The organism is Paenibacillus planticolens (assembly GCF_013141725.1).
In the GTDB taxonomy this organism is placed as follows: domain Bacteria; phylum Bacillota; class Bacilli; order Paenibacillales; family NBRC-103111; genus Paenibacillus_E; species Paenibacillus_E planticolens.
In genome coordinates, this window is sequence record NZ_WHNZ01000064.1 from 57,672 (window position 1) to 115,342 (window position 57,671).

The 57,671-nt window shown below is 46.0% G+C and carries 29 protein-coding genes (2 of these 29 cut by a window edge); 5 read left to right on the plus strand and 24 right to left on the minus strand.

What is annotated here, in order from left to right; genetic code table 11:
* From GC097_RS27510 to GC097_RS27565, 12 genes are all read right to left on the minus strand, one after another.
* Nucleotides 1-847: the 5' portion of an FAD:protein FMN transferase gene (locus GC097_RS27510; protein ID WP_246294480.1), read on the minus strand. The gene continues 20 nt to the left of window position 1, outside the view; 847 of the gene's 867 nt are visible here — the first part of the coding sequence; the start codon lies at nucleotides 845-847; its stop codon lies beyond the left edge, outside the window.
* Between the two features lie 32 nt (nucleotides 848-879).
* On the minus strand, nucleotides 880-1,305 hold the full coding sequence (locus tag GC097_RS27515; protein WP_246294481.1) for an FMN-binding protein: 426 nt from the start codon (nucleotides 1,303-1,305) through the stop codon (nucleotides 880-882).
* Nucleotides 1,306-1,405: 100 nt separating this feature from the next.
* A complete protein-coding gene (locus GC097_RS27520; RefSeq protein WP_171686492.1) occupies nucleotides 1,406-2,584 on the minus strand; it encodes a sensor histidine kinase in 1,179 nt (392 codons plus the stop codon).
* A gap of 70 nt (nucleotides 2,585-2,654) precedes the next feature.
* Nucleotides 2,655-3,341: a response regulator transcription factor gene (locus tag GC097_RS27525; protein WP_171686604.1), complete on the minus strand. Its 687-nt coding sequence runs from the start codon at nucleotides 3,339-3,341 to the stop codon at nucleotides 2,655-2,657.
* Nucleotides 3,342-3,491: 150 nt separating this feature from the next.
* Entirely contained in the window at nucleotides 3,492-4,532 is a 1,041-nt protein-coding gene (locus GC097_RS27530; protein WP_171686493.1) for a LacI family DNA-binding transcriptional regulator, read from the minus strand.
* A gap of 186 nt (nucleotides 4,533-4,718) precedes the next feature.
* Complete coding sequence (locus GC097_RS27535) at nucleotides 4,719-6,416, minus strand: methyl-accepting chemotaxis protein (RefSeq protein ID WP_171686494.1); 1,698 nt, start codon at nucleotides 6,414-6,416, stop codon at nucleotides 4,719-4,721.
* A 190-nt stretch (nucleotides 6,417-6,606) separates the two neighbouring features.
* Entirely contained in the window at nucleotides 6,607-7,680 is a 1,074-nt protein-coding gene (locus GC097_RS27540; RefSeq protein WP_171686495.1) for a Gfo/Idh/MocA family protein, read from the minus strand.
* An 82-nt stretch (nucleotides 7,681-7,762) separates the two neighbouring features.
* The gene (locus tag GC097_RS27545; RefSeq protein ID WP_171686496.1) at nucleotides 7,763-9,277 is read right to left on the minus strand and encodes a tripartite tricarboxylate transporter permease; all 1,515 of its coding nucleotides are present in this window, start codon (nucleotides 9,275-9,277) and stop codon (nucleotides 7,763-7,765) included.
* A gap of 18 nt (nucleotides 9,278-9,295) precedes the next feature.
* Complete coding sequence (locus GC097_RS27550; protein ID WP_171686497.1) at nucleotides 9,296-9,799, minus strand: tripartite tricarboxylate transporter TctB family protein; 504 nt, start codon at nucleotides 9,797-9,799, stop codon at nucleotides 9,296-9,298.
* Nucleotides 9,800-9,826: 27 nt separating this feature from the next.
* On the minus strand, nucleotides 9,827-10,870 hold the full coding sequence (locus GC097_RS27555) for a Bug family tripartite tricarboxylate transporter substrate binding protein (RefSeq protein WP_171686498.1): 1,044 nt from the start codon (nucleotides 10,868-10,870) through the stop codon (nucleotides 9,827-9,829).
* A 412-nt stretch (nucleotides 10,871-11,282) separates the two neighbouring features.
* Complete coding sequence (locus GC097_RS27560; protein ID WP_171686499.1) at nucleotides 11,283-14,579, minus strand: leucine-rich repeat protein; 3,297 nt, start codon at nucleotides 14,577-14,579, stop codon at nucleotides 11,283-11,285.
* A 624-nt stretch (nucleotides 14,580-15,203) separates the two neighbouring features.
* Nucleotides 15,204-23,870, minus strand: coding sequence for an immunoglobulin-like domain-containing protein (locus GC097_RS27565; RefSeq protein ID WP_171686500.1), 8,667 nt, complete (start codon nucleotides 23,868-23,870; stop codon nucleotides 15,204-15,206).
* Between the two features lie 701 nt (nucleotides 23,871-24,571).
* On the opposite strand from GC097_RS27565, the gene GC097_RS27570 reads away from it, so the two are divergent.
* On the plus strand, nucleotides 24,572-27,736 hold the full coding sequence (locus GC097_RS27570; protein ID WP_171686501.1) for a S8 family serine peptidase: 3,165 nt from the start codon (nucleotides 24,572-24,574) through the stop codon (nucleotides 27,734-27,736).
* A 121-nt stretch (nucleotides 27,737-27,857) separates the two neighbouring features.
* Entirely contained in the window at nucleotides 27,858-29,330 is a 1,473-nt protein-coding gene (locus GC097_RS27575; protein WP_171686502.1) for an S-layer homology domain-containing protein, read from the plus strand.
* A 353-nt stretch (nucleotides 29,331-29,683) separates the two neighbouring features.
* Here the strand turns inward: GC097_RS27575 and GC097_RS27580 are convergent, their stop codons facing one another.
* A complete protein-coding gene (locus GC097_RS27580) occupies nucleotides 29,684-31,423 on the minus strand; it encodes a methyl-accepting chemotaxis protein (RefSeq protein WP_171686503.1) in 1,740 nt (579 codons plus the stop codon).
* A 404-nt stretch (nucleotides 31,424-31,827) separates the two neighbouring features.
* Here GC097_RS27580 and GC097_RS27585 point away from each other — a divergent pair, with 404 nt between their 5' ends.
* A complete protein-coding gene (locus GC097_RS27585; RefSeq protein WP_171686504.1) occupies nucleotides 31,828-33,027 on the plus strand; it encodes an MFS transporter in 1,200 nt (399 codons plus the stop codon).
* A gap of 65 nt (nucleotides 33,028-33,092) precedes the next feature.
* On the opposite strand, the gene GC097_RS27590 is transcribed toward GC097_RS27585, so the two are convergent.
* From GC097_RS27590 to GC097_RS27605, 4 genes are all read right to left on the minus strand, one after another.
* Entirely contained in the window at nucleotides 33,093-34,451 is a 1,359-nt protein-coding gene (locus GC097_RS27590; protein ID WP_171686505.1) for a polysaccharide deacetylase family protein, read from the minus strand.
* A 27-nt stretch (nucleotides 34,452-34,478) separates the two neighbouring features.
* On the minus strand, nucleotides 34,479-35,654 hold the full coding sequence (locus GC097_RS27595) for an MFS transporter (RefSeq protein ID WP_171686506.1): 1,176 nt from the start codon (nucleotides 35,652-35,654) through the stop codon (nucleotides 34,479-34,481).
* A 63-nt stretch (nucleotides 35,655-35,717) separates the two neighbouring features.
* Nucleotides 35,718-36,854, minus strand: a complete 1,137-nt coding sequence (locus tag GC097_RS27600) for an MGDG synthase family glycosyltransferase (protein ID WP_171686507.1) — start codon at nucleotides 36,852-36,854, stop codon at nucleotides 35,718-35,720.
* A 320-nt stretch (nucleotides 36,855-37,174) separates the two neighbouring features.
* Complete coding sequence (locus tag GC097_RS27605; protein ID WP_171686508.1) at nucleotides 37,175-38,665, minus strand: DHA2 family efflux MFS transporter permease subunit; 1,491 nt, start codon at nucleotides 38,663-38,665, stop codon at nucleotides 37,175-37,177.
* A 226-nt stretch (nucleotides 38,666-38,891) separates the two neighbouring features.
* Here GC097_RS27605 and GC097_RS27610 point away from each other — a divergent pair, with 226 nt between their 5' ends.
* The gene (locus GC097_RS27610) at nucleotides 38,892-39,482 is read left to right on the plus strand and encodes a TetR/AcrR family transcriptional regulator (RefSeq protein ID WP_171686509.1); all 591 of its coding nucleotides are present in this window, start codon (nucleotides 38,892-38,894) and stop codon (nucleotides 39,480-39,482) included.
* Between the two features lie 114 nt (nucleotides 39,483-39,596).
* Nucleotides 39,597-40,235 (plus strand): phospholipase D-like domain-containing protein, encoded by a 639-nt coding sequence (locus GC097_RS27615; RefSeq protein WP_246294482.1) that lies wholly within the window; start codon nucleotides 39,597-39,599, stop codon nucleotides 40,233-40,235.
* A 20-nt stretch (nucleotides 40,236-40,255) separates the two neighbouring features.
* Here the strand turns inward: GC097_RS27615 and GC097_RS27620 are convergent, their stop codons facing one another.
* From GC097_RS27620 to GC097_RS27650, 7 genes are all read right to left on the minus strand, one after another.
* Nucleotides 40,256-40,888 (minus strand): P-loop nucleotide/nucleoside kinase family protein, encoded by a 633-nt coding sequence (locus GC097_RS27620; protein ID WP_171686510.1) that lies wholly within the window; start codon nucleotides 40,886-40,888, stop codon nucleotides 40,256-40,258.
* A gap of 33 nt (nucleotides 40,889-40,921) precedes the next feature.
* A complete protein-coding gene (locus GC097_RS27625) occupies nucleotides 40,922-42,553 on the minus strand; it encodes a hypothetical protein (protein ID WP_171686511.1) in 1,632 nt (543 codons plus the stop codon).
* On the minus strand, nucleotides 42,550-42,897 hold the full coding sequence (locus GC097_RS27630) for an MmcQ/YjbR family DNA-binding protein (protein WP_171686512.1): 348 nt from the start codon (nucleotides 42,895-42,897) through the stop codon (nucleotides 42,550-42,552). The genes GC097_RS27625 and GC097_RS27630 overlap by 4 nt, the downstream gene beginning before the upstream one ends.
* A 434-nt stretch (nucleotides 42,898-43,331) precedes the next feature.
* Nucleotides 43,332-44,537 carry a multidrug effflux MFS transporter gene (locus GC097_RS27635; protein WP_171686513.1) on the minus strand — a complete coding sequence of 402 codons (1,206 nt, stop codon included), beginning with the start codon at nucleotides 44,535-44,537 and terminating at the stop codon, nucleotides 43,332-43,334.
* A gap of 270 nt (nucleotides 44,538-44,807) precedes the next feature.
* Nucleotides 44,808-50,540, minus strand: coding sequence for a beta-galactosidase (locus GC097_RS27640; protein ID WP_171686514.1), 5,733 nt, complete (start codon nucleotides 50,538-50,540; stop codon nucleotides 44,808-44,810).
* Nucleotides 50,541-50,630: 90 nt separating this feature from the next.
* Entirely contained in the window at nucleotides 50,631-55,781 is a 5,151-nt protein-coding gene (locus GC097_RS27645) for an Ig-like domain-containing protein (protein WP_171686515.1), read from the minus strand.
* 535 nt (nucleotides 55,782-56,316) lie between these two features.
* Nucleotides 56,317-57,671, minus strand: partial view of a glycosyl hydrolase family 95 catalytic domain-containing protein gene (locus GC097_RS27650; protein ID WP_171686516.1) — the 3' portion only. Its footprint extends 874 nt past the window's final position; 1,355 of the gene's 2,229 nt are visible here — the last part of the coding sequence; its start codon lies off the right edge, out of view; its stop codon occupies nucleotides 56,317-56,319.

Here is a 57,671-nt window from a genome sequence, read left to right on the forward strand (position 1 = left end):
CTTGATATATTTGCAGACCGGATGTAATGAAAATTGCCTGGAGCTCAACTTGCTCAATGAACGTTCTTCCGCTGTCCCAATCCAGCAAGAAAGAGGCCGTCGAGAAAGCATCGGCCAGCATGGCATAAGGGGCGATGACACTGCAGCTGACCCATTCACCCGGCGATTGTTTGGTCATGGGATCGATGATGTGATGCAAACCAGCTCTTAATGCGCTCTTGCGCTCGTAACTTCCCGAGGTGCAGACAGCTTCATTGGAGATTTCAATCGTTTGGATGACTTCTCCTTGGCGCTCGGGATGCTGAATGCCAATTTTCCACTTGCTGCCGGTTTCATCCACACCTCCCGCATAGAGGTCTCCGCCAGCATTGATGACAAAGCCTTCAAATTCTTTGAGCTCTTGAGCGGCCAAATCGATGGCAAATCCTTTAGCTGCTCCCCCCAAATCAATGACCAGCGGCTTACGCAAATAGAGCGTACGATCCTGTTCATTTAAGATGATATCCCTGAAGGTAGCCGAAGCTGATGATAAGCTCTGGATCGTTTCTCCCGTTAAATAATGCTGATTGAATCCATGATCCTCCATCGCTTTTCCTACCGCAGGATCGAATAGGCCATTCGTCCATTCCGCCATCTCCAAAGCAAACTTCAAAGGTTCAAATAATAACGGGCTAATCTTTACGGGAGTTTGGACTTGTCGGCACGCCTCCATCAATTCGCTGTCAAGGCTGAAACGGCTGCAGGCATGTTCGACTTTCCGAAATGCTTCGAAAGCACGATCAATGGCAGCTTCGATCACATCCTTTGGTTGCTGTGTGACGACCTTAATATCTACAACGGTATCCATAAATAATTTTGTTTTCTTCATGGTTATGACCATTAGGCGTTTCGCGCCTGGGAAAGCGCATCTTGTATGGCGTCTTTAAATGCTTGTGTACTATACGTCGCACCCGATACATTCTGTACTTGCGCACTTTGTTTCTGTACTACTTCTTGCGGCAGCCCTTCAACGTCATCAATGGTATAGTGCATGGCAAAATGACTGATTTCGACATCTGTAATCCGATCGTTTTTTATCGTTACTGTGGCCTCGATCGATCCACGTCGATTACTTCCTGTACCCGTATAGGTACCCTCTTTATACATCCGATTTGTTTGACCGCTTTTGGCCTGAGTGACTTGAGCTTGCAGTTGTTGTCGCGGTTGCGGTTGCTGTATCGTAGCTTGGGTCTCGGTTGCAAAATATCCAGCGGCATACATAGCTCCAATAGCCGTCGAACACAAGGCGACCCACTTTTTGTTCATTTTCGCCATGTGAATCCCTCCCTACAATGCTTCATCGATATTTTCATTATAAGGAGTAAACATTTAAATTTTATTAAAACACACTTATATGAATAGCCGCCTAATTTTTCTTTGGAAAATTGATCTGAATTTCAGTACCGACGGAAATCTGGGACGTTACGCGAATGCTGCCCCTATGCGCATGCACGATCCACTCAGCGATAGAAAGTCCGAGCCCTGTACCGCCCTCCGTGCGGGAACGTGACTTATCCGCTCTGTAGAAGCGCTCGAAAATATGCGGAAGATCGGCTTCATCGATCCCGCAACCGCTGTCTTTCACGATGACCTGTATGGAATGTGATAAGTTGTGACAGGTAATCTGAATGGTTCCATGCGGCGGCGTATACTTTAGAGCATTATCCAATAAAATAATGAACAATTGCCGAAGCCGGCTTTCGTCCCCCCATATCACGGATGGCTGGAAAAGCGAAAGAATGCGGATGGATTTGGTTTCCGCCAGCAGCTCAAATTGCTCGGCAAGGTCTTCGAGAATAAGGTGAAGCGGTATTGTCGCGGCGTTAATTTGCAGTTGGTTGGAATCCGTTCTTGCGAGTGTCAACAGATCGTCGATCAAATTCCCCATTCGCTTGCTTTCCTTCAAAATGAGGGCAATGTTCTGACTTTCCTGCTCGATCGTATGTTGAGGATGCCGGAACAAAAGCTCAGCGCGAGTATGGATAACGGAGGTTGGCGTGCGCAGCTCATGGGAGGCGTCAGCAACGAATTGCTGTTGTTTGTTCCAGGACCTCCGAATCGGCACAAGAGAACGGCCTGCCAGATAGAGACCGGCCATGATCGAGAACAATACACCTGCTGCGCCGGCCAGGCCAAGATCCGTACGAAGCGTCTGAAGCATGCTATTCTCAGCTTCTAAGTTTCTAACGACAACTACGTACGAAGCATGGGGTAAAAACGTTGAATCGACCGTTTCGTTCATTGGATTACGGAATCCCAATATCCGGTACTCGCGTCCATTTGCAAACACATTCTGCATATCCCCATTGCTGCTAATACGCTTAAAGCGTGAAGCATCATCCAGAGAGAACAATTGCTTCGGATATTGATTGATTAATTGTCCCTGATCGTCCCAGAAAAAATAGGAAGTCCTCCTGTCGGCATCAGGCTCCGGATGATCGGCTTGCAGCATTTGATCGATGGAGCTCGCTTGCATGGATCTGGAAATATTGACAACCGCCTCATCAACTTGATGAAATAAGCGAAAAGATAAATGAATATACAAGATAATTCCAGATACTAGCAAAATCAATACAACCACTACAGAATTTAACAGTACCAATTGAGTTCGAGTTTTATTGAACATTGGAATCTCCCTTAAACAAATACCCTACTCCGCGAATTGTCTTTAAATAGATCTCTCCGCCATACGGCGCAAGTTTTTTGCGCAGATGGTGAACATATACATCAACCGCTGTTGAAGCAGATTCCGATTCAAATCCCCATATCCGTTCGAAGATTTGATCTCTGGATAGAATTTGTTCCTTGTTGCACAGGAAAAATTCCAATAACTCATATTCCTTAGGACTTAATCGCAAAGGCTCTTCCCCGGCATAAGCATCCCTTAAGCCAGGTACCAGCTGAATTTGCCCGCAAGACATTTTTCCATCTAGATCAATGGTCCCGCGTCTTCTTAATACCGCTCTTGCTCGAGCGAGCAGTACAGTAACAGCAAAAGGTTTCGTCACATAATCGTCAGCCCCGGCATCGAGCCCCCTCACACAATCTTCCACACTGTCTTTTGCAGTCAACATGATGATCGGCGTCGAAATTTGATGGCCGCGCAAATGCTTCACAATGTCCAGTCCGTTCATTCCCGGTAACATCACGTCAAGGAGAATAAGGTCATAACTTCCTTGCTCCGCTAAGAAGCACCCTTCATCTCCCATCGAAGTCCCCGTCGTGTCGAAGGACTCATTTTCAAATATTTCCTTAATCGCCTCAAGCAGCGGTAAGTCGTCCTCAACGATTAGTATTTTCAACTGCATCCACCTCTAGCCTAGTTATTCCTTCATTCTAACAGAAAAAAAGAGAAACCCAACGTTTTAAAAAACGGGGTTTCTCTGCTATCTGAGCGTCACCTTACACCAACGTCCAACTGAAGTGCAACAATATCGTTAATCGCTCATCCGTTAGTTTAATTTTTTTACCGATTCTCCAGGCAAAATTTCGCAAGCTATTTTTAGCGTTTGCCAAGGCTTACTTATATTTTCCTCTAAAACATTGTTAAGCAAGACCTCAGCCGCTGTTTCTCCAATGAGACGTTCCGATTGGTCAATACATGTAAATTTGGGTGCATTCAACTGCGTCCAATTTGGAGTACCAATAATTACAACAGACAGATCTTCAGGTATGCCTATCCCTCGTTCTCTTAATAGTTGGACTCCTCCCTCAGCCAAAGCATGGTGGCCAAATACAACCGCGGTTACTTTAGAATCTAGCAGATGCGGCATAAACCGATAACCCGATTCAGCACCAAGGCCGCCTAATTGAATCCACTCAGGCTTGACCTCAATACCATGCTCTTTCATAGCGGCAAGAAAACCCAGTTTCCTTTCTTGGACATTAATAAACGTATCCCAGCCAATAAATCCAATCTCGGTATGTCCATGATCAATCAAATGTTTTGCCGCGGTATATCCACAGCTCCAATTATCGCAACCAACAAAATCATATTGATCGACGCCGACTAATGGCCTCTCCAAAATAACATAGGGTATGCCTAAGCTGCGCAGATGGTCCGTATTTTCGGTCCCTTGAATGGTTGGGCTTATAATGAGTCCATCCACACGCTGTTCAATCATCTTTTTAATAATTTCCCGTTCTCTCTCCATATCATCCACCGTTGTACTAATTGAAACAAAGTATCCTCGGCTGCGGGCTACTTCCTCAATGACAACGACGATTCGGGTAAAGAAAGGATTATCGAACTGCGGAATTAGAACGGAAAGGATGCCGCGTTCTTTGCCTTTTAAGCTGCTGGCTACGGCACTTTTCATATAATTAAGTTCCTTAGCCGCTTGAATCACCCGTTCCTTTAACTCTGAACTTACATACCGTTTGTTGGAATCATTGAGAATATATGATACAGTGGCAATTGAAGTTTCTGCCAACTTGGCTACATCGTTAAGAGTTGCATATTTCTTTTTTTTCGGTTGATCTATGATAGCCACGATTTCCCCTCCTCAACATAAGGTAAACGTTTACTTTCTAATATAAAATTTCCCCAAGCATTAATAAAAAAAACACAAACCTATCTCACTAATTTTAGGTATCTTTCCATTTGAAGTCAAGATCTATATAAACAATTCTTAACGTTAACAGTACATGGACATTGCACGGATAGCACCAATAAATGGTTATACTTTAAATTTTCTTACTAAAGATTGAAGTTCTTCTGCCATATTAGCCAGATACGCCGCTGAAGAAGAGAGTTCTTCCATAGAGGCTAGCTGCTCCTCAGATGCGCTTGACACGCTTTGTGTCCCTGACGCCGTTTCTCGCGATAACTGTGAAACGGCGTTTATCATATTCACAACCTCATCTGAGCTGGCCGACATCTGTTCAACCGCTGCAGAGACGTCCTTAACTTGCATTGATACGCCAGTTACCGATAGTTGTATTCTCCCAAAAGATTCACCTGCCTCATTCATAACCGTCGTACCATCATTTACCTCGATTAGCGTCTTTTCCATAGAATGAACAGCATTATTGGTTTCAATATGAATGGTTTGGATGAGTTCCGTAATTTTTTGGGCTGAGCTGTCTGATTGCCTGGAAAGTTTCTTTACTTCATTTGCGACAACCGCAAATCCCTTGCCATAATCACCGGCACGCGCGGATTCAATCGCCGCATTTAGTGCCAATAAGTTTGTTTGTGCTGCCAGCTCCGTAATTACAGCGGCAATTTGATCAATTTCTAATAACTGTTCACCAAGATTATGTATAATTTCCGCTAAGCTAAGAATGGTTATCTTAATAGAATTCATTTGATCTATTCCCGTTTGTACAGCTTGATTGCCTGAAAGTGCAACCTCAGATGAGATTGCGGACGTTCTCGACATTTCCTGTGTGTTCGTAGCAATTTGCTGAATTCCCAACGACATTGTGATTATCTTTGTAACACTTTCATTCAAACTTAGTACTTGCTTATCAGATCTAGAAGCCATTTCCTGCATGCTATAAGCGATATGTTCAGTTGCTTGACCTGTTTGTTGGGAACAAGCATTTAAATGGTCAGAAGAGGATGCTATCTGTTGCGCCGTTGAGCTTATCTGCTGCACCATATTCCGAAGGTTATGTATCATCTGATTAAAATAAAAGGCTAAATCACCGATTTCATCCTTGGTTTTTACATGAATTTGTTTCGTCAAATCTCCTCCTCCCTCAGCAATTTCCTTCAATTGTCTATTAACTTGAAGCACAGGTTTAACTATTCTCCCTGAGATGATCAAAGCAAGAGCTATTCCAATCAGTAAAGTAACCGCTATGATGATTATATTAAATCTTTTGACAAAAGACTTGAACGTGTCGGTAGCCGCATCTTGCCTTGAAATCAATGCTGATAATCCGTCATTATATGTATTTAATGAGTTAATGACGGGATCAAATGGAACCTGCGTATACATCATTTGAGCTGACCCAGTTCCCTTGCTTTGTAAGGCCCTAAAAGATGCGTCAATTCCTTGAAGGTATTTATTCCATTCATAATCGAAAGCTGTAATTGATTTCAATTGCTCGTTATCATGGAAATGACCCTTAATAATCAGCTTCAATTGTTCAGAAACGTCTTCTATGTCTTTATTCATTAAGGACATATATTTTTCCTTACTATCGACAGTTGTACTCATTAAATACCTGCCGCCGTCATCGTTCGTAGAGCGGACTAAATAAGTAATTTTTTGCAGCACGGATTGTTCGTTTTTACTATACATAATGTCATCCGTTAATGTATCTACCTTTGCATGAATCCATATATTGCATGTGATGGCAATCAAAAACAATAACAATAGTGCCAGAAATCCTGATATAAGCTTAAATCGAATCGTTATTCGCAAGTTAAGCCCCCCTCTTTATCCAATATGCTTAAATGTAATAATGAGCAATGCAACCACATGTAGGGTCATATTTCCATCGGGGTATTGGGAGCGGCTGCTTGAAAAAAAGCCGATAACTCACTACAATACATAGTGTGTTCTCGGCCTTAGTCTACGCTAGGTAAACGTTTACTTGAGAATTAAAATTTCATTACACCACAGTAGCTTGGTTTAACAGTGTCACAGTCTGACCTGTACGAGCTGACTCGTAAATTGCCAATATAATTTCCAGTGGTTTATACCCTTCTTCGCCATTAATGACGGGTTCGCGATCTTCTTCAATCGCTGCGATCATGTCATTCATTTGTTTAATATGCCCCGTTCCATCAACTGCACCCGGGTTTCCGGCAGTTGTTGATCCTCCTTTTGTCATCGAAATGGTCGTTTTATCATTAGAATCGTCTTCCCCCGATTCAGATTTCAATTTTCTAAATACGAGTTCATCGCCATCTATAACAGCACTGCCGTCTTTTCCAAATATTTCAATACGCGCAGTAAGCCCCGGATAGGCGCAAGTGGTGGCTACTAGTGTACCAATAGCTCCGTTGCGAAAACGTAAAGTGGCTACGGCTGCGTCCTCGACTTCGATTCGATCATGCCCCAATGTTTCACAGTGCGCATACACGCTTTCCACCGGGCCCATTAAATACTGCAAGACGTCAACAGTATGTACTCCTTGGTTCATTAATGCCCCGCCCCCGTCAAATGCCCAGGTCCCACGCCAAGCTCCACTATCATAATATTCTTGTGAACGGTACCAGTTAATCGCTGCAGATCCTAAGACTAATTTGCCAAACTTGCCTTCTTCAATGTCCTTCTTAACTTGCTGGGTAGAAGGCTGTAACCGATGCTGTGAAATAACGGCTAACTTGACTCCCGCTTGACGACATTCTTGAATCATTTCCAAAGCATTCTCTGCGGTAATATCGATTGGCTTCTCCGTAATAATATGTTTTCCTGCACGGGCAGCAGCGATCGTGTACTTTGCGTGCATACCGCTCGGCAAGCAAATATTTACGATATCTACATCAGGGCGAGCGAGCACTTCCTCTAAATTGCAGGACCACTCACAACCATATTTTTCGCCGAAGCTACGTGCCTTTTCTTCACTCAGATCGCAGATTACGACCAATTTCCCTTTATCAACATCTAATAATCGTTGGGCATGAGTATGACCAATTACGCCTGCACCAATGATCGCGAACCCGTACTGTTCTTTGCTCATCTCTCTACTCCTCCATGAAGAATAACTGACTCTGCCGTTTCCTTAATAGGATAATAGGCAGAATCCTCATTCTCTATCTTTATTATTTCGCTGCAATATTGTTCTTGCTTGGAAAAAGTCCTTTTAACTTTTTGAACGCATTAAACTGCGATAAAACGACAAGCAGAATGAAGACTACTAAAATTAAGCACAAAGGTCTTGTAAATAAAGGCTCTAGACTGCCGCCAGAAAGAACTAATGCACGTCTTAAGTTCGTATCTGCCATCGGTCCAAGAACAACGCCAAGCAAAAACGGTGAAGCTGGAAATTTCATCTTGGACATAAGCAGCCCAACAATACCGAAAATAAACATGATATAAATACTGGAAATTTTGTTATCAATGACATATGAGCCTACGGCACAAATAACAAAGATAACGGGCATCAGAATTCGTTTATCAATGCGCAGCACTTTTACCGTATATCTGGAGATTAGCAATCCTAAGATCAACATAACAAAGGCACTTGCTGTCAAATACAAGCTCATTGAGTAAATAAATCCTGGCGATTCGCTCATCATTAACGGTCCTGGTCTTAGACCATGAAGCCACATAGCCGCAAGCAATACGGCCGAAGAAGTACTTCCCGGAATGGCCAGGGTCAATAACGGAATGATATGGCCGCCGATTGTTGAATTGATTCCTGTTTCTGCAGCGATGACACCTTCATAGGAACCTTTGCCGAATTCTTCTTTCTTTTTACTGCGGACTTTTGCCGCCCAGTAGGACAACCAGCCGGCAACATCCTCGCCAACTCCCGGGACAAGCCCGATAAGAACTCCGATTACACCCGAACGAAATACGGTTGGCGTATTTCCTTTCATGATTTTCAAGCCCTTTTTGACTCGCAGATCAAGGACTTCCGTAGGAACCTTAATCTGCTGCTTCTTAAATGAATTTACAATTTCGGGGAATCCGAACAAGCCAATCATGATAGGCACCAGTGAAATCCCAGCCATCAATTCCACGCTTCCGAAGGAAAAACGCGGGTACGAATTAATGCCGTCTAACCCGATTTGGGATACGAACAAACCAAGCGCACCGGCAATCCATCCTTTGACTGCGTCCCCGCCCGAAGTCAGGCTGCCGCACATGATAACTCCAAACAAGGCCAGCAAGAAAAATTCCCACGAACCGAACTTCAGGGAGATCGTCGAAAGCAGCGGGCTGAGAACCAGGACGCAAACAGCGCCGAACAGTGTCCCGAGAAAAGCAGAGAAATTCCCGACAAAAATACCTAACCCGCCTTCCCCTCTCTGTCCGATCTTATAACCGTCAAGCGCCGTTGCCGCCGAAGCAGGTGTGCCCGGTATGTTCAGCAAGATGGCCGTTTGGACACCACCCGATATTGCGCCAACATATACGCCGACAAGGGATAAAATAGCTGTTTCCGCAGAAACGCTATATGTTAAACCAGTCAAAAGAGCAATCGCCATCGTTGAGGTCAAGCCCGGAAGTACACCTACAATCAATCCAAAAAATACAGATAGAACGAGTGTAATTAAATTAACCGGGGACATTAGAGAGGATAAAGCCTCTAGTGTATAGTGCAGTGTCATTTTGTTTGCCTTCTCTCCTTAGAATAAAGGAACTTTGAATATGATTTCAAAAAGAACGTATAAAGAAATGCTTACGGCAACAGCTGTCAAAATAATTTTGAAATACGATCCCGCATTCATTACTTTCATCAAAAATACCAGGAAGATAACCGATGATAATAAAAATGGAAGCCTCGGCACGAGAACAAAGCAATACACAGCAATAATGACAATCCCTGTAAGCATACCACGTGTATCTGTATCCTTGATAAACGGGCCAAACCACTCGCCTATCGCGCGCACGTTGCCTGTAAAACCCACATTTTTCATACTTTTAATAAATAACACAACGGTACATAGCATCAGCATGCTTCCAATGATGATCGGGAGCAGGCCCGGTGATGAATATATCGGGCCTCCAACAGTTTTTACCATCTTCATGCTATCCACTAAAATATAAACGGAAACTAGAAACAAACAGATTGACGTTATAAAATCCAGATGTTTAGGCGTTCCTGCCGTTGTGCCTGAGTTCTTCTCCATCTGCTGCTCACCTTATTTCTATCAAATTTATTTTGTTGGCTTTTTAATGTTAAATTTCTCAGGAGAAATTTTGGCTACTCCACCGTCATACAATGCCCAGTCAACTGTCGAAGCAAGTTTCTCCACATATTGCTGAGCCTGATCGCCGCTGTAACCTAGGATCTCTACACCTTTTTCTTTAGCAAATTTCTTGACGCTATCACTAGCAATTGCTTTTTTGAATGCTTCATCAATTTTCTTTACCACATCAGCCGGCGTATCTTTAGGTACACCAATACCAAACGCTTCACCAAGCGGGACAATCGATTTCAATTCTGGAGCAGCTTGCGTTATGGAAGGTATCGGGTCAGCGCCATCGATAGTAAGCGGTTTATCTGTCAGAGCAGCAAGCCCTTTTAGTTTTTTGCCTCGAATCATATCAACCATTTCCATAGACAATTGAGGCACAACTTCTACTTCTCCTGAAATTGCAGCTATGATGGCAGGGTTGCCTCCAGCATAAGGCACATGCTTGTATGTAAAACCAAGGTTAGATTTAAGCACTTCACTGGCGATATGCCCACCTGTACCAACACCTGCTGTTCCTATAGAAATGTTCCCTGGATTGTCTTTTAAGCCTTTAATTAATTGACTTATATCCTGATATTTGGAATCCGGCTTCACAGCGACAACATTCGGAGAAAATGATGTGATCCAAAGGTTCCAATCGCGGTATGTTTGTTCTGTGTACCCCATAACCGGATAGCTTGAGAATGACATAAAGCCGTTCCCCATAATGGTATACCCGTCATGCGGAGCGTTCCAGACGTTGATCGTTCCTACTGAACCACTGGCACCAGGTGTGTTGACAACGCTAATGTTTTTACCTAACGCTTTGGACATTTCATCTGCTACGGCTCTAGTGGTAAGATCCGTTCCGCCTCCTGGAGCGTAGGGAACAATTAAAGTAATATCCTTTGATGGGAATTGAGCTGCCGCGCCCTTGAACATAGGTGCTATCTTCGGCCAACCTAAGGCTAGTCCGATAATAGCTACTGCAGCAACACCGATAACGATCTGTTGTTTTTTCATTGTACTTCCTCCTGATAGATTAGTTTATTAGTCATTAACTCGACAAAGCTCACTTGAAGATCCGGATTTAAACTTTGAATGACCTCGCATATTTCATGGTTGATCTCTCTCTGATAAAAATTCCTCCCCTTTTCAGTTAAACGTTTACTTACTAAAGGTAAACGTTTACTTGAACCATGTAAGCGTTTCCTGAGTTATATCTTAATCTCCTTTCCCAATTGCTGTCAAGATCTTTTTTGTATTATGCAAATTATCTGAATTGAATCGCAGATGCAACTGAATTTACTGTTCAAAATTCCAGTAGGAAAAGCAGGTTATTCTAAGGCAGTCTATTCGACTGCCTTAGAATAACCCCATATCGCCATTTAAACGATTTATATTAGCTGTTCTGCCTTCCCCCGCTTTGCAACACTTAATTCTGAAGAATCCATCTCGCTACGGCCGCCAAATCAACGATGTCAATCTTGCCATCATTATTAATATCGGCAATTTTGTATTGCTCCCATTTCGGATCCGCAGACGTCTTACCATACCAAGAAGCTACGATAGCCATATCCCCGATGGACACCTTGCCGTCACTGTTCAAATCGCCCGGAACTCGAGGGATCACGGTAATTTGCACATTGTGCGAAGCATCGCTGACCGATGTCTCCACGCCATTACCGTTTGCTAGCGCAACGTTCATCAAAGTTACGGTTCCGGTCGCCGTTTGCGCGATCGATTTCGCTTTAAAGCTCAACCTCAGCAAGTTTCCATCTGCATTTACCGCATGGTTCTCGCCTAGGCTGGCCAGAAGAATTCGGACTTGTCCCGGTGCTTTTTCCGAAGTGACCACCGAGAATTGATCCTTCGATAAAGGATCTATAGAAATAAGCTCCAGCTGTGCCGGATCAAACGTAAGGGTCAGATCTTGGGCGTAGAAAGCTTGCGTCACACCGGTTAAGCCAAAGTTCAAATCAAATGCTTGACCGGCACCGATACTGTTCGTTCCAGTTAATGTGGCATTTGTTACACGGCTAGCCTCGTTAACTGTTACAGTAAAGGTTGCAGTCTTAGTCGCACTGCCCTCTGTGTAGCTGACAGTGACCATTCTGGTGCCGGTGGTGCTGAGCAGCGTACCGTTTGCTGGAGTTACGGTATAGCCGCTTACGTTGGCTTGTTTGCCATCGCTGTAAGTTGCTTCAATCACCAAGCCAGTGGTGTCAAGGGTATCGCCGACTGTGTAGCTTGTTTGATTCGGCAATGATTTTACCGTAATGCCGTTCAGATCAGCAACTGTTTTCTTCGTGTCTTGCATCGCTTTTCTCATCGACGCAAGGAACGCTGATGTTTCATCGTATGGTGGTGTTTCCAGTTTGCCCGGATAGCCGTCATCGTTGGGAAGCCATAACAATTCAACCGGAATATAACCACGGTATGGGCTGTTTCTAATGATCCCGAACAATTTATTCAGGTCCATAAGCTCCGTTGTTTCGGCACCACCAGGCTTCTTTTTCACCTGGAAGTTGTTTGAATACGGGAGGATAAGTGAAATATCCTTGTACCAATCGTATTGCGTAGCATCGGTATTCATAAAATCTCTGTAATAACCCGTGTCGTTCACAACGCCAACATTGGGTCTATTGATCCATTTCACAGTCTGCAGCACTTGGTTAGCCGTCGCTAGCATATCACCGTGGTTTTGAAGGCCGATTTGAACAGTCGGATAATTGGCTGCTGCAAAATCCGCAATTTGCTGAATGGCAGGCACAATGCGATCGTGAGTGATGGCTGCCCAACCTGTGCGCGTGATGTCAACAGGGGGAGGGCCGGAAAACACACGGATAACAGGCGCGCCCATTTCAGACGCTATCTGAGTCCAGAACTTAATACGCTCAATATCTAGATCGCGTCTCGCCTGATTAGGGTCGGCGAAGTTATTCTGAATGCCCGTCCCGCTTATCGCAATACCCAAGTTGCCGGCAAAATCTTTAATTTGTTTGGCATAGGCATGAATGGCCACTTGCTGTTCAGGAGTCGGCATCGCCGTATTGCTATACCCCGGAATGTAATAGCACGTAACGTCAACGGCGTCAAACCCATGATCGTGCGCCCACTGTATCGCGTCTAGCGTCGTCATCGGGATGGGGGACGTCCGCCCTTGCAGCCATGAGTTTAAATTCATGTTAAAGGTGTACATGTTGAGGCTTAATTTGTAGTCACCGTTGTAATAAGGCACCGGATGATTCTCGCGCAAATAGTCATAATCAGCGTCAATGTACGGTGCCGCCGGAGTTATAACAGGCAGCGCATCTCCGTTGTCTGCGACAAAAGTCATTGCGCTCCAGTCAATCTGATCGCTGTTTTCAAGCTTAATATACTCATTATACACAGCTAAGCTAGGCACATGTATCGTCATGTTTGTTACGAAATTGAACCACAAGCCTTGTTTGCCTTCAGGCACAGTAAGCATAGGAGGTACGCTTCCCAAGTACAAATCCGTCAAATTCACACAGAAATAAAATGCTCTTTGTTCGATAACTTGAAGTTTTGGAAATCTTGTTGTAGTCAGCTTGCTGGCACTTGAGCCCTTTGTTTGTGCAAATGCTTGCGAGCTTATTGTCGTCACATTCGGAAAGTCGACTTCGTTCAAGCTTTCAAATAAATTGAATGCTTTCACTCCAATTGTCGTTACGTTATCCGCTTTGACTTTTTTCAGAAATCTGTTGCCTTCAAAGGCGTTTTTGGGAATTGTCCCATTTGCGAAATTAGATGTGCCAATAATATAAAGTTCTTCAAGCTTTTTTAGACTGGTTGCAATAAATGTACAGTCAGCAGGATCTAAAATGCCTGCTTTAATCGTAAGAACTTTAATATCCCCGTAGTCGGTTCCCTTAAAATTGGAGCTGTCGATGGCGCTCTTCAGAGACTTCGTAGTGAAATTATCAATAATGACGTTCTGCGTTGCAGGCGCTCCGGCATCGGCATCTTTCGGTGCGTTGTCGCCATTGGACATCATGTTGCCAAAACCGCTCCAATCCTCATCGGCTTGGAAAGCAGCAACCGCATCTGTGGGTACATAAATGTTTAGATTGTCGGTGTCAACGCCATGAAACCAGTCGCCCGGTGCTGGAGGCGGCCCAACATAATCGTCAAGCCCGATTGGTAGATAGGTTTTATTAAAAGTAAGCGATTTAAGACTGGTAGCTCCTTTGAACGCATACGGACCCAGCGTGCGGGTCAGCCCAAACTCAGCTGTTTCCAGTGAGGCGCACCCCTCAAATGCCGATGATCCAATGTAGGAAGTATCAATCCCTATTTTCACTTGCTTCAGATTCACAAGACCTTTAAAGGCGTTATTAGGTACTTTGTTCCCGTTCCATGTCAGATAGGTAGGATCATCCGGCTTTTCGATTATAAAAGAGACAAGGTTTATGTAATTGCTTAAAGATTTAGTTCCAGAGTTAAAATCGGCATTCGCAAACACTTTCTTTGCTGTCCCTGCTTTAATGACAACCGATTTCAAGGCAGCTGCTTGCGTGGGAATCGTGGAGTCATATCCGGCTGCCGCCAATAGGTCGAGAATATTGTCCTTGGTGTTTTTAAACGTGATAACAGCTTCTCCGACTGAAGCGGCCTGAGCTTTTGTGCCCATAGTAAATTGAAGCGATGTCAATGCGATAAGGATTGCTAAAGCTAAACTTAGCACTTTCCGTGCTTTTTTATACATGTCCTCACTCCTCCAAAACTCATTTTAGGATTGGTTTTTGTCGCTTTTTCCTGTTAATTTATTTTCTCATGACCGTTTTCCTTTATAATTCCCATTCAACCACCCCCTAAAAAAATAAAATACATGATTCATGCAGATATTCGGATAAATAAAATGTAACCGTTTACAAATCTGGATTAAAAATGTTCAGCAGCTCGTTACCATTCGATATTTAAATAAATCGTTCGAGTAAACGTTTACCTATTTAAGATTTCTGAAAAAATGCACAAGTAAACGTTTACACTTTTTGTGATAGATTACACAGACGTCCAGCAGCTCGTACCCAACTCTTGTACGCAAACTATAGCTTAATCTATCTTGCATGCTCTCTTCAGAGTTAAGAACGAGAAGATCAGATTCAAATCATACGGATTTTTGAACAAATAACATAAGTAAACGTTTACACATATACATTATACCCCCTTTGTCCAAAAAGTCAAGAACTTCACTGCTCTAAGGGTACATAAATTTGATCCATTCAAAGGGTTCTTTCTGAAGATCAACTGTGTTCGTATTGCGATCTTTCGATATCTACCAAAGAAAAACGGAGGAAGACTGTCCTGCCTTCCCCGCTCTTTGCAACACTTAATTCTGAAGGATCTTGTTCGCTACGGCCGCCAAATCAACGATGTCAATCTTGCCATCGCCATTCATATCCGCAGCCTTGTATTGCTCCCAGTTCGGATCCGCAGACGTTTTACCATACCATGCGGCTACAATAGCCAAGTCTCCGATGGACACCTTGCCGTCACTGTTCAAATCGCCCGGAACTCGAGGGATCACGGTAATTTGCACATTGTGCGAAGCACCGCTGACCGGTGTCTCCATGCCATTACCGTTTGCTAGTGTAACATTCATCAAAGCTACGGTTCCTGTCACGGATTGCGCGATCGATTTGGCTTTAAAGCGCAATCTCAGCAAGTCGCCATCTGCATTTACCGCATGGTTCTGGCCTAAGCTGGCCAGAAGAATTCGTACTTGTCCCGGTGCTTTTTCCGAAGCGACTACCGAGAATTGATCCTTCACTAAAGGATCTATAGAGATAAGTTCGAGTTGTGCCGGATCAAACATAAGGGTTAGATCTTGGGCGTAGATTGCTTGCGTCACACCGGTTAAACCAAAATTCAAATCAAATGTCTGACCGGCGCCGATGCTGCTCGTTCCTGTTAATGTAACATTTGTCACACGGGTAGCCTCACCAACTGTAACGTTAAAGCTTGCAGTCTTGCTCACACCGTCCTCTGTATAGGTGATGCTAACCGTAGTTGTACCGGTTGCGTTAAGCGACGTACCACCTGCGGGCGAAACCGCGTAACCGCTCACACTGGCTTTCGTGCCATCGCTATAAGCTGCTTCAATCTCCAAGCCAGTGAGGTCAAGCGCATCGCCGACTATGTAGCTTGTTTTGGCAGGCAGCGTTTTTACCGCAATGCCGGTTAGGCTGACGGTTGTCACGTTATTCGTAATCGTATAACGCTGAACCGTTTTTCCGTCTTCGGCAAGCACAGTAAGGACATTGTCAATGGATACGTTTGTAGAAATCTCCCTTGCACTATTAAACGTTGCTGTGTCTTTCACAGTTGCAGATACGGCGGCGTTTGCGACTACTTTCCAACCGGCCTTGCTGTTTTTTAGAAGTGCTGCTTTCAGCGCCTCCTTTGTCGTGCCTGCCGGCACATTGCGTATTGTGAAATTCGGCGCCTTGCCGCTTACAATAAGGCCAGGAATATAACCGGGACCGCTTGTTGCGGCTGTCACATAAGCATTATTGCTGAGAGTTCCAGATGCGTTATTCACATACGAACCCAAAATAATAAAGTTCTGCGCCTCGGATGGTGAATTTATTGTTGTTCCGCCAGTTCTGACGTGCATATTTCCAAGATCGGCGGGTATTTCAATATTGTCGATCGTCGTTTCCCCGGCGCCCGTCTTGCTTCTTATAACGATACCCTCGCCCCATGTCGTGTTTTTAGGCGAAGATAGCGCATCGGTAACGACGAATTCATACGCGGTTTCAGGCAGTAATCCTGTTAATTTCATCGTACTGCCAGCTGTTCCCGGCTCGGCCGACGCCGTGGGAACAATACCTTGCGGCAAGCTTCTAACACCTCCCGCTCCTACCAAATAATTCTGTGGAAGCGAATTGGCATTACTGCTAGTTTCAACGACCATTAGGTGCATGTAAAGCTCAGGGGAGGAAACTATATTGTCATATACAGTTTGGCCATTCCCTGTTGTAATCGATCGCCCTTTATGATCCCACGCATCTGTCGCCGGGTTGTCAGTGTTCGTGTTGATAATATACAGATATGTTGTATTCGGCAATAAACCTGTCAGTTTGGTGGTGCCTCCTAGCGTGCCTGGTTGCGCACTGGACTGTGGCGTTGCATTCGCAGGCTTTACTTTTACCAGATCTGCCGTTATATAAATATTCTTTTCAGAGGATGCTTCTTTGTTGTCAATAGCTGAAAATCTGATATGAAGGTATTGACCTGAAAGTGCCGGGATATTGTCCTTCGTCGTTTCACTAGAAGCTGTTGTGAACAGTAATGCGGCATCCCAGTTAACGAGTTCTTGTGCGCTTGTGTTAACGATATACTCATATGCTGTCCCTGGAAGCAAACCTGTCAGCTTGGTTGTTAAATGATTGGAACCCGGCTGAAGCGTTGCAGTTGGGGCAGAGGCATCCACGGTTTTGTTGATCTGGCTTATATCTATAAGGATATACATGGGACTTGAAGATGACATAGTTCCTGTTTCCGCTGCCCGAATATACAAATAGGTGCCTTGGGTAACAAACAGATTATCTTTTTCCGTTTCACCTGCGCCTGTCGTAAACTGCACGGAGGAGGACGCCCAAGTCGATGCTGAAGGCATACCTACAACAGTTCTAATCACATACTCATACGCAGTTCCGGCCACTAATCCCGTTAGTTTTGTCGTATTGTACTTTTTGCCAGGCACGGCTGCGGCTGATGGCGTTGGTGCGGTCGGTTTTAACGTAATAGTATATTTATTTAACGTTACCCCATCCTCCGCCAAAACGATTAACAAATTGCCGTTCGCCACATTTTTAGTGGTTTCTACTGCGCTCGCAAATGTATCCGCCGTTACAGTGCTTCCGACCGCACTTGTGACTACTTTCCAACTTGCAGCTGGAGCAAGGATTAGGCCATTCTTAAAGGCGTCAACACTGGTCGAAGCCGCTAGTCCCGTGATCGTCTTCCCGGCATTATCAACCGCTAATCCCCAAAGATAGCCCGTCTCTGTACTTCCTTTTGCCGTGACGGTTGCGCTATTGCTTGGGAGCTCTTCTGCACTTTTTTTCAAAATAGTGAGGTTAAATATGACCGTGTCAGTGACGGTTCCGCTTGTAATCGTTGCTGTTAACGTGACTCTCGCATCACCAGCCGCAAATAGCGGTCTTTTCACGACTCCGGCTGCAGATAAATATGAATTATTATCAACCTTCCAACTGATTGAAGAGCCGTAGCTCGAAGTTGTAGGCAAGCTGAGATTTCCGATGATTCCATCCGGTGATGTATTTTGACCCTTGATCTTGTCAAATGTGATGACAGACTTATCCGCGCTCACCATGGTTGCGTCATCCATTTTGGCATAATTGATGATGTATCTCTCAACGCCAGTCCCAGCTGGGTTTATGATGAGCAGATGATCGCCATCCCTGATTTGTTCGCCGGATTTTCTGATATAGCTTTTCTTAGTGTCTCTTAGACTATCATCATCCGGAGGCCAGAATGCTGCCATCGCATCTGTAAATGCTGCCACAGACTCCGTCTTAGGTGATATATTAGAAGGAATAATAAATACCGTAGAACCCACCGGTTTAATATCGAGATACCCTAATAAGCCGTATACAAAGGTGGTGTTCCTAATGGTGGCCGTTCTGCTGTAGATGACATTATCAAAAACAGAAACACTTGTACCGACAGGTGTTACGATAATTCCTGTATCTTGCTTGACGGTGAGCGATGCAGCGTTTGAGTAGGCAGTTTGAGGATTGCTAGAATCAGCGTCAGTTATTTTGGATCTAAATAGAAGCCCATCCATATCTGCCGTTATTGCGCCAGTCGTATAGGTTGCGGTATTCACGCCCGTGCCGGACGTCACATTATTCCATGTCGCACCGGCGTCCTTTGACATTTGCCATTGATAATTGTAGGGTCTTGTTCCACCAGACATCGTTACCGTATATGACGCAGTGAACCCTGTTCGTTTGGCTGCGTTTTGAGGTTGTTTGGAAACAGCGAGCGGTCCTCCGCTAATTGCTGCTCCGACATCAATCGCCCAATACTTATTGGAGTTAGATGTGCCCGTACCCGTACCCGATCTCGCACCAAACATAGCTACGCGCAGCAATCTTCCAGAAATATCCGCCGGGAAGGTAAAGGTTTCATAATCGGCCGCCGAATCGCCGTCTGGACCAGGCAAAACTTCCTTCCCCATGATATGCCCGTTACCGAGATTATCCTGCTGCCAGTTATTCGCCATCACCTTGGTCCACGTGTATCCATCGTTCGAAACCTGAAACTCAAAGTAATAGGACCTTCTAATTTGAGTGTCTCTGGAATATCCAAGGGATACACTGTTAATAAACGCAGGTTTGTCGCCAAGGTAGAACTGAACCCAAGGGGTACCTGACGCCGACCATGAGGTCGATAAAAGACCATCAACCAGATTATTGACGTTTGACCCGCCTGCGCTTGAAGTGACAGGAACGCTCTTGTTGATAATTCCATAATTAACAGTATAAACGCTATCCTTTTTACCCGGCATGGTGGCTGTAAGGATTACCGCACTATTACCGCCTATGGAAGTTGAGACAGTTACACCTGTGCCAGCCGTGTAAGTTATGACTGGCAGCGCCGTATAGTCTAACGGAACAGGCACCGTGTATGAAAGAACTTCATTGTTGAAGTTTGGAATCGGAACGCCATCAACGAAGATTCCTGTGAGAGTGGCAAACTGGGACGCAAAATCGCCAGACTGATCAATATAGGCAGGAATCACACTGTTATTTGTTGCATCAACCGCCGCTTGCCCCATCCTATCCTTCAACTGTTGAATAAATAAACTGGCAGGTGTCATTTTGCTTCCGTTGCTGTACTCATAGGCCCGGAAATTCGGAACGTTTCCTGGATCCACCGCATCCATAACAAACGGTAATCGCTCTCCTGTTTGACCAAACAGGTAATTGGCAGCAATCTGATTCTGGCTGATGATATAGGGACCGGTGTTGTTGTAGAGCGTATAGTTGGCTCCCGACCAACCATGCGCCGTTCCGTTGTTCCATCGGTCTTGCAGGTAAATTCGACCGTTGATATTGTCATACAATCCGCCCGTGGACCATCTCAAATGGGGCTCATTGGCGTCAAATTGATAATCCGTCCTGTCATTGTAAAATACGTTTTGTCCAACGACATTGCCCATCACAATAAATCCATGACGGGTATATCGCGAGTAGTTACGTTGATTAAGTACTAATGTGCCGCCGGCGTTTGAGAAATTGTATCGGCGCTCTCCGCCTGTGCCGCTGACAGGTTCAAGGCAGTTGACATCTTGGATTGTAATCTTACTAACACCCGTCGCAATAGCCACTGCACTATCAATGTGGTATGTGGTTATCGTTCTTGCCCATGCGTTTTGCGCATTGCCGAAACGAATGGCCAGCTCAGCATGAAGCTCGTCATCAAAGGACTGATAGCTCACACCAAATGCAGTATTGATGGCTGTCGTCGATGAATCAAACCTCGACATGATCAGCATGTTCTCTATACCGACATTGTTAATTCTGCCAGTAGGGTTATACTTTGTAACCGTTGAAACGCCATACCTCATATCCAACACATCGGCCAAGGGCTCTATAAGCATAATCTCATTCGTTACAGGGTTGATGGACTGGATCGTGCGCTCTTCGTCCGTCGTAACGTAACTGCTGTCTACTACGCCATTTGCCGCCCATTGATTGGCCGAAGGTATGCCAGGCGCATCTGTAATGACATCCATTCTAAGATCCTGCGCCCAGGCAGCGTTAACAGCTTTGCGAATATTTACGGTGTCTCCAACGCTAAGCCCGCTAACACTCTCAAGTCTAATCGTATGTCCGCCTGCCGGGACATACTGATCGACAACTTTGATTGCGCTTCCGCTTGTAGACGTTGCTGAGCCGGCAAAGTTGAATACAGCGGTATTTTTGTCATATGAACTGGCAATCCATGTTGCAACAACCTTGGTGACGTTAGGTTGCGGTGCCTCAGAATGCGTATAATCCTTCCAGTTGGTGGGGCTAAGAGGCGTACTATGCGTTTCAATGCCTTCGTGATCATCACCCTCGCCCTTAATGACGATTCCGCTAGCAGCAATTTTAATGCTGGAGCTAACCCTGTACGTCCCTGCTTTTAACAAAATAGAACCTCTAAATCCATTCGAATCGGGGTCAATACGCCCAAGCATGTTGATAGCGTTCTGAATCCGCTCGGTATCGTCAGAGTTGCTGTCCTGCGAGGGTTCAAGGATCAGTTTCACAGGAACATTTGGAATCTCCACACCCCCGCCTTTATAGCCGGCATTAGAGTAATCCATCACAGTATTGCCGCGATAATCTGGAACATAGACAAGTTTACCGCCAATGACAGAAAACGCAGGATACGGCTTGGTATAGCTATATTGGGTTATATCTTCATCTACAGCTGTGAAATAAACCTTATCATAGATCGTTTTGCTTCCCGCAATTGTGAATTCAAAGATATACGTTCCAAGCTTAGAAGCTTTTACATTTGGCGTAATCACACTTGTAGCGCCGCTTGCCATATTTTGACTTGAAAGAGTATAAACTATGTTTCCACTTGGGTCCTTTAATACACCGGAAACGGTGATATCGGCTTTCGACGTGATATCGAATTTCGGAACTGCTGTGTCCTTCTTGACGATAGCTGGGCGGCCGATGGTTAAGCTCATCCCCTCGTAATCGGGCATGATTTTTGCCAAATCCGCTGTAGGGTACACAGGTTGTACAGGTGCAACATTGCTAACTTCTTTTTGGAAAACATAGAAATTATAAATTTCAATCCAATTGCTAGCTAGCTCGCCTGTCACCATCACATACCGGGCATTAATAGGTGAGGCAAGATTGCTCATGAACACCTTGTTTCCGTTCGCATCCGGCAATTGAGTTACATCTTGCGCATAGGCCACGTCCCAACCGGAAGGTTTACTGTAGCCAGTAGCAATTCCGCCCGAACCTGCAACCGTAGCGTTGGAAAGCGCAGCCCATTTCGCAGGGTCATTGGTGTATTCAACACGATATGTCGAATTTGCCAGTCTTGTTGTTAAATCACCTACAGTAGTGCCCCATGCCACGCTAAACTGGTCAATTTTCTTCATTTGACCTAAATCTAGGGCAAGCCAGAACGTATTTTTCCCCGCGCTAATATTGGCAGATGTGCTTTGGGAACCATCAACTTGATATCCGCTGCCAGCGTTGCCTGTAGAAGCACCGTTAAAAGCATTCGTGGGATCGTTGCCGCTTCTAAAGGAACTGACCTTTATGCTGCTTGCATTCGGATTCAGTGCCAAGTTCTCCAACGTATAATGAACTACTTCAATCGTATATTCCTTTTTTGTACCCCCGGTAATAACTACAAACTTATCGCCTGCGACGAGTTCCGTTATTTCATTTTTGGGAATGCCCTTTGCATCCAACACCCTTAGTATAGTACTAGCGCCATTAGTCGTTTGTGCATCAAGTTGTTCAAGACTTGTTTTTTCTATTACCTGTATAGAACGAGCACTCTCATCGACACTTACGATATTCGGATGGGTCGGTTTAAGCGTAATGACAGCAGGCCCATCTGTAACTGGGGGATCAACTACTTCACCGCCAGACGAATCGCCGATCGCTTTGATACGAGGTGCCACGCTGCTCCAAATGGCGTCAGCCTGATAGATCGCGACTTTGTCCCCTGGTACGAGGAATATCGCGCTTGCTGGGAACGAAGTGGGGCCACTTGTCGGTACCGCTGCGCCGAGCGTAATGGAGGCAAGGTGCGTTGTGCCCGTAAAAGCGGTTGCATCTACGACGGTTGTGAGACTGGGAACGATGAGGGTCAACAACTTGCTGCAATTTTGAAATGCCTGCGCATTGATTGTTGTTGCGTTCTGAAGCGTCACAGAGGTTAGTTGCGCATTTGCCGCTGTAAAAAAGTTTGCTTGAACGATGCCAACATCGCTGTTGTTTGCCGTGCTTTGTGTGTTAGCTGTACCTGTCAGTTGGAAATCTTGGAGATTGGTTAAAAGCGGGATGATACTACTTGTATCATCAATCCCGACCATACCCGAAGTAATCTTTAAAACTTTAATGTCTGCATATGTTTTTCCAGAGGGAATAACGGCGTCAATTTGAGTCTTTAGCGTGCTCACGGCAAATGCACCTGTCAGCGTCAAAGTACCTGTGCCCGCGTCAAATGTGCCTACACTGCCTGGGTCAGTTCCGCCTCCTGATGGGATGGCGCTGATATGGGAGGAAATAGCGCTCCACGTGCTTTGGTAGGCTGTGAGACTGGCAGCTGGGACATAGATTGCAGCACCCGGAGCTAAACTATTATATAAGGTAGTAATATTGCCGGATGTTAGGCTTGGAGGGGTTGTACCAAAAGTAATAGACGTAATACCCGTACAGCCCGAGAAGGCATTTGTACTCGTTATAGTCGTTACTTTCGGGAGGATAACTGTTGAAATACTGCTCATATTTTGGAACGCTTGTGCATTGATCGTTGTAGCATTTTGAAACGCAACTGATTTTAGCTGAGGATTTTGAGCCTGGATAAAAAAATTTTTCGCAATAATGTTATCGCCTGGTGCGGATGATGAGCTTTGTACAGATGACGTACCGATTAATTGGAAATCTACAAGATTTGACAGGGACTGAATGATCCCACCTGCGGCTATATCACTACCGCCATCAGCTATTTTTCCAACACCGACGATCCCGGCTGTCACAATTAAAACTTTGATATCAGCATAAGTGTTGCCTAAAGGGGTTATAACAGCATCAATCTGGGCCCTTAACTTACCTGCAACAAATGAGTTGTTTAGCGTCAAGGTCCCTGTCGCCGCATCAAACGTGTCAACGCCTGCTGCCTGAACCCTTGAACCGATGGTAAATTGAACTGAGTTTAAAATAATAAGAACTGCTAAAATAATGCTCAGTACTCGATGTACTTTATTATTCACGTTCTCACTCCTTGCATATTATATTTATTTAATTAATATCGCTTATTTCCTATAAATAAGTGAACTCATGATATTAGGTAAACGTTTACATGTGACTCGATAAAAAAGTACAACTAGTAAATGATAGGCAGCATTTCACTCTGTAAAATTCTGTTTGATCTCAAAAACTTCATAATAATTCATGTAGGTAAACGTTTACACAATGCTGTTGAAATACACAATCTCTTTGCGGCAATAAAAGATTTCTTATTCAATCACCTCTTAAAAACTAGATTACACATGAAAGTCACATAACGAGCATTTTACAGAATGTTATATTTTTTTCTGCCCCCTTATGCAAAAATTATACGAAACATGAAAACGAGATATAATCATTGATCCGATACACTTACGAACTGTAAACGTTTTCACATTATTATTCTACTACGATTATTCATAAAGTCAATATCCGCATCTGTAAAATGCTCATTATGTGACTTTCATTGGGATTAAGCCCAATAGACTATCGATTTATTTGACCATCGTACAATTTTTTTCCAAATCTATATACTTTTATCCCAGCTTTATAGTAATATATGGTTGAAATTAGTAGAAATTAATTCCATTTAGTAGAAAGAGGTGTTTTCAGTACAAGGTATTGCCATAACGAATGACTTTTTATGCAAGGCTTCTTTTACTCACTGTTGATTGGAGGAATTGTATTGAACACTCGCAGAAAATTATTTAAATCCGTTTTGACTTTATCGATTGGTACAGTACTTTTTGGAGGGGTGGCAAATAACGTAGCTCTGGGCGCAGGGAATGCTGGAAATGCGACCTTATTAACAGACAGAGCACATGACAGCGCTTTCAGCAAGCTTGCTCCAAGCATGCTCGATGCAACTAGCGGAATGATCGATATCATCGTGCAGTTAAGCAATGAGCCGATCGCTCCAGTACGCAGTCAAACGATGTCCATCCAAACCAGCTTCTCAGAACAGGAAGCGGAATCTTCCTTGAGTGCTGAACAAGCTAGTTTTAAAAACAGTCTTAATCAAATGAACATTCCTTACACAGTACATCGAACTTTTAATCAAGTTTTTAATGGAATGGCATTGACTGTTGATGCGAGCCGCATCGAGGAATTGGCTAGCATCGACTCTGTTAAGAAAGTGTTTAAAGATACCGTCTATCACTTATCGCCTGTGGAAATGACGGAGTCAGCCGATGTAACGACCAAATACGATCAATATCCACTTGACCAAATTCATGTGCCGGAAGTGTGGGCAAAAGGTTTCACAGGTAAAGGAATTAAGGTCGGTGTTCTGGACACAGGCGTTGACTACGATCATCCAGATTTGAAAAGCGCTTATAAAGGCGGATACGATTTCGTCGATAAAGATAACGACCCTTATGAAACAACGCCAGCATGGGGGCAGTCGAAAACGGATCACGGCACGCATGTCTCCGGTACGATTTTAGGACGGGCTGTAGGTAAAGATGTAACTGTACGGGGGATCGTATACGATGCCGACTTGTATTCGTATCGCGTGCTTGGCCCTGGTGGCAGCGGACCTACTTCCGGCATCATTGCAGGGATTGAACAAGCTGTGAAAGATAAAATGGATGTTATCAATCTATCCCTTGGCGAAGACCCTGAGAAAGATCCAAACGGACCGGATGCCATCGCTGTAAACAACGCCGTATTGGCCGGCGTCACCACGGTTATTGCTAATGGTAACGCTGCGACAAACAGTCGTTATTATTATACGGTTGGTCAGCCAGCTACAGCTCAATTACCTATTGCAGTTGGCGCTGCATCCAGTCCGACTGCGTCTTACATTGCAACCGCTACAGCAACTGTGAATACAAACGTATATGCTAATCTCCCATTAAAAGTTATGGCTTGGAAAGTCGGCAATATTGACTTCGCGTCTATCGTAGGAAGCGGACCACAAGAAGCGGTTTTTGCAAATCTTGGTTCTGAAGATGACTTTAGTAAAGTGAATGCAGCCGGCAAGATTGCGGTTGTCTCCCGTGGAACTTTAAATTTTGTTGATAAGGCAATAAATGCCAAGAAAGCTGGCGCTAAGGCGCTTGTCATTTTCAACGGCAATGCACTTGTTGATGATACAGGAAAAGTAATCGATTCTACCAAAGCAGATCTGCGTGCTACCAGTTTTGGGTTAATCGGCAGGGATGGAGCAATCAACTCACCTCAAGGTGAACAATTCGGAAATGTTGTTCCTGCTTATGATATGGCGGGAGATGTCGGACGAAAAATTGCCTCTGCAGCTCTTCAATCCGGCAATGCGCCATTTACATTGGATTTCGGTAATTTTAAAGCGGATTTGAGCAAGGGCGATTTAATGGCAAGCTTCAGTTCCAGAGGGCCTAACTCTGACGGGAACTTTGGCGTACGCCCAGATCTTGTCGCTCCGGGTGTGAGCATCTTATCGAGTATTGCCGCTTATGGGAAATATTATGCTGAGAAAGGGCAAAGCTATAACTACGATACGGCCTACGGTCGGAAGAACGGTACCAGTATGGCGACTCCTCACGTAACGGGATTGTCCGCACTGCTTAAACAGGCTCATCCGGAATGGGACCCGTTTGATATTCGCGCAGCCTTGGCAAACACAGCGGAAGAAATCAAAAATGAAAACAATCAATTATATGATATCTATTCACAAGGGTCAGGGCGCGTCAACGTGCTGAAAGCAATTGAAACCCCTGCTTTGCTGCAAGCTGTTGAACCGATTACGATTTTGGACCCTAATTATTTGCCCAAAGATGTGATTAACTATGCGGTCAATACGAGCTTTGGATTAATGTCCAAAAATTCGAGCGGATCCAAACAATTGCGAGTTAAAAATGTTACCAGCAATCTGGCCGTTGATTATACGGCATCCGTTGAAATGCATCCATCCGTAACCGGAAATATCACCAAACCGGTAGCAACTCCGGATGTTAGCAAAATTCGCGTGTCACTTTCTAAAGATAAGATTACTTCAACACCAAACGGAACAGTCCCGTTCGCGCTGCAAGTATCCGTTGCTAATGATGCGGCAGACGGCGTTTATGAAGGCGAGGTCAAACTAACAAGCGCAGGACAACCGGATCTTCACCTTCCTTTCGTTATTCATGTTGGAGACCAACCTGAGGATACTCGTTTTGGATTCCAGCAAATCGAATTATCGGATATTCGCCTTACTCCAAATCACCCAGTAGAACTGAATGCAAAGCTGACAGCGACTGATGTCAATTACTTGGCAGTAGAAGCTTACGATTTTGACTATATCGATGCACGTGGAAAAATGTTCGGAACAATGGTAGAAAGAGTTTCACCAGATAATGCTCAAGGGAAAGCAACTTATTTTGCTCCGGGACCCCTATCATTCAATCTTGATGGTACATTTATTGGCAACAAAAAAGATGATAAAGGGAAACCGGTCTTTGAAAGACTGGCTGCAGGCAAATATAAAATTAAACTCGTAGGCAAAACAGTGAAAGCTGGACAAAATCCTGCTAGTGTGGAAGCTACTTATGAAGCATGGAAAGTGTTGATTGTTGCACCTCCATTCGCCATCACCGGAACTTCATTGAACCGAACCAACGGCATCACAGCAACAGTACAAGTTGCGCCATATGAATATGCCGCCACGTCCCATGAAGGATTGGAAACGGTCGTTTTCCAATTAATGAAAGGGAACACTCCAGTAGGTCTCACCGCCTTAAAGAAAGATTTTACACAGTCCGAGGAAGTAACGGCATTATTCAATGTAACCGGTTCTGATTATACGGTGAATGTGTTTGTTGTAGATTCGCTTGATTCTTCCACGACGAATGTCGGAAACAATCTTGCGGATTCGATTACGCTCAAATAACCATATTGTTAACAACACTTTCATGAAATTTCGGGAGTCTGTCCTATTGATGAAATTATCACAGGATAGTCCCCGAGATTTCTTGAATCGATGTCAATGAAGAAAAGAGGCGTTTAATCAGATGAAAAAAAAGCTGTCCCTCATCATGGCCACCATGTTGGTTGCTCTGACTGTAATGCCTGTTGCCGCATTAGCTTCATCTACGGATACAATTCAAATAACTGATATTACAAATAAAACGAAAGGTGAAAAAGTTACCGTTACCGGAACTTCATCTTTCAATCAGGTTATTGTAAAAGTGCTGAATCCAGATGGTACCGTGTTGTATTTTGATGTTGTCAATACGGCAAACGGATCGTATTCCAAAGAATTTACTTTGCCTGCAGACGCGCAGACGGGAACGTACACTGTCGTGGTCGGTAAAGAAACCACTGTAGCAAAAGACCTCTTCGATGTTTACGTACCTATCGGTGGCGGTGGCGGTGGTGGTGGTTTTTTTATAACAGAAGCAGATAAGGCTGTTCAAGACATTAAAGACGGGAAATGGCTTGCTCTAAATGACCGTGGCAATCTGAATTTGCCTGCTGCAGCAGTAGACAAATTAGGCGATACGAAGCTTAAGGTGAAAAGCGGAGATCTTACGGTCGAAATTCCTGCTGCGAACATCAAATCCTTGATCGCCGGTCTTTCCATTGAAGCGCTGAAAGATGCGACAATTACTGTAAATATCGAGAAAAAACAAACTGCGGACATTGAGTCACTCATTTCTAAAGCGGAGTCAGCGGGACAGTTGGTACTTACATCTGCCGGTGAAATGATAGACATCACCCTTTCCGTATCTACGAAAGATGGAAAAACGAATAAGATAAGCCGGTTAACGGAGCCTGTGACGATCAGTTTTAAACTTAAAGCAGGTGCAAACTCTAAATTGGCAGGGATTTACTCGATCAACGATAACGGTGAACTTGAATATGTTGGCGGTACTGTAGCCAATTCTACGATTCAAGCGGAGCTGCAGCACTTTAGCCTCTATGGCGTCTTGGAGTACAATAAATCTTTTAGCGACGTTCCGGCCACACATTGGGCATACGATATTATTAAAGAATTATCGGCTAAACACATTGTGAACGGCACAACGGACGCATTATTCATGCCTGAAAATCAGGTTACACGTTCAGAGTTTGTTGCGCTGCTAACCCGTGCATTGCAGTTGAAATCTACACCTATTTATAACAACACATTTGCTGATGTTTCACCAAACGAATGGTACGCTTCTTCTGTACAATCCGCTGTTCAAGCTGGTCTGGTAACAGGAACTAGTGAAACGACATTCGAACCCAATAAGCCGATAACGCGTGAAGAAATGGTCACACTCATCGTGCGGGCATATGAGAAAAATCATGGTGTCCAAAGTGCTCCAAGCAAAAGCGTCAGCTTTACGGATGCTTCGCAAATCCATGACTGGGCCCAACCATTCGTTAACAAAGCGGCAAACTTAGGCATTATTGCTACAGATACAGCTCAATTCAACCCGCTTGACCATGCAACGCGTGCAGAAAGCAGTAAAGTTGTATCTTCTATCCTATCGAAATAAGCATGAAAGAATATGCAGTTGATTTACAACTGTATAAGTCTTTTAAATGAAGAAGCTGTCCCAAAAATCATCGTAGATGACGGAGGGGCAGCTTTTTGTTAGTCGTTTGTGGTGATGCAGGGAACTACAGGGCGCTATTTGAGCTGAACTAGCTGTTTTTAGGCTTTAGACGGAACTACAGGGTCTTAACAGCTCCAACAAATTCCGATTTGAGTCAGTTTATATAAAATAGAGGATCGTAGTTACCATAAATTTAAAATAATGTATACTTAAGTAAAATAAGGGATCGTAGTTCCCACAAAAACAAAGGAGTTAAGCATATTCAAGCAGCTTAACTCCTTTATGTATTAGCTTTAAAGTTTGAACTTCCCAACAACCGTGTGCAATTGTTCGGCAATGCCGTTCAGCGTGCCGGCCGAACCGGTGATATCGTTCAGCGAAGTCAACTGCTGCTCAGAGGTCTCGGCCACTTGCTGCGCATAGGTAGACGAATTTCTCGCGTGAGCGCTCGTTTCTGCAACAGAAGCAGACACTTCTTCCGAGGTGGCGGCCATTTCTTGAGCTGATGCGGCGACCTCTTGTATACGGACAGCCACTTTCTCGGAAGCCAAGAAAATGCGATGAAATGAAGTTTCTGCAGTATGTACCATTTCTTTCCCCATATCCATTTCCTGCAGGCAATCGTGCATCGTTTGAACGGCAACGCTGGTATTGCTTAAAACTTGCCCAATCAACTCTGTAATTTGACTGGCAAATTGGGCGGACTGCTCCGAAAGCTTGCGCACCTCTCCTGCAACGACCGTAAAACCTTTGCCCGCTTCACCGGCACGAGCCGCTTCAATCGCCGCATTCAAAGCGAGCAGGTTCGTTTGCTTCGCAATGCTGCCCATCAGGCCAACCATATTTTCGATTTCCTGAGATTGGTTTTCGAGGTTTTGAATAACCGTGTTCGCTCTGCTAACCGTCTCACCCATACCATTCAGGCTCACAATGAGCGCCTGCAGGTCTTGCTCGCCTTGTTTCGCTTCCCGGAATGCTTCCATCGAAATATCCGATACCTCGGACGAAGCCTCGGCGATTCGCCCGATTCCAATGGACATCTCTGTCATGGCCGTATTCGTATCCTCGTAATTCTGCACTTGAACTTCTGCTCCGGCCGCTACCTTTTGCATGACTTCCGCCACTTGATTGGAAGCCTGCGTCGTTTGCTCCGCATGAGCGAGCAGCTCTTTGGACGAACCCGCCACCGAGGAAGAGGCCTCGCGAATTTGCAGCAGCATCTCCCGGACATTCGTCTTCATCCGGTTTAACGAACCGACCAGTTCACCGATTTCATCCTTATTTCTCACTTTCACATCGGGTTCGATCAAGCTGCCCAAGGACACAGCCTGAAGAGCTTGGGAGACAAGCCGCACCGGCTTGGAAATATTGCGGGTAATGAAGTAGGCGAGAATCAGACCGACAAGGACAGCGAAGCCAAGCACGTACATCATGCTCAAATGTCCGGAGCGATAAATCACCGAGCTGCTTTCCGAGGCGGCCGTCGCTCCTTCATGTTTGATTTTCACAAGAACCTCCAGGTACTTCTGCAAGTTCACAAATACTTTGTTCGAATCTGAGATAAGAGTTTGAACTTCTTTTTCTCTTTTGCCGGAGCCCGTGCTTAAATTGACTTCTTTGCTAAGCTCTAAGAATTTCTCATGATAGCTTTTATACGAATTCCATTGGCTTTGGAAGGCTTCGAAAGTCCGCTTCTCCTGCTCGTCCGTCAACCCTTCCCCGAATTGTTTGAGCTCCTCATCCACATTGTTAATCCCGGCCATGGCTTGCGTCTGGGCGCTTTGCAGCTGCGAAGGATCCATTAGAATGAATAGCTGCAATTCCAGTGCGTGCACATTTTCGGTCAAATAACTGATCGTATTGACGGCTTCGACGCCAGGCATCCACTGCTTGCTGATTTCATCGCTTTTGTCCTGAATCAGCTTCATATTGGTCAGACTCATCCATCCTACAACAAAAGTAAGCAGCAAAATGATAATAAAACAGAAATACATCTTCTTACCCACAGTAACTTGCGGCAGTCGTATGCGCATGAAATTCCTCTCCTCCAACTATGTACTTCTGTTCAAAGTTCATACTAATTAAATAGTACAATAGAATCGTAAAATGTATATAAAAATTACTTTAATTTTCGACAAAAAGATACTTTTTGTATAAAATTCCAAAAAGCCTGCCACCCCCTCCGAGAATCAGGGCTTATTAATGAGATAATGTTCTTATCCGATGAATTTTTTTTCATTATGGACATTAGGTTTCTTTGCTGTACAAGGCTTGTTTACGAAATGAACATATTTGGTTGGTTTACAAACTTTCAAAAAGAATTCTCTTGATTATACGCCAAGAAAACTTAATAATATGAAACAGGCCTTATTGACCGGAATGCTCGGCTACGATTGATACGCACTATTATACTTTGAAGAAAGGTTGACATTACATCATGGAGTTATCTCAACGTACAATCAGGGAACACGCAGCCAAAGAACCGTTCCCCATCTCTATCCTTTCCCTTACCGTCGGCGCGTTTGCGATTGGAATGACTGAATTTGTCATCATGGGTCTTCTCCCCAATGTCGCTGCAGATTTGCATGTCAGCATCTCGTCCGCAGGACAACTCATTACCATGTATGCCCTTGGGGTGGCTATCGGGGCCCCTATATTGACGGTCCTCACCCAAGGCATCCCGCAAAAGAAACTGTTATGTCTGCTTATGCTTTTATTCATTCTCGGCAACGGAATTTCTGTTATCGCTCCGAGTTATGCTGTTCTGATGGGAGCACGCGTCATAACCGCATTGACGCACGGGACTTTCTTTGGAGTTGGGGCCGTTATCGCCTCCAATCTTGTACGGCCGGACAAACGTGCGGGTGCTGTTTCCATTATGATGGCGGGTCTAACGATTGCTAACATTATCGGTGTTCCTTTGGGGACATTTATCGGCCAGCACATGGGGTGGCGATCCTCGTTTGGTGCGATTTCGATTATGGGAATCGCGGCTTTGATCGGCATACTTATCTTCATCCCGCAAATCCGTCATGACAAACCAGTGAGTATCGCGGCGCAGATTACCGCTTTGGCCAAGCCCAAGCTCCTTCTGTATCTGCTGATCGGGGCGCTTGGCAACGCCGGCCTTTTCGCTGTATTTACTTATATTACGCCGTTGCTTGTGCAAGTCACCGGTTTTGCCGAAAATAGCGTATCCTGGATTCTAGTCCTCTTCGGCTGTGGTGTAACCCTTGGCAACATCGTCGGCGGAAAGCTTGCGGACTGGAAGCTGATGCCCTCTATACTGGGACTTTACTTTGCGATATGCGTCATCCTTACCCTTTTCACCTTTAGCATCTATAGCCCGACAGCTGCCGTAGTGACCATTTTTCTATGGGGGGCTGCTTCCTTCGCTGTGTTTCCGGGACTGCAAGTACGCATTATGAGCCTGGCGAAGGCCGCGCCTGCACTTGCCTCTACCTCCAGTCATTCTGCTGGAAATCTAGGAAATGCATCCGGCGCTTTCATCGGAGGATGGGTCATTACTCATCTGTCCCTTACAGCTCTTCCTTGGGTCGGTGCCGTCCTCGTAGGACTAGCTCTGTTATTAGGGATTGCCAGCTATATTGCAGAACGCAAGTCCGCGGCGGCGTAATCCTTTTTCCTTTTATCAATAATACAAACAGCCCTGGCTTCGCTACGTAGCCGGGGCTTTCATTTTTATTGCGTGGCGTGAGTCTCTACTAGATATCCGGCAGGAACGATTGTCCTTTCCATTTCAACGGATAGCTGTGATACAGGGTATTTACTTTTCATTTCGTTCGCAGAAATGGCTAGTACTAAAGGGATTAAGGCATCCGGGTTCGATTTCAACCTGTTTTTCCCATCGGCATGCATGATATACAGAAGTATTTTTAAATACATTCTCGTTATGATAGAAAACAATCCGTTCGGTAAGGTCATGAGCGTAAAGCCAAGCTGGCTTGCGCCCCGATGAATCATGGTGATTCCATAAATAGCTTTAATGTCACTGTACTCAGGAGTGCTCAAAATCTTCTCCGTCACTTTGGGCAAGTTCTCTTTGACCGAGCGTATCATTTGTACGGCAAGATGAACCGGCGACCTGGCCCCGGTTGCCAAGTGAAACAATGCTTCATTATTAAAATGCAATTCAATGACGCGATCTCCGCTTACTAATTTCTCGCCGTCCGATAGACTAACGGTCATGCCCCGGAAGGTAGCCGCCCTATAAAAAAATAGCGGTTTGTTCTCATCCAACGGTTTGACGCTGAACAGCCAATGAAACAGCCGATCCCATTTGAACCATAAAAAGATAAGAGTGCGTTTGAACAAACTGAACTGGGCGCGTTTGTTTTTTTCCTCGAGCCGCATTTTTTCATCCACTCTCAGAAAGGCATAGTTCTTGGACAATGCTTCGGCTATAAATTCTCGCAGCGCCTCCAGCATGTAGATAGGCGCATCTTTGTCCGCTCCGAAAGTTTGGCCGCTGTCATGAAGAACGATGACCGCACCGTCCCTCAGCTTGGCCTGCAGCCTTTCCTTGATTTTGCGTTTACCTCCGTTGCTTCTCCAATCGCCCACCATAATCGACCACAGAATCATACGGAAGCGTTTCAACAACAGAAAGTCAAAAATATTGATAATCCCCCATGGGGGTCTATAATAGACAGGTCGTTCTCCTATAATCTTTTCAATCACGTTGACGGAATGTTCTAGCTGCAATCTGACCTTTTTCGGAGTCATAAAGGCGTTTGCCCAGTGTACATAATTGTGTACGCCGACAAGGTGGCCTTCGTTATGCATACGCTTGATAAGTTCAGGATAATGCTCCGCTTTGGACCCAAGAACGAAAAAAGTCGCTTTGAGGTTATTTTCCTTCAATAATTCCAGCAATCGAGGCGTGTATTCGGGATCCGGTCCATCATCGAAGGTTAAAGCTATGCCTCTTCCGGCAGTCCCCTTTTTGTAAACGCCAATTCCTAATACACGGATAACGAAGGTTGGAATTATTGTATATACGAATAAGCCGGCAATAACGAATACAAGTACATGATTCATAGTCCTCCCCCTTAGGCTACTGCGGAATTAGGCTAGTTCTTTTTCCCCTTTAGGCGACACAATCAAGTAATATAAAGCAATCGATCCCAGCAGCCCCGCACTAACCCAAACGGCAGCCCGTTCGTTAAACATATCCGCTATCCACCCTCCCAGTATGGGACCGACAATCACGCCTATGCCTTCAATACTTGAAAATAATCCCCAGCCCATTCCTTGCTGATTCTCTGGAACATGCTGGGCGAGCAAAGCATTCCAAGCAGGAAGTACAGCCGCGTAGGAAAAACCTAAGATGGCCGCAAGCAGAACGGCTTGCCAAAGCACGGAAGCAAATGTTAGGCCATAAAGCGTAATGGCGAATGCGAAGAAGCCAAGAATGAGGAACCATCTTCTTCCCCAGCGATCGGACAATTTCCCCATTGGAATAAGAAATATAACGGTGAAGACGCCACCGGCAATCAGCACATATGAATATTGCGAAAACTGAAGTCCTAGATATTTTGAAGCAAAATTAGGCAAAATCGGCACGAGCATTCCGGCAGCCGCGGTTTGTATGATCATGCCTGGAAGCAGCTGCTTCATCGAACGCAATCGATCCCAAAGCATGGAAATTTGACGCTTCAAGGGTATCGAAATCGGCTCCGATTCTTTCACATTGGAAATGAACAGCGATAATACCCAGCCCAGCCCCCATAAAACAAGCATGATCCGAAAGGATAGGAGATAGCTCTTATCGATTACAAAATTAATGACTACCGGTCCGGCCCCAATTCCGCAAAGCCAGCAAGTATAGAGCACACCCATATGCGCGGCGCGATTTTCCGGTTTCACCTTGCTTAAACAAACTAGCCATATAGGCGAAATGCCTACGCCAAATAAGGCGGACGCTGCTATAAGCAGCCAAAATTGTTGGCTATATTGCATCAGCAGCAGACCTCCGAAGGAGATGAGCAGGCCCAATTGAACAATCAATCGCAAAGGAAAATGATCAAGCAAATATCCTGCATAACATTTGATAATTGTATCCGTTACATAATGTATGGAAACGGCCGTACCGACTGTCGCTACGGAAAATCCCAACACATTAACGGCATAGGTGGGTAAATAGGAAACCAAGTAAGCCCCTCGGACGAATTCCACAATGAACATTACAATGCCATACATGATCATACTCGTATCCGCATATGGCCTGATCTTTGCCTCCATTCAGCTCAACCTTCCTTGGATTAAACATTTTCTCATTCGTAGTTTTCACTAAGAATCCAGTTTTTATTGGAGAACCATTTGTGGTTGTTTTATGCTGCTGAGGATATCCTGGGTAATGAAGTCATCTGCTGCTTCTTTATGTAAAAGTTGCATTTGCCGCTTCATTTCCACGGCATAATGGGGATCTGAAAAAAATCGCTCGATTTGAAACGCCATTTCTTTCATATTTCGAGATACGTACGCCGCGCTCTTTTTAGAAAAAAATGCCGCATTCTCTTTTTCTTGGCCTGCAAAAGGCTTATATATAAAAATAGGCACCTGTAAACAAAGAACTTCGGATAAAGTCAGTCCTCCGGCTTTCGTTATGATACAGGATGATATCATCATTAATTGATGGATATTATCGACAAATCCATAAATATGAACGTTGGGCTCACCCTCATATTTCAGCCTTAATTTATGCTCCAGCTTTCGATTGCGACCGCAAACCACCGCCACTTGACTATCTGTAACATTTTTGACCACATCAATGATTTCATCGTTGCTTCTAAGCACTCCATATGATCCTGCCAAAATCAAAATTGTTTTTCGATGGTTATTCGTGAGACTCGAAAAGGGGCTCGAATCCATCCTGCCTGATTCATAAAATGCTTTGCGGATGGGAATCCCGCTTACCTCAATCCGGTCACTGGAAATGGAGCTGGCCATTAGCTGCTCCTTAAGCTCGTAGGCAGCAACATAATACTTATCAATATCCGGATGTTTCCAGCGTGCATGCAAGGTGAAGTCCGTAACTACAGCAAATGTGGGAATTCCTAATTGTCTGCATAACTCCGGTACTGCTCCGAACGGAAATGTCGATATCACTGCACAGGGACGCATCTGTTGAATGGTTTGCCTCAATTTATTTTGACCGAGGTTATTCAAATAACGCCCCCATCCGACATGAAACTCAGCGTCTTTTGTGAAGTAATAGCTCCAGCCATAATAATCTAAACCGTACTGGGAGATGAGCATGCTGTTGATATAAAGCGTTTTGGTGACTTTATCTAGCAAAGGATGAGCTTCTTTCATCAGGTCCATGATTTGGACTTGTAGGATGCCACGCCGCTCAAAAGAATGCTTCAATGAACGAGCCGCCTGTATATGACCATCACCGTAACTTGCAGTTAGAATCAATATGCGTTCATTGCTCTTCATGTTCTCCTCCTTGCGCCCAGCACTCTTTGGTTCGATAGAGTCTCATTCCATCATATGGGAAAAGTCCTATGTAGAGAACCGGTTCGACGGGCAGGGCATAATTTCGCGACTCATCAACTTAAGTGTTTCCAATTTAGATCAATGAAAGGAGCAATTGCGCGGCAACTTGAAAAAAGTAAATTATGGAGGACATTTGAGTAGTACCTATCTATAAAATAGCAAATACTATTAAAAATCGAAACCCCTTTATTCAGATATTAAGAAAGAGCCTCTCCCGGTTCATGGAGAAGCCCTCTCTGCCTAACGCCTATCTGTTATTCTTAAGTTGCATTTACGGGTTTCGGGGTTGCAACGACTGTCGGTTCTTCTTCGGCCTGAGCTACACGTTTAATGAAGAAGGAAAGCAGGAAACCGATAACTCCGATCCCGACAATGACAAGATAAGAATCATTAATTCCATGAATGGAAGCCTGTTTAATAAGTTCCTTGGAAGGATTCGCAGTTGCGTTTGCCGTCATCAGCTCTACGAGATGAGATTTGGTTCTGGTCGACATCACCGTGACAAGCAGTGCCGTACCTACTCCGCCTGCCACTTGCTTGATCGTATTGGAAATAGCGGTACCATGCGCATTCAGTCTTGCAGGCAATTGATTGAGGCCCGCGGTGGTGATTGGCATTAAGAAAAGCGCCATACCTAAGCGTCGTCCTGTGGACATTAGAACTAAATAAGTGTAACTTGTTGAATCCGTTAAATTGATGAAGCCAAGTGTCGTTACAATCGTAATCGCCATACCGATGATGGACAACCATTTCGCTCCGAACTTATCGAACAGTTTCCCAGCCACCGGCATCATGAGCCCCATTAGGAGTGCGCCTGGGAGCATTAGAATTCCGGACTCCAACGGAGTATATCCGCGAGCATTTTGCAAATACAAGGGAAGCAGCATCATATCAGCATACATGACCATCGTAACCGCAATGTTGATTAACGTTGTCAAGGTAAACATGTTGTGTTTGAAAGCTCTAAGATCCAGAAGTGGGTTTTTGACAACCAGTTGTCGCCATGTAAACAATATTAAGGCCACTACACCTACAACAATAGACAGGACGACTTCCGTACTTGACCATCCCTTGCCACCAGCACTACTGAAGCCGTAAAGAAGGAAACCGAATCCGATGGTTGAGAGAACCGCACCCCACGTATCAATTTTGGGATAGGTACGTTCGGAGACATTTTTCAGATATATAAATGCAACCACAATAACGATGACAGCGAATGGTATGATGCCATAGAAAAGAGTCCGCCATGAATAATGCTCCAAAATATAGCCGGCAATCGCCGGACCGACAGCAGGGGCAAAAATGATAGACAACCCAACCATGCCCATGGCAGCTCCGCGCTTGTCTGGCGGATAGATGGTCAGAATGACATTCATAAGAAGCGGCATTAAAATCCCAGCACCGGCTGCTTGAATCAAACGGCCAGCCAACAACACTTCAAAACCAGGCGCTACGGCAGAAATGATGCTTCCAATGAGGAAAATAATCATGGATGCCTGGAACAGCTCACGCGTCGTAAATCGCTGCATGAGGAACGCAGTTATCGGAATTAAAACTCCGTTAACCAACATATAGCCCGTGGTCAGCCATTGTGCTGTCGAAGCAGCAATATTAAATTCGACCATGAGTTCCGGCAAAGCGACACTCATAATCGTCTGATTCAGGATGGCGATGAATGCCCCCAGAATCATAACAAATAACAGTGGACCTTTCTTAATAGAACTGCTATCAAATGCTGCAATTTTGCTCATTTCACTTATTCCTTTCAAATTCAATTACAAATTGACAATTTGTTGTATAATTAACTCGATGTAAATAGTATTATAGTCATCTATCCTACTGTTCACAAGCAACAGCTTTTGCATAAATGTTTATTAGATGACATTGTCAAGAGAATTGTCGCCTATCTACGACATAATCCACAAAACTTGCGAAATTTGTCGTATAGCGTATGAAAGAGAAAGGAAGTAAGTGCTCATGTCAACAAAAACACAACGTATAGACCCTCGCGTACTTCGAACGCGCCAACTGATTCGAGATGCTTTTATTGAATTGCTTCATGAACATGAGCTTGAGAAAATAACCGTGAACCGCATCGCGGAGCGAGCAACGATTAATCGGGTCACCTTCTATCTTCATTATCGAGATATTCCGGATATGATCGATAAATTGGCTGACGATATGATTAACGAAATCTATGCCATCTTGAAGGAAGCTCCGTACGCTCCCGGATTAAACATGGAGATCATCGTTAATATGCTTGAGCATATCGCAGAGCATTCGAATTTCTATAAGGTTCTGCTCGCTTCCAAACGCATACCCGTTTTTACAGAGCGACTCATGAAATTGTTTGCGGATTTTATCACCATTCGAATGAACATGCTCGAGGAATCCACCACTTTGAACGTACAAAAAGATATCGCGATCTGGTACGGCTCCTCCGCCATCATTGGTACCATTGTTTGCTGGCTTCGCAACGATTTGCCTTATACGCCAAGTTTTTTGGCTGCGCAGCTTGCAGAATTGCTTCGTATCCATCAATCGGTACCTCACGATAGGCAAGGGTGAGTCTACTCGCCCCACATTCATGGCTCCCGGACTGGCGGAGCCTTTTTTACATTTGCATACAAATGCATGTTCGTGTAATACTGTGTATACAACATTTAAGGAGTCATATGGGATATGCATAATTTTATCAGAATACTTTCATTTACTAGCGTGCTGGCGCTAACTGGGTGCTCCTCAGCACTAACTACGATGGCAGATGCACCAAGCCCTAGTTCTTCAACCACGACGATCTCACCTAAACAAACTGAAGCACCGATGGCTGCAGCGAAGCAACAAATGAATGACGAATATTACTTCACTCAAGCAAATCAGCATCCTGAGAAAGCCTTGATCGATGTAATCAACTCTTCAAAAGCAACACTGGATATCGCCATCTACAGTTTAACGCATCCTGATATTGTAGCAGCGATCAAAGAGGCGAAAAAGCGCGGCGTGACTGTGCGAATCATCAGCGATAAAATTCAATCCTCAGGCAAAACGCAGGAAGAAGCATTAAAGCTGCTGGGCAGCGCCGGGATTCCGATGAAGATCAACAAACACAGTGGGCTCATGCACCTCAAGGTCACCATTGCAGATAAACAGGTTGTTACAACCGGCTCTTACAACTATTCGAAAGCAGCCAGCACTACGAATGATGAAGTCCTAATGGTCATACATAACGAAGACGCGGCAAAATCTTTCTCCGAGCAATTTGAAGGCATGTGGGCTGATACGAAAGGCTTCGAGAAAATCGATAAAAAAATTGCCAAATAGCGCTGCTCTCTCGTACACAATTACAATTTATATTTACCATGAATCATCGTTTTTATTTGCTGAGCCGTATCATTAGGACTTGCATTCGTTGTATCTATTAAGTTTATGACGGGTTTATTTTTATTGCTGTTTTCTTTCAGCCAAGTGTTGTACGACATCATTCCATTTATGAATTCATCAGGATAACTGTTTCTCCATGAAGGTCTATTTTGCAGGCGTTGTTTTAACTGATCGTTGTCGCAGACTAAAGCGATATAGATCAATTCGGAAAAATAACGCCTTTCCATACACGGTTCTAATTGGTCCGGCATAGCTGTCCCACATAATACGACCGGCTTTCCACTTTGAGAAATATTTTTAGCCATCCTTAACCAAAGTTCTCTGTATTCCCGGTAATTCGTCTCCGGCGTATGATAGCGATGATCCCATAATATATCTGTTTCCATTACAACAAAATCTTTGGTTAAAGAACTTAGTTCAAAAGCAACGGTAGATTTCCCAGTGCCGCTTGCTCCGGTAACGATAAACAGGGGAAGCTGCAGAAATTCATGTGCGTGATTGCATGCTGGACAACTGGCGAATGTTTTCTCTCCCTTTGATTCAACTGCCTTATCGACTCTGTATTCCCCACAGTTTAAACAAACATTAAACATTTCCCTTATCTCCACCTTTGTTTTGGACATTTGTTATAAAGAGGCCGGGGACATAAAATACGAGTACCATAAATTCGTTATGAAACCATCGAGTAATGCAAAATAGAACATCTCCAGACCGACATTGCGATCATCTAAGCCATTCCTCCATATTCTAGTAGATACATACGCAAGAACAGCGAAAGCTATGAGCAGCATCAAATGAACCCAAACAGGCTGCAAGAAATCCGGCATAACTTGAAGCGCCGCAGCCTTCCGGTAATCACCGATAAATAACGCCTTCACTACGATGTACAGTCCGAAGGAAAGGCCGAAGTGCAGCCGGGGGCGCGCGTCATAATGATACTGCCAGAATGCACTGAGTGCGAGTAAATACATGCCAGGCAAAACAATCCACTTCAGGCCTAGCAGCGAAGTAAGCAGTCCGATCCCCCACAGCAGCGGCAGCGTCTCGGCGGCCTTTCGCAAGTCAACTGCGCTCAGCTTGTTCATCTTCTCCTGATAAGGCAGTTGGTCGGTGGCGTAGAAAATTCGGAACGATTCCGGATTCACGGGATCCAGCCAAATTGCCAGTGTATTCCCTTTGTCAGACACTAGGACCGGATACTCGGCGAAACCTCCGAATTGGCTGATCCTTGCGGAAGAAGCCAATTTCCCCTCCTTAAAGGCCAGCTTGTAAACCTCTTGACTCGTCAGGCGTCGGTTCTTCTCGTAAACCGACGATACCACTAGCGAAACCTCGCCGGAGGTTGACTTGGTAAAAGCAGGATGCAGAATTGTATCGGAATCAATCCCCGCCGATACGGGAATGTTAAGCAGTTCATCCTGCGCCTCTTCCGGATGATTCACTGGGAAGGTCAGGCTGTATAATGAACTTTTGCCCGTTTTGGGCGAACTTGTAGTATATATTGTAATAAGCGATGAGCCGTCTAGACCTAATGCCACATCGTCCAGTTTACTAGTTACAAGATTCAATTCCTTCAGCTTGCTCCGTACGATGGGCTTCCATGATTCAGGTTCCAGCTTCGCAAAATGAATGGCCACGTTTCCTTCGCTACTCATCGTGTAGACGAGAGAAAGGCTTCCAGTTGAATCCAATACGCCTTGTATCCGCTTGATCCCACCTATTTCAACCTTTGACCACTCTATACGTTCCTGCGCCTGATAAGCTCCTACGTACAGCTCCTCCTCATTATAAGCGAGCAGCACTCTTATGCCGTTTGAACCATTCACCGTTTGAACATCGGTAATGTCGTTTTCGATCAGCAGCTTCTTTGGTGACCATGAACCGTTCGTCCACTCACTCGCATACAGCTTCTTGTCTGCTCCGATCCAGACTGTTCCGTCCTCTTGGATAAGCCTATAAGAAAAATTGAGCCCCGGATCCGGTAAAGGCCGTGTTTCTGAGCTGCTCTGTCCCGTTTCATCAATCCTTACATATTGAAGTGCTTGGCCCGATCTGTAGGAAAAAGAACTCTCGCCCACCAGTTGCACCGACTCCCCGCTAGTCGCCAACTGCGGTAATTCTGTAGCTCGACCGAAAGGTTCGGGGTAAGGCTTCGCTTCTTCATTAGCCAGCATAAGCGTATGAATCATCCCAATTACTAGTAAAGCCGCTAGAAACGGCGCATATGTATATAGCTTCCACCAAACTTTATTTTTCATATAGATTCCCGGAGTCTCTTGGGAAGCTTTTTGACAACCTGATCGTAAGAGTGGTCAATCATTTGGAAGACATCCGACTCTGGCAACGAACCATCCATCGTAATTGAATTCCAATGTTCTTTGTTCATGTGATACCCTGGTCGAACGCTCTCATGCTGCTCTCGCAAATTTTCCGCAATCACCGGGTCACATTTTAAATTAATATAAGAATCGTTCCCTTCGCTCTCAAAAATAAGCGCGAACATTTTACCTGCAATTTTGATCACCAACGGATTCGGGCCGAAGGGATAATCCTTAGTCGCTCCTTTTTTGTTCAAACAATATGCGATGATATTATTGTTCATAGCAGCTCGTCTCCTTTTTCAATAACAATAAATTCCTTTGTATTCTTATTATAACTGAATTAGTGCAGCCGTTACGGATGAAAAAAAGAATAACCTAGCCTGCGGCTAGGTCCTTGTCTAAACCCATACGTTTGAGCAAAGGGAGGGAACTCCATTCCCTTATTTCGGCGACAAGCGGAATTTCGGACGCCCGAGGGGAACTACTGGGTCTTATTTAACCTCAATGTTCTAATTATCTGCTCTGAATGGTAGAATAGCGGATCCTAGTTCCCTTCCCCTTGTCTAAAGGGCTGTTTCTAGCAAAATAGCGCCCCGTAGTTCCCCCACTCCTCCAGCGAGGCATGGAGATTGGAGGCCCGCCATCCCAGCATAGCAAACAAAACCAGCCCGTCACTAAGTACAGTGCCAGACTGGTTTCCATTTAACATATACGACTAACCTAAGCTCTCACGCGTGCTTCTTCTTACCAGAAAGAAGTAAGCCAACATCGCTGCAGCGCTCGTCAATAAAATAATGACACCCAGCGGAACGGCAGTGTCTTCACCCGCGATGCCGACTAGCGGAGAGACGACCGCTCCGAGCAAGAAGGGAATGACGCCCAGCAGCGCAGCGGCGCTGCCCGCCATATGAGCTTGGCTCTCCATAGCAAGCGGGAATGCTGCCGTTGACGTAATGCCGATTGCCCCTACGAAGAAAAACAGCGGAATCACCAGTGCGAAAAGCGGCCCATGGACGATAGCCACCACTAAGACAACGACGCTTGCCAAACTGGCGAGCCCTAAGCCAAACAATAGAAAAGCGTGTTCGGATACGCGATGCGACATTCGGCCGACCAGTTGGGAGCCGATAATCAGGCTGATGCCGTTCGATCCGAACAAAAGAGCGAATAAGGTCGGCGAAGCCCCGTAAATATTTTGGTAAATAAACGGCGTTCCCGAAACATACGCGAAGACTCCCGCGATCATAATGCCCTGTGCCAGCATGTAGCCGACAAATTGGCGGTCTCGCAAAAGCATTCCGTAGTTCCGCAGCTGCTCCATGAAATTGCTGGGCCTGCGGCGATCGGATGGCAGAGTCTCCTGCAGCTTCCATTTTGTCATCGTCAGCAGATACATTCCCAGCAGCGCCAGCGCGATGAACACGCCGACCCACGTCGTGAAAGAAAGAATCCCGCTCCCGGTAACCGGAGCCACGAGCGGACCCAAATTACCGACAAGCAAAAGCAGCGAGAAAAATTTTGTGAGTTCGTGACCGCTGTACAGATCGCGTGCGATCGCACGGGAAATGACAATGCCTGCCGAAGCGGCAAACCCCTGTACGAACCGGAAGGTGATCAACAGTCCGATATGTGGCGAAAATGCGCAAGCAAGCGAGGCGACAACATAAACGGCCATGGAGATAAGCAGCGGATTGCGTCTACCGTAGACGTCGCTCAGCGAACCCATAACGAGCTGGCCGATACCGAGTCCGAGTAAGCAAGCGGTCAAGCTGAGCTGCACCAGCGAAGCTGTCGTATCGAATTGCTTCACAATTTCCGGAAACGCCGGTAAATACATATCGATCGTAAAAGGCCCCAGTGTCGAAAATAAACCGAGCAGCAAAGCTAGTTTAATCACTTGCTGATTGTTCGTGTTAGTCATAATAAAAAGAATCTCCTGTTCTTCGTTCCATATCCAAGTAGAACGTCCGTTTTCATCCTATCATAACTGTACTCATTTCGACAACAATTAGAATAACCGTCAGTTTCATCCTGACGGTTCTAACTTTGGGGCTCTTATTATTCGGATATGGCAACGATTTCCCTTATTTTGGCGAAACGAAAAGCGGAATGGTAGGCGCCCCAGGCAGCCCCATCCCAAACCTAAAACAAACCGGAACCCCCTTATTCAGAGAGTCCCGGTCTATGAACACTATTGCTCAAAAATCATTTTTGCAACAGCGGCAAGGTCAAGGATGTCTATTACGCCGTCGCCGTTGATATCCGCAACTTTGTACTGATCCCAATCCGCATCCGCAGAAGTCTTACCGTAAGCCACAGCTACGAGCGCCAAGTCACCGATGCTGATTGTGCTGTCTCCGTTTACATCGCCTGGCATACGTTGAACCACCGAAGCTTTGAACGTATTCAAAGCCGCAGTCAAGCTGCTTACCGCCTGCGTAACGTCCGCTTGCGTGGCTGCCGCGTTGTTTAACACCGCTCTAGCACTGTCAATAGCGGTTTGCAGCGTCGCCTTCGAGCCAACAACATGCTGTCCTACTGCCGTTCCTTCCACAGCCGCATCATGCTGGCCTTGGGCATCGGCAATCAATGCGCGAAGCGCCGTCGTGTCCACGACAACAACCGAGTTCGCGAATGTTTGCAGTGCCGCAGTCAAGCTGCTTACCGCCTGCGTAACATCAGCTTGCGTAGCAGCTGCATTGGCAAGTACAGCCTTAGCGCTGTCAATAGCGCTTTGAAGCACTGCTTTCGAGCCAGCAGGGTATTGTCCTGCCGCCATTCCTTCCACTGCCGCATCGTGCTGGCTTTGTGCGCTCGTAATCAGTGTGCTGAGCGCCGTCTTGTCTACAGCCGTAATTTGCACGCTATACGATGTGCCATTCACTGTTGTTTCTACGCCCGCATCGTCCGCGATAACCACATTTGACACTGTTACCGATGTGGTCGTCGACTGCGTCGATTTGGCACGGAACGTCAGGGTCAGCCAATTTCCATTCGACTTGTGGTCTGTCCCCACACTCGCTGCAATCAGACGAACCTGACCCGGAGTGGCTACTTTATCGACAATCATAAAATTGTTGTTCAATGAATCCGCAGAAACAAAATCCAACTGCTGCGGATCATAGGTAAACGTAATATCCTGCGCAAACGTATTTTGCGTAACTCCTGCCAGGCCGTAAGTCAGCGTAACCGGCTGTCCGGAGTTTGCTGTGCCGCTGCCTGTTAAAGTCGCTCCCGCCAATACTTGCAGCCCTGTTACAGCCGTCTGTAGAGCAGATGCTGCTGCATCAACCTGATCTTGTGTCGCATTCGCGTTCTTATTCACGTTGACGGCACTCGTCAAGGCGTTTTGCAGGGAAGTCCACGATGCCGGTGTGTAACTATTGCTATTCAAGGACTGTGCTGTTGCAATCAGGGCATTTAGCGCCGTTTTATTGACTAATGACAATTTATATACATTGAAATTGTCGATCCACGTGTTCCATGCCATTGTCGCGCCGGAATTTCGTGTTGCATAAAGTTCAAACCCACCAAAATTATTGGTGAAATTGACGCCGGAAGCATATGGAACGGTGACCGTCGCCGTTTGCTTCGCATCGGCTGCATTGGTAATGGTGAAACTTACTTGTTTAGCTGTCGTGTCGAGAACTGCATCTACACGGTACGTCGCATTTGCCGTATTAAATCCGCTAACCGGGAGTTGTGTTGCATTCGATGTAGTAAGGGCATCGCCCGCAGCAAGGATAGTAGGATTTGTTGTGTAGACAAGCCGGCTTGTTGCACCTGCTGAGACTCCGATCGCAACATACGTGTTATGGGAACTGTCTTGAATGCGAAGTTGTCCCGTGCCACCGCTCGGAGCGCCTACATTCCAATCAAGCATCAGCTCCACTTTGCTGTTTGCAATCGGCGTGGCAAATGTTTTGTAAGCACTGCGCGCACCGGTTCCGCCCGCAGTGAAGTTGAGCACCTGACCCGTCACGCCGGAAGCAGGACCAACTGCTGCGGAAATGGCACCGGCTGTGCTGCCCTTGGTAACATTCCAACTGGAACCTGATATTTGATTTTCAAAACTTTCGCTAACCGTCGGAACATACACGGCCGTCGTCGTGGTGTATCCACCATCTAGAGTGGTGGAGCTGATGCGGGCCTTGCCTTCTTTAAGCCCTGTTACCACGCCAAATAGATCAACCGATGCTACCGTCGGATTGTCCGATGTCCAAGTTACACGTGTATTTGTCGCATCATCGGGTAGAATGCTTGCAATCAACTGTGTTTTGGGTGCATTGGCAGCCGGATTCGTTGCTGAAAAATAATCCGAAGCAAAATAATACAAGGTCTTATTGACAGTTACTCCCGTAACGGCCGTTTTACCCGCTTGTACGGTAATGTCGGCTGATTTTGAATATCCGCCGTCCTCTGTTTTTGCGGTTATCACGGCATTTCCAAGTGCAACGCCAGTTACGTTTCCGTTTTGGTCTACAGTTGCAACAGTTGGATCCGTTGTACTCCATTTAACCGCTTTGTTATACGCATCGGAAGGCGTAATGACCGCAATCAATGGCATTGTGGTACCTGGAACGAGATGCAAAATCGACTTATCAAGCGTAATGCCAGAAACAGCTGTGGAGGAAATCGATGCCGTTCCTAGCGGCAGCATCGCACTTGTTTTATCCGTTTTTGTATCGGTATAAGTCGCGTTTGCGCTCAGCTGCACCAGATACCCCGGATAGTAACTTGGAGGTGTTACATTCCACAGCACCTTTTGCGATTTACCCGGTAGAAGGCTTCCGCTCGCGCTGCCACTCGTTAATGTAACCGTCCAATCTACTGGAGCATTCAGATTCACGCTGCTTACTTGAATAGGGCTGGTTCCATTGTTGGTAAGAACTCCTGTGATCGTTTGTGTTTGCCCACCTGCAATAGTTGTAGAAGGTGAAGACAATGACAAAACTGCGTTGTCGGTAACCGCAGCGGATCCGCCGGGAAATAGAGCAGCGTAGTCCGGACTGTTATTCACTTGTACAGGGACGCCACCTGCATAATTCCCAAGCCCTTGAAGACTTATTTGCCCTAGCCCTGTTGATGTTCCGTCAAGCGCCCAAACCATAATCGCCACATCGTTATTGCCATTTGGATTTAATACGCCTGGCGGCAAGGAAAAGAGATGCTGAGGTCCTAAGTTGTTAATATATTGGCCGACAAGCCATCCATTGACATAGATGTAGGAACGATAGTTCTTGGTTGCGGAATCGCTAATATTTAATCCCAGCGGCACATCACTCATCGTAGGGAAGTTCAAGTTGAAAGATGTCCGATACCAAGCAACACCTTCTGGAAGTCCACGCTGTGACCAATTGTCCGGAAGACTTACGTCGCTCCAAGACTGATTCGGGAAACCGGGCAGCGCCCATCCGTTATTTTCTCCAAATAAGCCGCCTGCGTTCATCACGCCCCGAGTTGGATCACTAAGCGTTTCTCCGCCTTGATTGCCTTGAATCTTCCAAGCAATTGATGTGGATGAGCCTTGGAATGAAGCTTGAGCAAGACCGCGAGGACTTTTCTGGGAATCGTTGGACCCTCCGTCTTCGTCATGTCCCATATTTTGCACCATGACCGCTACAACATTGTCACCGTCTTTGTTCAAAAGATTGGATGGAAATGAGAAAACTTTGGTGCCGCTTAAGGAAGAACCGAGATACGAACCGTTCAACCATACCGCATAGGCTCCGTTGTCTCCACCTTCCCCATCGAGCGTAATTCCCGTTTCATTTCCGCTTGCTGTAAAGTGACCGCGATACCAGACCATACCGTGATGGAATCCATAATCATCCGCATACAAAACCGTTGGCGTCGAAGGTTTGGTCGGATTGTTGGTTGTGGTGCGGTTCGCACTGATCCAAGCGGAATCATTAAAGTTGGGGTTTGCCTGATGTGTTTCATAGGAAAACTTCCAATTGGAAAGCTGCGGAATCGTAACCGCTGCTGGATCAGACAGAGAAAAGACATAGGATCCGGATTGAGTTGCTGCCGTTTCCATTGCAACGCCGTTCCATGTGATTTGGCCGGTTGCTGCACCGAACACTTCAACCGGAGTCGCTTTTTCATTATCGCCTTGAAGGGCTAGATTGCCATTTGCATCCGTCGATGCGGTGCGCAGCAAATAAGAACCTTGTACCAACACAGCCCCATTCCCTGTATCGCCACGCCAGAACGTTCGCGCTGTTATATCGGTCGTTAGAAGAAGCAGCAGCTCTTTGCCGCCTTGCTGGATGAGTACCTTCGATACGCTTCCATCATGAGTATAGTTGAGACGCAAATCGCCGCTTATTGGATCATAGGTCGATGTTACGTTCCCGGATAAAGCAGTGACTGTCGGTTGTGTTGCGTACCGTAAAACCGTTTCGCCATCTGACCCTTGCCCGCCGTAGAACAGAGCGGTATCCCGGTTACCTTGTGTCACATGCGTAAATAAGTTCGATGTCGAATATACCAAATGCTCCGAGCCTAGCGCGTAATTGGCAACTAGAAATTTGGATTCCTGCCCGTTGATCTCGATTGAAGTGCCAGTTTTCTTCGGAATGGTATAGGAACCATCCGCAGTGGTAATGCTGAGGCTCGTTGTGTCTTTCGTTGTCGATGCAGCATTGCTATGACGCAGCACGTAAAACTGAGTTCCCGTATCCGGATTTTTCAACCCATTCACCGTAAGATTTACGTTGCTTGGAGCAGCTGTGCTCAGAGAATCGGTTTTTGTGAGTGGCGTAAGCGTTTGATACATCGTGGCAAGAAGTTTCTCCGCGTTGTATTTTGCCCCTATTTGGCGGCTTTCGCTAATTGCAGCTGTGTAATCATAAGATGAATACACCCCCGGGAATGGAAGATATCCCCAGTTTGTTCCGCCGTATGTCATATAAATGCTCATCATTGTAGCGCCTTGTGACACTACATGGTTGTAAATAATGTTCTCATAATTGGCGTTGTACGTTTGCGCTAGTGCAGGAAACCCTTTTCCACCCCAAGGATCAAACCAACCGCCGCCGAGTTCTGCGACAAACACAGGATTATTGGGAGCGAACGTATGGGAATCCCCATAATAGTTTGGAAGACCGCCTAAACTTGGATAACTATCAAAAGCATACATATCGGGCGCGCCCACTCCGCTCGACCAGGTTCCTCTAGGACCGCTCTTGTCGTTGTGGAACAAAGGGACATTGATTCCATCTTTACGAGCTTTGTCTCCGAGCTGCTGCATGTAGGTCGCATCTGACCCCGTATACTCGTTTTCCACTTCATACAAAATGACGCTTCCGCCATTTGTAATCTGGTGTTTGGCAATAATCGCATCAATATTGGTCATCCATTCTTGATAGGCCTTCGTATAATCGGCTGCAGACGAGCGGGCACGGCCAGACTGCGTCATGAGCCAACCTGGGAATCCCCCGCCGTCGGTTTCGGCATTGATGTACGGCCCAGGTCTTGCGATGACATAAATCCCGGCTTGTTGTGCCATGGTAAGAAGTTTGTCTACATCACGAACGCCTGTGAAATCATACTGTCCAGGTGCCGGCGAATGGTAGTTCCAGTTGAAATAAATGGATACCGCGTTAAATCCGGCTGACTTCATTTTTTGCAGCACATCGAGCCATTCGGATTGGCTTGGAAGACGCCAATAGTCAAACTCACCGGAATAGATGAACGTTCGCTTGCCGTCGATCATAAGCGAATAATGATCGAAGGAAACGGTATGCGACCCGGTTAACGCTTGTGAAGGAGGCAGGGTAAATGTCCCTTGATTCTGCTCAAGGGCAGCTGGTTGTGTATCGGCATACGATACGGCCGGTGCCGTCACCAACGAGAGCAACAGGCTCATGCTCATAAGGTGAATACTTACTTTTTTAACATTTCCTTTTAAAATATTCACGGTTTACCTCCGCTTCTAAATTTGGGTTTGAAGAATGAGAGGAAGGCATGAATGCCCTCCCCCCAATCATTTCCTCTTTTTACAGAACGATTACGGTTGCGAAATGATGTGCTGTGCCACGAAAGCAAGATCGGTAATATCAATCACGCCATCGTTATTCATATCCGCGCTCGCCAGCCAGTTCGGACTGCTCGTTGTTTCTCCGTAGTGACTAGCCACAATAGCCAAGTCCCCGATGCTGAATTTGCCGTCGCCATTCAGATCTCCCGGAATCGCCACATTGATCGATGCAAGGAAGGACTGCAGCGCTGCATTCAAATCAATCACCGCTTGACCTACTTGTTCCGGTGTCGCCGCCGAATTGTTAGCTACGGTTTGCGCAGCAGCGATCGCCGCTTGCAGAGCCGCTTTCGATCCGACTGGATATTGGCCCGGATTGCTTCCTTCTACAGCCGCATCGTACTTCGCTTGTACGGTTGCGATCAGCGCGTTCAACGCTGTTTTATCCACAACTGTAATTTGTACGCTGCTGGATGCGCCTTGTATCTTCGTTTCTACGCCATGGCTATCGGAGACGACCACGCCAGACAAGGTTACAGTACTGGTCGTTGACTGTGCCGCAGGATTAGCCTGGAAGCTCAGCTTCAAGATCGCTGCGCTGTTGTTGCTCGTAATGGCATGAACAGCTCCTTGACTCGCCGAGATGATTCGAATGTGTCCAGGCGTTCCTGCCTGGCTTACAAAAATACCGTCGCTGAGCGGAACAACTGCGCTTAACTTCAATTGAGCCGGATCATAATTGACCGTCAATTCTTCCGCATAGATGCCTCCGCTTGCGATCGAACCCAGGTTGCTTAAGCCATAAGTGAGATCAAACGATTGGCCCGGATATACGACGCCAGTTTCAGTTAACGTTGCCGCAGGCAATGCTGCAACCGTTTTCGCCGGAACAATGACAGGCAGGCTGCCAGTTGCCGCTTTCGTACCATCCGATGTCCGGGTCACTTCCAGGACAAGATTCACCGTTGTATCTGCACTTTGCGGGATAACGGTTCCGTCGACTTGAATGACCGACGCGTTATCCGAGCTTTTGATCGTTATCGTAAATCCGGCCGGTACAGTCGGCAGCGTCAGACTTGTCGCATCTTTCGCCGGAGCCGCTATGCGAGTTATTCCCGCAGCAATGTCCGCCGCTGTCGGCACAGTTACCGTTACACTCGCCTTGGCTTTTATCGTAGTGCCATTCACTGTTCCTTGTACTTCAAAAGTTCCTTGCTGCGCATAAGAAGCCGGATCGATGCTATCCCATGTTACAGCTGCCTGTGCTTTTGATCCATCATCATACACGGCTTGAACGACTGTCGGTAATACAGGTGCTACCCCTACTTGTGTTGTAACACTAACCGGTTGAATATCCGTGATCTTAAGCTCTTTAGGCTTGTTGCCGTAGACTTCAAGCTCGGTGATCGCCATACCGCCCGCAGTGGTTGAGTACGGCGTTGCGTTCTCCATACCGATTCGAATTTTGGTCGTGGTGACCATGTCAAAAGTTACTGTACTTGCTTGGTTGGATGCAGTTGCCCATACAATTTTTTGGTTCCCTGCGGAAACCCACTGCAAACCATCCCAGTATTGAACATCCAGCGTTTTCGGCAGATTAGTTGTTGGTGCAGTACCACCCGTTGTAAAGTACAGCTTAACGGAACTAAAGGTATTGAATTGAGGCCAATTCACCTGCACAAACTCATAAGGACGCGTATTGTTGACAGCCGGCAGGTTTGCCGTCGCAGCTATATTGTATTTGTTGGTCCATCCTCCGCTTGTCGTATTGCCATCCAACATTAAGTTCGGATATGAGGTTCCGTTGGTAAACGTTGCTGTAGCGATTGGACCGGTTGTCGAAACAACATCTTGGGCCCCTGTACCTGCTGCACTCGCAGCAAGATTAACGTTTGGCGTAAAGCTGCTCGAAACATTAATTGTTGCGATTGCTTTGCGAGTTAGACCAGTAATTTGGCCTTCGATCGTTAGGACTCCGCTAGCTTGAACCTGACTTAATGTCAGACTAGGCCAAACTACCGGCATGCTTACGCTGAGACCATTCGTAAAGTTGACCTTTACATATGCCGGCAAAACCGGGATGTCTCCTGCTGCCACGGATAGGTTAACGGAAGCGCTGCTAAAATCGTATACATTCACATTAGCATCTGCTTGGAGACCGTCTACTTGCGCAGTTGCCTTGAAAGCTCCTACTACGTTAGCAGTTGGAACATTCGTCCAATTGACAGATGACTGAGAAGTCGTGCCGTCCGCATGAACAACTGTAACGTTGGACGGCAGGTTAACCGCACTGTCCTTCATCACGCTAACATTTACCGGTAAAATGCCGGCGTTGCCAGTCGCGTTTGCCGCTTGAGCAAAGACTGTAGCCTGTGCCGGCAGAGAGCCGTCAAATGAGGCATTGACCGTGATTGGACCTGTTTGGCCTTTGTTGGACTGAACAATGACCAGTACTTTGCCGTTGTATGCGCTGCGTTCGGAATGCGTATTGCGTTCCACATTCCCCCACTTGTAGAGCTCGTTGCTCTCCTGCTTGCCATTGTCCACCCCGACGATAGCTCCGCCTGTTACATCAAACTTAACTAAATTGCCGGCATCCGGCACGACATTTCCGTCCTTGTCGACAATATCAGCCTCAATGTAGGAAAGGCTTCTGCCGTCAGCCGTAATGACCTTTTTGTCAGGAGTCATAGTTACCGTGTAAGGTTGGCCAGCCGTTTTGACGACATCCGTCGCTGTAACTACATTGCTGGTCGTATCTGCATAAGTCTTAACTTCCAAGGTACCCGGCGTATACGGTACTTTCCATGTCAAGTGCAGCTTGCCGCTGCTTCCGTTAGGACTTAAGTAACCGCCTGTGTTTGTGCTGCTTGTGTTAAGCTTGTCATCTTGAGTTGCTTCTGTTGTTTCATAGTATTGTTTCCCGTAATTCGTTGTCTTAATGTCGAAGCTCTTGCGGCCGAGAGAAACACCGTTTAAGAAAAGCTCCGCACTTTGCTGATTCGTGTTCACCCACACTTCAACCGTCTCTCCGAGACGCCAATTCGTCCAGTTCATCGGAAGGATATGCGCCATAGGCTGCGGATTCCACTGGCTCTTAAAGAGATAGAAGGAATCCTTAGGAAAGCCTGCGGTATCGATAGCACCGAAGGAAGATACGCCTACCGGATAAATGCTGTATGGCGTAGGTTCACCGATGTAATCAAAGCCGGACCAGATGAATTGTCCGATAAACGCTTTGCGGTCACGGTCTTTTTTAAGACCATACTCGTTCCCCATCGTCCAAGATGCGAAGTTATTGTCGTAAGACGATGTCCCTCGAGAACCTGGCGTCTGATTCACACCTGTATTCACCAAGCTCGGATCTTGATAGACTCCGCGCGCACTCGTTTGAGAGGAAGATTCGGACTCAAAGAAGGACGTGTTCGGGAACCGGGTCATTAGAACATCAACGGATTGAGCTGTGTTGTAGTTGAGGCCATAACCAGCTAGCGTATTGTTGATAAGCCCCCAAGGACTTGAAGTCGTAGACGGCGGTGTCCGCTCTTGGTCGCCCCCCATAACAACGGGTCTAGTAGGATCCAGTGCCTGAACATCGCGCATCAAACGAATGGATTCACTGTACTCATTAAATGCACTTACGCCATACATCGTTTGAGTGTTCATCCACGCAGGCTTAGTGCCGACTCCGCGTATCTCGTTGCCTATGGACCACATAATAATGGCAGGTGAGTTCTTGTCACGACTAACCATTTCTTGAATAACCCAATCGCTCCACATGTATTGAGCGCCTGAAGTTGTAGGAACTGGAGCAAGGGTTGACCCTTTCCATCCGTCAGGGACATTCGTCAAGAACCAGTTTCCGAAGTCATAAGCCGCTTTGGTAGAACCCCATCCATCGAAAGCCTCTTCCATAACAACGATACCGAGGCGTTCACAGGCCGTGATAACCTGTTTGCTTGGAGGATTGTGGGACGTGCGGTAAGCATTGACCCCCATATCCTTCAAGATTTTGAATTTACGCATGGCGGCATCGAGGTTGTCTGCGGCACCAAGCGATCCGTCATCATGATGCAGGTCAACGCCTTGAAGTTTGGTATAGACACCATTGAGATAGAAGCCGCCGGAATTAGCAATCGTATTGGCATTCGTGGTGTCAACGTGCGCCATCTTAATCCATCGGAAGCCGTAAGAAGTATCCATCGTATCTACAACCTGAGGACCTGTCCCCCCATTGATCTCCGTGATCAGTTCCGTGCGAATCGTATAGAGATACGGATCGTTGGTAGACCACAAGTGGACGTTAGGCACCTGTAAGCTATCGTTCAAAGTGAGCTTTGTTGAAGGATTATAATCAACAGGATCGCTCGTGTTAGTCGATACGACTTTCCCGTTAGCATCAATGACGGAGGTCCGAATCTGAGCAACGCCGTTGGAAGCTTCAGAATAGAGATCGGCACTCACAACCAAATTGGCACTGTGATCCGCATTATAGGCAGATTCCAGATCAGGAGATGTATACGTAATGCCATTTCGTAGAAAACGGGTCTTGTCAGTCACAACCAGGTGTACCGGTCTTGTAATACCGGAACCTGTATACCAGCGTCCTGAAGGGGACATGTTCTGTACCTTAACGACGATAACGTTGGGACTATCGTCACCATATGTAAGATACGGAGTAATGTCATAAGAGAATCCCGTATAGCCGCTTGGGTACTCACCGATCAGATTGCCGTTAACGTACACGATCGAGTCCGTGTAAACGCCTTCAAAGTCAACGGAAACTTTCTTTTCGCTCATGCTATCCGGCAAAACAAAACTTTTACGATACCATCCCAAACCGCCCTGCAGGTAACCCTGAGCGTTGCTGCCTGAGGAAACTTTCTGTCCTTCAATGCTCCAGTCGTGAGGAACATTAACGGTTCTCCATGAACTGGCGTCGAAAGCCGGATTGATAATCTGCGCCGTAGTAGGCGCCCCCGCCGGGTCTTGCAATCCATTTTTCACACCGCCCGTATTAACGGTTGGAGTACTTGTAGCAAGATAGAACTGCCAATCATTGTTAAAGTCGATGTTGCGGGTTCCGTCATTTGCTACCGTGGTAGCATTTGCATGGGGGACCAACGGAGCACCGAATGCGACATTGTTCAAAGACAATGGACTCAACATAACTACGGCCATAAGTATTCCTATAAATTTCCACGAAAATTTCATTTCTTCCTAATCCTCCCTTTAAACAATTTGTATCTCTTCCGAAGCATGAAATCATTTCATTAAAAATGGTAAGCGCTTACATTTTTGGTGAGTTAGCAGAATTATTCATAGACCACCCGATAGATCATCCATACATGGCGACTTCATGATACATTTCGCATCTATTTTGGTTTGCTTCTAAAGCAACCGTCTCTGGTACCAGTACAATGTTGAATGATATATCCGCCTCCTCCCAAATAGATACAAAATGTATCGTTGTTTCCAACAGTAAATAACTTTGCATACTACATTATATATTATCATTGATTCTCATCTTTGTGTACATTTGATATTCTCATTTTTTGTATGAATATTCTAATGTAATTGAACAGGAAGTTCCGTTCTCCAGCTGTAACGAAAAAACCCGCAAATGCGAAAGCCTTCCGCACTTACAGGTGTTCCTAACCATTCCATATTTAACCACTTCATCTTCGCCAGCTGCTTTCAGTCAGGTTTGGTCTGATTAAAAGCCGTAAAGCCGCCAAGGCTTATGTCCTCCAAAATATCGCGCCACCTTCTCCGTTCCTTCGACCGGACGCAAGCGCAAATGGGGTCCTTCTTCCCCCGGATAGAGAACGGCCTCTTCGCCTGTATCCAGATCAAGCGATATTTCATCGTCGATGACCGTTTCGCCGGACCCTCGCACCGCACCGTAGACATCGATGACGTTCCAGCGGATAATCCCGCTCCAGCCCGTCTTGATCAAACATGGCTCACCGGCCAAACTTTTCACTCTGATCCACTGCGTGGCCGCATGCTTGCGAACCGCACTGACCAGGAAGGCTCCTTCTCCCCGCAAATTATGGTAAGCCAGCTCCGTCCACGCCTCCGGCACTGCCGGAAACACCCGCAGCTTGCCGCCCCAGCTCTGAAGCAGCATATCATGAATCGATTCAGCGCCGGCCAGCGGCGTCTCGATGACCGGTCCCGCTTCCTTGTACATCGTATTCGGCTTGATGATGAGCAGAAGCGATTGCAGCAGCCGCAGCGCCTCATCCCCCCACCCGAGACTTGCTGCGATCGAGGCCGCCCCGGTCATACTGAAGCCGCGCAGGTCCCCTTCTTTGGCCAGCCAATGACGCAGGGAAGTTGCGATTAAGGCCCGTTCCTCCTCTGTTTCTCCCTTAACGAGATGCAGCGGGAAAATCGCCAGCAGATGACTGAAATGTCGGTGCCCGTAAGCGAGCGGCATATCTCGTCCAATCATAAAGCCCGTCTCGTCGACGGGAAGCGGAGCCAACCTTGCCAGTATGTCTTCCCACGCCGGCATCAACGGATCGCGGATCGACAGCCTTCCGCAAATCGCCAGCAGTGTCTCGCATCCCCAGCGGAGCAGGGACAGATCGTAATGGCAGTCCGGCACAGTGGTCCGCATGAACGAGCCATACTCCGGGGAAATCGTCGGCGGCAGATGCAGGAATCCGTCATCTCCCTCCTCCAGCAGATACCGGTAGTAGTTCACACTCCGCTTTAAAATCGGAAATAAAACTTCTTTCAGCATGTCATCGTCCATGGCATACCGGTAATGCCGCCAAACGTTATGACAGATCCACGTCAAATTTCCAATCTCATCATCCACTTGAGCCAGCAGATCGAAGCTGCAGCTTCGTCCTAATCCCGCCGAATCGTGCCGGCAATCTTCTGGTACGTTCAGAATCAGATTATCGCTGTTCGCATACAGCGAACGGACAAGCGATTCCCCCATTTCCAAGCGGTTGGCCGTATACACCGGCGAATAACTCATCTGCACGTTCATATTGAACCAGCAGCCAGGCCAAGGCGTGGAAGTAAGCCAAGGCCCCTGGTTATCGATCAGGG

Coding starts and splice junctions, on each gene's coding strand:
- GC097_RS27580 (WP_171686503.1), bottom strand. CDS start 31,423: ATGCGCATACGACTGCCGCAAGTTACTGTGGGTAAGAAGATGTATTTC.
- GC097_RS27585 (WP_171686504.1), top strand. CDS start 31,828: ATGGAGTTATCTCAACGTACAATCAGGGAACACGCAGCCAAAGAACCG.
- GC097_RS27615 (WP_246294482.1), top strand. CDS start 39,597: ATGCATAATTTTATCAGAATACTTTCATTTACTAGCGTGCTGGCGCTA.
- GC097_RS27625 (WP_171686511.1), bottom strand. CDS start 42,553: ATGAAAAATAAAGTTTGGTGGAAGCTATATACATATGCGCCGTTTCTA.
- GC097_RS27630 (WP_171686512.1), bottom strand. CDS start 42,897: ATGAACAATAATATCATCGCATATTGTTTGAACAAAAAAGGAGCGACT.
- GC097_RS27560 (WP_171686499.1), bottom strand. CDS start 14,579: ATGTATAAAAAAGCACGGAAAGTGCTAAGTTTAGCTTTAGCAATCCTT.
- GC097_RS27515 (WP_246294481.1), bottom strand. CDS start 1,305: ATGAACAAAAAGTGGGTCGCCTTGTGTTCGACGGCTATTGGAGCTATG.
- GC097_RS27550 (WP_171686497.1), bottom strand. CDS start 9,799: ATGGAGAAGAACTCAGGCACAACGGCAGGAACGCCTAAACATCTGGAT.
- GC097_RS27620 (WP_171686510.1), bottom strand. CDS start 40,888: ATGTTTAATGTTTGTTTAAACTGTGGGGAATACAGAGTCGATAAGGCA.
- GC097_RS27540 (WP_171686495.1), bottom strand. CDS start 7,680: ATGAGCAAAGAACAGTACGGGTTCGCGATCATTGGTGCAGGCGTAATT.
- GC097_RS27635 (WP_171686513.1), bottom strand. CDS start 44,537: ATGACTAACACGAACAATCAGCAAGTGATTAAACTAGCTTTGCTGCTC.
- GC097_RS27645 (WP_171686515.1), bottom strand. CDS start 55,781: ATGGCCGTAGTTATGTTGAGTCCATTGTCTTTGAACAATGTCGCATTC.
- GC097_RS27590 (WP_171686505.1), bottom strand. CDS start 34,451: ATGAATCATGTACTTGTATTCGTTATTGCCGGCTTATTCGTATATACA.
- GC097_RS27575 (WP_171686502.1), top strand. CDS start 27,858: ATGAAAAAAAAGCTGTCCCTCATCATGGCCACCATGTTGGTTGCTCTG.
- GC097_RS27605 (WP_171686508.1), bottom strand. CDS start 38,665: ATGAGCAAAATTGCAGCATTTGATAGCAGTTCTATTAAGAAAGGTCCA.
- GC097_RS27555 (WP_171686498.1), bottom strand. CDS start 10,870: ATGAAAAAACAACAGATCGTTATCGGTGTTGCTGCAGTAGCTATTATC.
- GC097_RS27545 (WP_171686496.1), bottom strand. CDS start 9,277: ATGACACTGCACTATACACTAGAGGCTTTATCCTCTCTAATGTCCCCG.
- GC097_RS27610 (WP_171686509.1), top strand. CDS start 38,892: ATGTCAACAAAAACACAACGTATAGACCCTCGCGTACTTCGAACGCGC.
- GC097_RS27600 (WP_171686507.1), bottom strand. CDS start 36,854: ATGAAGAGCAATGAACGCATATTGATTCTAACTGCAAGTTACGGTGAT.
- GC097_RS27595 (WP_171686506.1), bottom strand. CDS start 35,654: ATGGAGGCAAAGATCAGGCCATATGCGGATACGAGTATGATCATGTAT.